48 protein-coding genes (1 of these 48 only partly in view) are annotated in these 40,403 nt (G+C 67.4%); 22 read left to right on the plus strand and 26 right to left on the minus strand.

Annotated features, from left to right (window positions below; all coding sequences use genetic code 11):
* The 4 genes in view from BMX17_RS13190 to BMX17_RS13205 are tightly spaced (at most 42 nt apart) and all read left to right on the plus strand, a layout consistent with a single transcriptional unit that may run on beyond the window.
* Positions 1-84: the 3' end of a DUF5809 family protein gene (locus BMX17_RS13190; protein ID WP_092660796.1), read on the plus strand. The gene continues 342 nt to the left of window position 1, outside the view; only the last 84 of its 426 coding nucleotides appear in the window; the start codon falls outside the window, past its left edge; it ends in the stop codon at positions 82-84.
* Between the two features lie 42 nt (positions 85-126).
* A complete protein-coding gene (locus tag BMX17_RS13195; protein ID WP_092660798.1) occupies positions 127-543 on the plus strand; it encodes a hypothetical protein in 417 nt (138 codons plus the stop codon).
* Positions 540-1,163 carry an NUDIX hydrolase gene (locus tag BMX17_RS13200; RefSeq protein WP_092660800.1) on the plus strand — a complete coding sequence of 208 codons (624 nt, stop codon included), beginning with the start codon at positions 540-542 and terminating at the stop codon, positions 1,161-1,163. The genes BMX17_RS13195 and BMX17_RS13200 overlap by 4 nt, the downstream gene beginning before the upstream one ends.
* The gene (locus BMX17_RS13205) at positions 1,160-1,519 is read left to right on the plus strand and encodes a rhodanese-like domain-containing protein (RefSeq protein ID WP_092660802.1); all 360 of its coding nucleotides are present in this window, start codon (positions 1,160-1,162) and stop codon (positions 1,517-1,519) included. The genes BMX17_RS13200 and BMX17_RS13205 overlap by 4 nt, the downstream gene beginning before the upstream one ends.
* Before the next feature lie 48 nt (positions 1,520-1,567).
* Here the strand turns inward: BMX17_RS13205 and yciH are convergent, their stop codons facing one another.
* The 5 genes from yciH to BMX17_RS13230 all read right to left on the minus strand — a co-directional run bounded on the left by yciH (position 1,568) and on the right by BMX17_RS13230 (position 6,585).
* On the minus strand, positions 1,568-1,861 hold the full coding sequence (gene yciH, locus BMX17_RS13210) for a stress response translation initiation inhibitor YciH (protein WP_092660804.1): 294 nt from the start codon (positions 1,859-1,861) through the stop codon (positions 1,568-1,570).
* 80 nt (positions 1,862-1,941) lie between these two features.
* On the minus strand, positions 1,942-4,125 hold the full coding sequence (locus BMX17_RS13215; RefSeq protein ID WP_092660806.1) for a transglutaminase TgpA family protein: 2,184 nt from the start codon (positions 4,123-4,125) through the stop codon (positions 1,942-1,944).
* The gene (locus tag BMX17_RS13220; RefSeq protein ID WP_092660808.1) at positions 4,122-5,192 is read right to left on the minus strand and encodes a DUF58 domain-containing protein; all 1,071 of its coding nucleotides are present in this window, start codon (positions 5,190-5,192) and stop codon (positions 4,122-4,124) included. The genes BMX17_RS13215 and BMX17_RS13220 overlap by 4 nt, the downstream gene beginning before the upstream one ends.
* Positions 5,189-6,151, minus strand: coding sequence for an AAA family ATPase (locus BMX17_RS13225; RefSeq protein ID WP_092660810.1), 963 nt, complete (start codon positions 6,149-6,151; stop codon positions 5,189-5,191). The genes BMX17_RS13220 and BMX17_RS13225 overlap by 4 nt, the downstream gene beginning before the upstream one ends.
* Positions 6,152-6,336: 185 nt before the next feature.
* Entirely contained in the window at positions 6,337-6,585 is a 249-nt protein-coding gene (locus BMX17_RS13230; RefSeq protein ID WP_092660812.1) for a DUF7573 domain-containing protein, read from the minus strand.
* A gap of 79 nt (positions 6,586-6,664) precedes the next feature.
* Here BMX17_RS13230 and BMX17_RS13235 point away from each other — a divergent pair, with 79 nt between their 5' ends.
* Positions 6,665-6,880, plus strand: a complete 216-nt coding sequence (locus tag BMX17_RS13235) for a DUF8024 family protein (protein ID WP_092660814.1) — start codon at positions 6,665-6,667, stop codon at positions 6,878-6,880.
* On the opposite strand, the gene BMX17_RS13240 is transcribed toward BMX17_RS13235, so the two are convergent.
* Positions 6,849-7,817, minus strand: a complete 969-nt coding sequence (locus tag BMX17_RS13240; RefSeq protein ID WP_092660816.1) for a 5,10-methylenetetrahydromethanopterin reductase — start codon at positions 7,815-7,817, stop codon at positions 6,849-6,851. The genes BMX17_RS13235 and BMX17_RS13240 overlap by 32 nt on opposite strands.
* Positions 7,814-8,566: a coenzyme F420-0:L-glutamate ligase gene (locus BMX17_RS13245; RefSeq protein WP_092660818.1), complete on the minus strand. Its 753-nt coding sequence runs from the start codon at positions 8,564-8,566 to the stop codon at positions 7,814-7,816. Before BMX17_RS13245 ends, BMX17_RS13240 begins: the two co-directional genes overlap by 4 nt.
* Positions 8,567-8,844: 278 nt before the next feature.
* Between BMX17_RS13245 and BMX17_RS13250 the strand changes: the two genes are divergently transcribed.
* Positions 8,845-9,222 carry a hypothetical protein gene (locus BMX17_RS13250; protein ID WP_139203512.1) on the plus strand — a complete coding sequence of 126 codons (378 nt, stop codon included), beginning with the start codon at positions 8,845-8,847 and terminating at the stop codon, positions 9,220-9,222.
* Between the two features lie 205 nt (positions 9,223-9,427).
* Here the strand turns inward: BMX17_RS13250 and BMX17_RS26675 are convergent, their stop codons facing one another.
* The 4 genes from BMX17_RS26675 to BMX17_RS13270 all read right to left on the minus strand — a co-directional run bounded on the left by BMX17_RS26675 (position 9,428) and on the right by BMX17_RS13270 (position 14,101).
* Positions 9,428-11,068, minus strand: coding sequence for an Abi-alpha family protein (locus BMX17_RS26675; RefSeq protein WP_211611336.1), 1,641 nt, complete (start codon positions 11,066-11,068; stop codon positions 9,428-9,430).
* Positions 11,065-12,381, minus strand: a complete 1,317-nt coding sequence (locus tag BMX17_RS13260) for a DUF445 domain-containing protein (RefSeq protein ID WP_092660823.1) — start codon at positions 12,379-12,381, stop codon at positions 11,065-11,067. Before BMX17_RS13260 ends, BMX17_RS26675 begins: the two co-directional genes overlap by 4 nt.
* A gap of 206 nt (positions 12,382-12,587) precedes the next feature.
* The gene (locus BMX17_RS13265) at positions 12,588-13,259 is read right to left on the minus strand and encodes a hypothetical protein (RefSeq protein WP_092660825.1); all 672 of its coding nucleotides are present in this window, start codon (positions 13,257-13,259) and stop codon (positions 12,588-12,590) included.
* 344 nt (positions 13,260-13,603) lie between these two features.
* Positions 13,604-14,101 (minus strand): metallophosphoesterase family protein, encoded by a 498-nt coding sequence (locus BMX17_RS13270; protein WP_092660827.1) that lies wholly within the window; start codon positions 14,099-14,101, stop codon positions 13,604-13,606.
* A gap of 78 nt (positions 14,102-14,179) precedes the next feature.
* Between BMX17_RS13270 and BMX17_RS13275 the strand changes: the two genes are divergently transcribed.
* Positions 14,180-15,466, plus strand: coding sequence for an eIF2B alpha/beta/delta subunit family protein (locus BMX17_RS13275; protein ID WP_092660829.1), 1,287 nt, complete (start codon positions 14,180-14,182; stop codon positions 15,464-15,466).
* A 331-nt stretch (positions 15,467-15,797) separates the two neighbouring features.
* A complete protein-coding gene (locus tag BMX17_RS26140) occupies positions 15,798-15,959 on the plus strand; it encodes a hypothetical protein (protein ID WP_170845410.1) in 162 nt (53 codons plus the stop codon).
* A 9-nt stretch (positions 15,960-15,968) separates the two neighbouring features.
* Here BMX17_RS26140 and BMX17_RS13280 read toward each other — a convergent pair whose 3' ends face one another.
* On the minus strand, positions 15,969-16,625 hold the full coding sequence (locus BMX17_RS13280) for a helix-turn-helix domain-containing protein (RefSeq protein ID WP_092660831.1): 657 nt from the start codon (positions 16,623-16,625) through the stop codon (positions 15,969-15,971).
* 209 nt (positions 16,626-16,834) lie between these two features.
* On the opposite strand from BMX17_RS13280, the gene BMX17_RS13285 reads away from it, so the two are divergent.
* The gene (locus tag BMX17_RS13285; protein ID WP_092660833.1) at positions 16,835-17,296 is read left to right on the plus strand and encodes a PaaI family thioesterase; all 462 of its coding nucleotides are present in this window, start codon (positions 16,835-16,837) and stop codon (positions 17,294-17,296) included.
* Here the strand turns inward: BMX17_RS13285 and BMX17_RS13290 are convergent, their stop codons facing one another.
* The 5 genes from BMX17_RS13290 to BMX17_RS13305 all read right to left on the minus strand — a co-directional run bounded on the left by BMX17_RS13290 (position 17,297) and on the right by BMX17_RS13305 (position 23,732).
* Complete coding sequence (locus BMX17_RS13290; RefSeq protein ID WP_092660835.1) at positions 17,297-18,337, minus strand: DUF4352 domain-containing protein; 1,041 nt, start codon at positions 18,335-18,337, stop codon at positions 17,297-17,299.
* A 169-nt stretch (positions 18,338-18,506) separates the two neighbouring features.
* Positions 18,507-20,192 carry an aldehyde ferredoxin oxidoreductase C-terminal domain-containing protein gene (locus BMX17_RS13295; RefSeq protein ID WP_092660837.1) on the minus strand — a complete coding sequence of 562 codons (1,686 nt, stop codon included), beginning with the start codon at positions 20,190-20,192 and terminating at the stop codon, positions 18,507-18,509.
* 122 nt (positions 20,193-20,314) lie between these two features.
* The gene (locus BMX17_RS13300; protein ID WP_092660839.1) at positions 20,315-21,322 is read right to left on the minus strand and encodes a TIGR04024 family LLM class F420-dependent oxidoreductase; all 1,008 of its coding nucleotides are present in this window, start codon (positions 21,320-21,322) and stop codon (positions 20,315-20,317) included.
* 73 nt (positions 21,323-21,395) lie between these two features.
* Positions 21,396-21,560 carry a DUF7331 family protein gene (locus tag BMX17_RS26145; protein ID WP_170845411.1) on the minus strand — a complete coding sequence of 55 codons (165 nt, stop codon included), beginning with the start codon at positions 21,558-21,560 and terminating at the stop codon, positions 21,396-21,398.
* A 177-nt stretch (positions 21,561-21,737) separates the two neighbouring features.
* Complete coding sequence (locus tag BMX17_RS13305; protein WP_170845413.1) at positions 21,738-23,732, minus strand: NAD-binding protein; 1,995 nt, start codon at positions 23,730-23,732, stop codon at positions 21,738-21,740.
* Between the two features lie 151 nt (positions 23,733-23,883).
* Between BMX17_RS13305 and BMX17_RS13310 the strand changes: the two genes are divergently transcribed.
* The 4 genes from BMX17_RS13310 to BMX17_RS13325 all read left to right on the plus strand — a co-directional run bounded on the left by BMX17_RS13310 (position 23,884) and on the right by BMX17_RS13325 (position 26,755).
* On the plus strand, positions 23,884-25,449 hold the full coding sequence (locus BMX17_RS13310) for a methyl-accepting chemotaxis protein (RefSeq protein WP_092660844.1): 1,566 nt from the start codon (positions 23,884-23,886) through the stop codon (positions 25,447-25,449).
* A gap of 69 nt (positions 25,450-25,518) precedes the next feature.
* On the plus strand, positions 25,519-25,905 hold the full coding sequence (locus tag BMX17_RS13315; RefSeq protein ID WP_092660846.1) for a hypothetical protein: 387 nt from the start codon (positions 25,519-25,521) through the stop codon (positions 25,903-25,905).
* A gap of 82 nt (positions 25,906-25,987) precedes the next feature.
* Positions 25,988-26,371 carry a hypothetical protein gene (locus BMX17_RS13320; protein WP_092660848.1) on the plus strand — a complete coding sequence of 128 codons (384 nt, stop codon included), beginning with the start codon at positions 25,988-25,990 and terminating at the stop codon, positions 26,369-26,371.
* A gap of 3 nt (positions 26,372-26,374) precedes the next feature.
* Positions 26,375-26,755, plus strand: a complete 381-nt coding sequence (locus BMX17_RS13325; protein WP_092660850.1) for a hypothetical protein — start codon at positions 26,375-26,377, stop codon at positions 26,753-26,755.
* Here BMX17_RS13325 and BMX17_RS13330 read toward each other — a convergent pair whose 3' ends face one another.
* Positions 26,756-27,667 carry an MBL fold metallo-hydrolase gene (locus BMX17_RS13330; protein WP_092660852.1) on the minus strand — a complete coding sequence of 304 codons (912 nt, stop codon included), beginning with the start codon at positions 27,665-27,667 and terminating at the stop codon, positions 26,756-26,758.
* A gap of 106 nt (positions 27,668-27,773) precedes the next feature.
* On the opposite strand from BMX17_RS13330, the gene BMX17_RS13335 reads away from it, so the two are divergent.
* Positions 27,774-27,968, plus strand: coding sequence for a cold-shock protein (locus tag BMX17_RS13335; protein WP_077206686.1), 195 nt, complete (start codon positions 27,774-27,776; stop codon positions 27,966-27,968).
* Between the two features lie 81 nt (positions 27,969-28,049).
* Here the strand turns inward: BMX17_RS13335 and BMX17_RS13340 are convergent, their stop codons facing one another.
* Both BMX17_RS13340 and BMX17_RS13345 read right to left on the minus strand, forming a co-directional pair.
* Entirely contained in the window at positions 28,050-30,275 is a 2,226-nt protein-coding gene (locus tag BMX17_RS13340; protein ID WP_092660854.1) for a methyl-accepting chemotaxis protein, read from the minus strand.
* A gap of 82 nt (positions 30,276-30,357) precedes the next feature.
* Positions 30,358-31,113, minus strand: a complete 756-nt coding sequence (locus BMX17_RS13345) for a bacteriorhodopsin (protein WP_092660856.1) — start codon at positions 31,111-31,113, stop codon at positions 30,358-30,360.
* A gap of 210 nt (positions 31,114-31,323) precedes the next feature.
* Between BMX17_RS13345 and serS the strand changes: the two genes are divergently transcribed.
* A complete protein-coding gene (serS, locus tag BMX17_RS13350) occupies positions 31,324-32,706 on the plus strand; it encodes a serine--tRNA ligase (protein ID WP_092660858.1) in 1,383 nt (460 codons plus the stop codon).
* On the opposite strand, the gene BMX17_RS13355 is transcribed toward serS, so the two are convergent.
* Both BMX17_RS13355 and BMX17_RS13360 read right to left on the minus strand, forming a co-directional pair.
* Positions 32,703-33,047, minus strand: coding sequence for a nuclear transport factor 2 family protein (locus BMX17_RS13355; protein WP_092660860.1), 345 nt, complete (start codon positions 33,045-33,047; stop codon positions 32,703-32,705). The two genes, serS and BMX17_RS13355, sit on opposite strands and share 4 nt — an antisense overlap.
* Before the next feature lie 57 nt (positions 33,048-33,104).
* Positions 33,105-34,397 (minus strand): redoxin domain-containing protein, encoded by a 1,293-nt coding sequence (locus BMX17_RS13360; protein ID WP_092660862.1) that lies wholly within the window; start codon positions 34,395-34,397, stop codon positions 33,105-33,107.
* 52 nt (positions 34,398-34,449) lie between these two features.
* On the opposite strand from BMX17_RS13360, the gene BMX17_RS13365 reads away from it, so the two are divergent.
* Positions 34,450-34,968, plus strand: coding sequence for a DUF367 family protein (locus tag BMX17_RS13365; RefSeq protein WP_092660864.1), 519 nt, complete (start codon positions 34,450-34,452; stop codon positions 34,966-34,968).
* Here the strand turns inward: BMX17_RS13365 and BMX17_RS26150 are convergent, their stop codons facing one another.
* Entirely contained in the window at positions 34,969-35,130 is a 162-nt protein-coding gene (locus tag BMX17_RS26150; RefSeq protein ID WP_170845412.1) for a hypothetical protein, read from the minus strand. It lies immediately after the preceding gene.
* A 48-nt stretch (positions 35,131-35,178) separates the two neighbouring features.
* The gene (locus BMX17_RS13370) at positions 35,179-36,222 is read right to left on the minus strand and encodes an enolase-like domain-containing protein (RefSeq protein ID WP_092660866.1); all 1,044 of its coding nucleotides are present in this window, start codon (positions 36,220-36,222) and stop codon (positions 35,179-35,181) included.
* 83 nt (positions 36,223-36,305) lie between these two features.
* Here BMX17_RS13370 and BMX17_RS13375 point away from each other — a divergent pair, with 83 nt between their 5' ends.
* A complete protein-coding gene (locus BMX17_RS13375; RefSeq protein ID WP_092660868.1) occupies positions 36,306-36,455 on the plus strand; it encodes a 50S ribosomal protein L40e in 150 nt (49 codons plus the stop codon).
* Here BMX17_RS13375 and BMX17_RS13380 read toward each other — a convergent pair.
* Together BMX17_RS13380 and BMX17_RS13385 are read right to left on the minus strand one after the other, a co-directional pair.
* Entirely contained in the window at positions 36,452-36,997 is a 546-nt protein-coding gene (locus BMX17_RS13380; protein ID WP_092660870.1) for a hypothetical protein, read from the minus strand. The two genes, BMX17_RS13375 and BMX17_RS13380, sit on opposite strands and share 4 nt — an antisense overlap.
* A gap of 141 nt (positions 36,998-37,138) precedes the next feature.
* Positions 37,139-37,750, minus strand: coding sequence for an MBL fold metallo-hydrolase (locus BMX17_RS13385; RefSeq protein ID WP_092660872.1), 612 nt, complete (start codon positions 37,748-37,750; stop codon positions 37,139-37,141).
* Positions 37,751-37,829: 79 nt separating this feature from the next.
* Between BMX17_RS13385 and BMX17_RS13390 the strand changes: the two genes are divergently transcribed.
* The 5 genes from BMX17_RS13390 to BMX17_RS13410 all read left to right on the plus strand — a co-directional run.
* Positions 37,830-38,021: a DUF5786 family protein gene (locus BMX17_RS13390; RefSeq protein ID WP_092660874.1), complete on the plus strand. Its 192-nt coding sequence runs from the start codon at positions 37,830-37,832 to the stop codon at positions 38,019-38,021.
* Positions 38,018-38,581 carry an endonuclease dU gene (locus tag BMX17_RS13395; RefSeq protein ID WP_092660876.1) on the plus strand — a complete coding sequence of 188 codons (564 nt, stop codon included), beginning with the start codon at positions 38,018-38,020 and terminating at the stop codon, positions 38,579-38,581. Before BMX17_RS13390 ends, BMX17_RS13395 begins: the two co-directional genes overlap by 4 nt.
* Positions 38,582-38,632: 51 nt before the next feature.
* Positions 38,633-39,217, plus strand: a complete 585-nt coding sequence (locus BMX17_RS13400) for a uracil-DNA glycosylase (protein ID WP_092660878.1) — start codon at positions 38,633-38,635, stop codon at positions 39,215-39,217.
* A 61-nt stretch (positions 39,218-39,278) separates the two neighbouring features.
* Positions 39,279-39,926: an imidazole glycerol phosphate synthase subunit HisH gene (gene hisH, locus BMX17_RS13405; protein WP_092660880.1), complete on the plus strand. Its 648-nt coding sequence runs from the start codon at positions 39,279-39,281 to the stop codon at positions 39,924-39,926.
* 245 nt (positions 39,927-40,171) lie between these two features.
* Positions 40,172-40,403, plus strand: a 232-nt coding sequence (locus BMX17_RS13410) for a transposase-like zinc-binding domain-containing protein (RefSeq protein WP_139203513.1), incomplete at its 3' end; no start/stop codon positions are given.

Below are 40,403 nucleotides of genomic sequence, written 5' to 3' on the forward strand. Positions count from 1 at the left end.
CAGGAGCGACAGGACGCGGCCGTCGGGACCCTCCGCCGGCAGGCCTTCGGCAGCGTCTACCGCGAGGTCGTCACCGAGGTCTGAGCGATCCGCTATCGTTTTTCGGCCGGCGCACGCAGTGGGGGTATGCGCCAGATCACGCGCCGGGTGACGATAGCGATCCTCGTCGCGATTGCCCTGTTGCTCGCGCTCGGTGCCCTCCCCGGGTATCTCAAGTCCGGCGATCCCTACTACGTGACGGCGACGGAGACGGACAACCGGACGGCCGTCCCGGCCGACGCGCTCGCGCCGAACCGCTACCCATACACGACGGCCGCGCTGGCGAACGCCACCGGCGCTGCCGGGAACGGAACGGAAAACGCCACGGGCCGGTCCGGCCCCTACTGGAAGGGCCCCATCGGGCTGAAGGGCGCGTTCACGCACTCGCCGTTCGACGAGTTCGACGCGATCGGCCAGCGCAACACCTCCGCCGCGACCGAAACTGCCGTGTTCGTCCGCGACAACGGCACCGTTTACCGCCTGGAGGTGACACAGAATCCATGACCGACGACCCAACGATCCGACGGTTCGACCCCGACCGCCACCCCGTCCGGGAGCCCGCGGACTTCGACTGGCCCGTCTTGGAGTCGGCGATCGAGTACGAGACCGGCTGGTACACCGGCGGCTACGACCGCGTCGGCCAGCCCGACGGCTCCGAGAAACGCTACTACTGGGCGGACCTGCCCGCCGCCGCGGTGATCGTGGCCGTGGCACCGGGGCACGTCGTGGGGGACGCCGCCGCCGACGAAGACCATCTCGTCATGGTCGATCAGTACCGGCCGACGATCCAGGAGCAGTGTCTCGAACTCCCCGCGGGCATCGTCGAGGACGGCGAGAGCTACACCGACGCCGGCCGCCGGGAACTCCGCGAGGAGACCGGCTTCGACGCCGCCGGCGTCTCCCTGATCGAGGAGTTCTGGTGCTCGACCGGCGTCCTCCGACACCGCCGGGGCATCGTCTTCGCCGAGGGCCTGGAGCCGACCGACGCCGACCTCGACGACAACGAGTTCCTCACCGTCACGACCGTCCCCGTCAGCGAGGCGCTGGACGTGGCCCGGCAGGAACCGTCCAACGACGCGACTATCGAAGGCATCCTGCTCGCACAGGCGGAGGGCCTGCTGTGATCGACGAGATCACACCGGACGACCTCGCGGCGTTGCTGGGGGCCGATAAACCGGTTCGGATCGTCGACATCCGGTCACCGACCGCCTTCCGTCGCGGTCACATCCCCGGGAGCGTAAACCTCCCGTTCCCGCAGTTGCCGACCCGGGTCGACGACCTCGACGATGCGGACCGCATCGTGACTGTCTGTCCCCACGGGCACGACAGCCTTCGGGCCGGTCGGCTGATCGTCTCCGCCGAGAGCGTCGACGATGCGACCGTTCAGAGCCTGGCCGGCGGGCTGGAAGCGTGGGACGGCGAGCTAGAAGGCGGTGCCGACGGACGGGATAGCGACGACGGTCCGGCTGCGCCGTTCTGATCGAACGAACGAGTACTGGTGCCGGCGAGCGGCCGGCGAGGTGAAAGATCAGGCCACGTTGAAGCCCTTATCGCGGAGGAAATCCTCGACGCGTCCGGTGTGGTTGCCCTGGAGCTCGATCTGTCCGTCCTCGACCGTGCCGCCACAGGCGAACTTCGATTTCAGGTCCGAAGACAGACTGTCCATGTCTACGTCGTTGGGATCGAACCCTTCGATGACCGTTACCTCTTTACCGTATCGGCGCTCGTCGATGCGGATGCTGATCTCCTGGGACTCTTTGGCGACGTCCTCACAGACGCAGAGCTCCTCGGGCAGCCCGCACGTCGAGCAGACTTCCGACATTACAAGTCGGGCCTACGAAACCGACGTATTAAACACCTTCGGGACCCCCGGAAGCAAGCCTTGCAAGCCGGTCTCGGCGGTCAGTCCAGCGGGCCCGTCCGCGCCCGCACGATCTCGTCGGCCACAGCCACGGCGTCGTCGGCGAGGCTCGTCGTCACCTCTCCCGCGTACCGGGCCCGCTCGTGGAGCCGATACAGCCGCTCGACGTCCTCGTCGGCGTCGATGGCCGCCAGGTACTGCCGCGGTGTCTCCCCGTCCTGGCGCGGCCGTTCCTCGCGCGCGAGAACGTATTCGACGCGCTCGAACGCCCGCTGTACGTCACTCGTCGGGTCGGCCCGTGGTTGCCAGCGGAGCCACACGGCTCGATAGGCGCGCTCGGTGAGCCCCAGTCGACGTGCCCCCGCCACGGTCCCGGCCAGCACCACGAGGATGAGGGCCGCCTCCTCGCGCGACGGCGGTTCGGGCAGGGGAATGCCGCCGCCCTCGTCCCTCGTCGTCCGCTCTACGGCCCCGTCGGTGGCCGGCGTCTGGATCGTCGCCGGCGTCGCGTCCGGCGTCTCCGGTGCCTGGCTCGTCGTCGGTGCCGGGGTCGACGGCGGTTCGGTCGTCGCTTCGGGGTCGTCGTCGACCTCCCCGAGATCCCCGCCGCCGCCCTCGATCTGATCCTGCTCTGTGGCCTGTCGCGGGCCGGCCGGCGTCGGGTCGAACTGGACCCAGCCCACCTCCGGGACGTAGACCTCGACCCAGGCGTGCGAGTCCAGTCCCCGGACCTGATACTCCCCGTCGCCGACCTGTTCGCCCGTCGTGTACCCGACGACGAACCGCGCCGGGATGTTCTGGGTCCGCAACATCGTCACCATCGTCGTGGCGTAGTAGGTGCAGTACCCCTCGTTCATCTCGAACAGGAAGCTATCGGCGACCTCGCCGTCTGGACGGTCCACATCCAGTGAGTACCCTTTCTCCCGTTCCAGGTAGGACTCGATCGCTCTGGCGGTCTCGTAGGGCGTCTCGGCGTCGGCCGCGTCCTGGATCTGGCGGGTGCGCGTCGCCACCCGGTCGGGCGTACTCGCCGGGAGGTTCGTGTAGCGTGACTCGATCCGGCTGGGATAGTCGTCGCTGGCCCGCTGGAGCCGACTCGGTGCCGCCACGGGCTGGCGGCTGACGACCGTGTAACTGTCGCCGGGTGCGAACGCCGACGCGGGCTGGAGTCCGCCCAGCGAGGTCACCGACGTACTCTCGGCCACGCCGTCGCCGACGCTGATCGGCTTCCAGGCGGCGGGCATGGCGTCGAGTTCCGACTCGATCGTGACCTCCTGCTCGACGACCCGGCTCTCGCCCCGTGGGCCGCTCATCTCGCCGCGATAGTCGAGCGTCGAGCCGGTCCGGACCCAGCCGTCGCCCGTGTAGCGGTCGTAAGCACCCGTCCGCCAGTAGGCCTCGCGCGGGCTCTCGACGGTGAACCGGACCTCGTCAGAGAGACTGATCGACCCCTGGATCGAGACGCGTTGATCGGAGTTGATGAGACTTCCCTCGATGGTGTCGGTGTCGCTGTCCCCGAACAGGCCGAAGGGTGTCCCGGTCCCGCCGGGAACGACGCTGACCAGCATCGTCACGACCACCATCGCCGCCAGGACGACGGCCATCGTCTCGACGGCACGGTCGGTCCCGCCGAACCGTTCGAGTCGGCCGAACCCGACCGTCCCGACCGCACCCAGCGCGCCGAGCAACGCCACCAGCGTCTCCACGTCGCCCGTGAGGACGAAGAAGGTCAGCGCGGCCCCGCCGACGAGCGCCGCCCCGACGTACCGCCGCCGGAGCGCCAGGTACCACGTCAGGAAGACGGGGGCTGGCGTGTACGCCAGCGCGAACAGTTCGATCATCTGGAGGCGCAACACCGACAGCCCCATCAACAGCGACACCACGTCGCCGAGGATGCGGTCCTGCTGGGCCACCACGTCCGCCGGTAGCGCCGAGGCGTACATCCAGAGCCCGAGCACCAGCAGTCCCAACCCAACGGGCAGGGCCGTCCACGCGCCGACGACCCGCGACAGCCCCGTCGCTAGCGCGAGCGTCACCGCCACGACCAGCAGGAACGTGCTCGGGTCGCCGACCACGTCGATGATCCCGTACAGCGGGAAGGTGAAGGAAAACAGCATGAGGCCGGTCGACAGCAGGGCCAGCCCGCGCGGCGCGAACACCGCCGCCCAGGACCGCTTCGCCGCGTCGACACTCCTCTCCGTCGGACCACCGGTCTCCGCGCTCATCGCGACACCTCCTGTTCGGCCGGGGCGTCCTCGATCGGGTCGTCGCCGCTGGCACCGCCCGCACTGACAGCCCCGCGCGCCCGCTCGCCGTCACCTGCCGGGGACTCCGGCGGCGTCGGGCCGAGCGAGAGCCGGTGGTCCTGCCCGTCGATGGTCGCGGTCACGCCGTCCGCGTCGGCGGTGAGGATCACGTCCGCGCCCTCGCGGGCCGGTCGGGCCGGCTGTCCCGGCCCGGTGCGTGCGAGCAGGTCGAGGACGTGTTGCCGGTGGGCCTGTCCGCGGCCGGTCGCGACTTCGCCGGCCGGACAGGTGACGCCGACCGACAGGCCCGCCTCCATCGCCAGCACCGCGAGGCTGGCCGCGGCGGACGCCATCGCGTCGTCGTGGCCCGTCGCGGCCCCCGCCGCGATGGTCAGCGTCGACTCGCGTTGCTCGCTGACGAACTGTTTGACCACGAGGTCGCCGTCGCTCCGCTTGGCACTGGACTTCCAGTGCACGTCACGCAACGGGTCGCCCGGCGCGTACTCACGGATCGTGTCGAAGGCCTGTCGGTCGGTCGCGGTGTCGTATCCCAGCAGGTGCGCGACGGCGTCGTCCTCGCGCAGGTCGACCAGCGGCGGGTAGACCAGCGCCGTCGCGGTCCCCTCGGGCTCGAAGGCGCGGACGAACAGGCCGAGCACGTCGGTCACGACGACGCGTGGCGGCCCGAGGTCCCACGCGCCCCGCGCCCCGAGTTCGATCTCGTACTCGACGGTCGCCGGGAGCGTCACCCGCCGGTCGTATCCATCCGCCGCCACACCCGGCGGGATCGAGTCGGTCACGCGCGCGAGCGCGCCGCCGTCGACGGTCAGTTCGACGGTACGTGACTCGCCGGGATGTCCGGGAACGGGGTCACCGCGGTCGATCTCGGGTCGACCGGCGTAGAACACCTGGACGGCGCTCACGAGCAGTGCGATCAGCGCGGGTGCGGCCAGCGCGTTCAGCGCGCGAGCGCCCGACGCGGCCGCCATCAGGATCGAGCCGACGGCGACGCCGACGACGCCGACGGTGCGCCAGGTCGGTCTCATTCGACTGCGACGGTGTCCAGTGCCTCGGCGACGATCGCTTCGCCGGTCCGGTCGGCCGCCGCCGTCCGGACCCGGTGGGGCATGATCGCCCGTGCCTCCGTCTGTACGTCGTCGGGGACGACGTAGTCACGGCCCGTGAGCGCCGCCCTGGCCTGGGCGGCCCGCAAGAGCGCGATGGAACCCCGCGGACTCACCCCCAGCTGGGCCTGGTCGCGCGTGTACGCCGCTAGCTGGGTGACGTAGGCCCGGATCGGTTCCTCGACGGTGATCTCGCTGACCGCCGTCCGCGCGGCCTGGAGGTCTTCGAGCGTGGCCACCGGCGAGAGCTCCTCGATGGGGTGGTTCCCCACCACGCGGCCGAGCATCTCGGCCTCGTCGTCGGAGTCCGGATACCCGAGGTGGAGTTTCTTCATGAACCGGTCGAGTTCGGCCATCGGGAGTTCGTAGGTCCGGTCGCGCTCGACCGTGTTCTGGGTCGCGATCACGGTGAAGGGGTCGGGCATCTCGTGGGTCACCCCGTCCACCGTGACCTGCTGTTCTTCCATCGCTTCGAGCAGGGCGCTCTGGGTCTTCGGCGGTGCGCGGTTGATCTCGTCACCGAGGACGACGTTGGCGAACACCGGCCCCGGTCGGAAGTCGAACTCGCCGGTCTTCTGGTTGTAGACGTTGACGCCGGTGATGTCGGAGGGCAACAGGTCCGGCGTGAACTGCACGCGTTTGAAGGATCCGTCGAAGGAGGCGGCGATGGAGCGGGCGAGCATCGTCTTGCCGACTCCGGGCACGTCCTCCAGCAGGACGTGCCCCCGGCCGAGTATCGCGGTGAGGATGTGTTCGATCTCCGCGTCGTGGCCGACGATCACCTCGCCGACGTTCTCGGCGACGCGGCGGGCGAGCGCGCCCGCGTCCTCGACTCCGTCGGCCGACTCCGATCCTAGCGTCGATGTGTCTGCGTCAGTCATGGGTAGCGGGGGGTGCTGGGCGAGTAGCGGGTCCTGCACTGCCGACCTGTAAGTGCTTTCTCCACGCGGCCCGACGAACCGCGGGCTCGGACACTGCATCCGGCGGGACCGCGACCGTCAGTGCCGTTCACATACGCGGTTCGGACCGGTCCCACGTAATATTGCTGTATCAACCGGCTGACTCGTTACCACTCTTTGCAGTCGGGACAGACCAGGTCGTCACCGTCCCGCCAGCGGCGCGCAACCGAGTCGTCACAGACCGCACAAACTGCGCCGTCCCCGCTCCAGGCGTACGTCGAGACCGCCGGGTCGACCGCGTCGGTCGCGGGTTCGTCGGCGGGGTCGGTATCGTCGTCGCCCGCCCCTGCCCCGTCGCTGTCGGCGTCCGCGTCGTCGCTCGCGTCCGTGAACTCGTCGAGCGAAGCGTCGTCCATGGGAGTGCCTGTGGCTCCGGTCGTCTTAGACCTTCGCCAAACCACGACACACAAGTACCAGCGCCCCAATCTCTCGGGTATGGCAGGACTCGTCGATATCGTCACTAGCATCCCGGAACTCGTCCGGAGCATCAGCGAGATCGCCCTTTCGGACCCGCTCAGCGCCGTCCTGATCACCGTCGGTGGCCTCCTGATCGCCGGGACGGTCGGCCTGACGGCCTACCTCGTCCTCGGCGTGCTGGTCTCGGCGGTGATCCCGGACCTCAGCGGAGGACAGCCCCCGCAAGCTCGATAGCCCGCTCCAGATCCGGCCCGAGCGGCGCACCGACGACGAAACTGTCCGCGTACTCCATCACCGCCTCGATCTCTTCCTCGACCTGTGTCTGTGTCCCGGCGATACAGAACGCGTCGATCATCGCCTCGGTCACGAGCCCGAAGGCCTCGCTGAACGACCCGGCCTCGATGGCCGCCCCGATCTCCTCGGCCCGCTCGTGGTCGAGGTCGTGGCGGTCCAGCACGGGCGGGGCCGCGCCGCCAGCGATGAACGCCACGGGTGGCCGTGCGGCCTCCCGGGCGGCCGCTTCTTCCTCGGCGACGCTGACGCTCGCGTAGGCCGCGAAGTCGAACGATCCTCGCTGTTCGGGTCGCTCTTCGAGCCCCTTCTCGACCTGTTCGGCCGCCCACGCCATGTCACGGGGGTGTGAGCCGTTGTAGAGGACGCCGTCGGCGTGTTTCGCGCTCATCCGGATCATGTGGGGGCCCTGTGCGCCGACGTAGACTGGGATCTCGCCCTCGACCGGGTATTCGAGATCGGCGTCGGCCGCCTGGAAGGTCCCGTCCGCGTCGACGGACTCGCCAGCCCACAGGTCCTGTGCGACCTTGAACGTCTCCAGCACTCTGCGGAGCGGGCTGTCGCGCTCGACGCCCAGCGCCGACAGGGTCGAGCGGTCGCCGGGGCCGACGCCGAAGACGGCCCGGCCGTCGCTGACCTCTTGGATCGTCGCGACCCGGGAGGCCAGCGCGACGGGGTGTGTGTCGTAGGGGTTGGCCGCCGCCGGGCCCAGCGCCACCTCGTCGGTGGCCGCCGCGATCCGGTCCAGGGCGACGTAGGGATCGCGGTTGAAGTAGTGACAGGACGCCAGGACGGTGTCGAAGCCCGCCTGCTCGGCGGTGACTGCCAGTTCGGTAACCTCTTCGATCGGATGCTCGGGGGTGAGTTCGATAGCCTTCATGAGTCGTATTCCCACGCTTCCAGTGCCTGGCGGACGAGGTCGTCCGCCCGGTCCCGGAACAGTTCGTCGCTACCGTCGTGGTCGCCGAACTGCCAGTCGCGGACGACGGTCACCGGCGTGCCGCCGCCGCCCTCGCCGGCGACCAGGTTGCTCGCCGCCGCCAGTTCGTCGACCACCGATTGGACTGTCACGTCGAGTTCGCGGCCGTCGCGGTCGAGTTCGCCCCGCCAGTCGCGGCTGGCGGGCATCCCGGCCCAGCCGAGTGCGACGCCACGCTGGCCGTGCCGGAAGGGCCGGCCCGAGGTATCCGAGACGATCACCGGCCGGTCCAGCGCCTCGGACAGGGCCTGTGCGCTCGCCCCCGGGTCCTCGGGCAACAGCAGGAGATCCGCGTCGGCCACGTTCGAGCGGTCGATGCCCGCGTTGACCGTCACGTGCCCGAAACGAGTCTTCGTGAGCAGGAACGGTGCCGACAGCAAGAGCGACGCGCTCTCTTCGAGCACCGCCTGTGCGAACCGCGGATCCTTCGCCTCGCCGGTCAGGTCCGCCAGGCGCTCGGCGATCTCTCGGGCGCGTGCACTCGGTTCGAAATCCGAGCGGTCGGCCGTCCGTCCCTCCGCTTTCGAGACGACGGTACTGGCGACCACCACCACGTCGTCGGGCCGGAGCCGGACGCGACGCTCGATCAACTCGGCCAGGTCGTCGTCCGGCCGAACCTCCGGCAGTCCCGGGACCGCGAACACCTCCATACCCCCACTGTGGGGTGGCCGACAAAAAGGGACGCGCCACTGGCAAGGTCGGCCACCATCGCGGACGCACTCCCAGTTCGTCACCCGCGCCACCGACGCCACCCGCACTTAAACTGCCGGCCCTTTCCGGAAGAACTACCGGATACCGGACATACCTCGATATTCGGCTATTTTTAAATACTCACTTAAACTACCGGCTATCTACGCGGGGGGATATATCAGATATAGACGAATAATTAAAGTGCCGTGGCGTGGAAGAAACGACTGGGGTGACCGATATGGCGACTACGACCCGGACCCGGCGACGGCTGCCGAGGGTGGACCTGACGGTGTTCGTGCCGACAGTGGTACTCATCGCCGCGGAGGTGTGGTTCCTGGCGACGCAGGCGCGGTCGGTACTCCTCCCGCTCATCTGGATGGCACCGATGAACCTGCTCCTGCTGGCCTACGCCGTCGAGGAGTCGATCGCGCTCTCGATGGTGGCGATGCTGTTGTTCTTCGCGCGGTTCGTCTACCTGCCGGTCCTGCTGTTTGCCCCCATGGGTAACTTCCTGCTGTTCTACGCGCTGTTCATGGCACCGGTCGACGTGCTCATCGTCGGCTACATGACCAGCGCCGCCGGGAAACGGGTCACTGGATCGTCGTCGGCCACCTGACCACTCCCATCCCCCAACGCTCCCATAGAACGCTCCCCCCAACACCACGGGACCGTCTCCACACGGAACGCACTCCCGAACCGATGCTCCCTCACGGAACGCTCTCCCCACACGCGTTCCGGTCTCTCACTCTCGAACCGACCGCTCCGGAGCGACGCAGACGTGTCGAGAACCAGCCACCGCAACCGGCATCGGCCAGTGACGTTCAGTCCCGTTCCGCCGAGTCCGACTCCCCGAGCGCCTGCGTCGTCACGTCCTCGGGCATCTCCGGGCGGTCCGGCGCGTCCCGTGACTCGGGCGTCTCGGGCGTCTCGTAGACGCCGGCGGCCGTCTCGACGACGACTTCGATGGGCAGGACTTCCCGGCAGAAGTCGACGCCGAAGGGCGTCAGGTGGATGCTCCGGCGGATCAGCTTTGCGCGTTTGGCCGCCTCGATGGCCTCCTGGACGTCGGGCTGGGCCTGCAGGATCTGGTACTCGTTCAGGTCCTCGACCGGCTCGTCGGAGAACCAGATCAGACCCAGTCGCTTGAGGTTGTTCAGGTAGGCGTGAACCCGGTCGAGGTGTTGACAGCCCGCCTCGTTGCCGATCATCGTCAGCCCGGCCGCCACGAGCTCGGAGTTGATCGGCACCCAGCCCACGTCGCGCACGTCCATCGAGGGCTGGCGACCCTCGGTGGCAAGCAGGCGGAGGATGCGCACTTCGTCGGGTGCCACCTGATCGAGGATCGACGCGTACGCGGGGTGGACTTCCTCGACGTAATCCACGTCGGCGGACGCCTCCATCAGGCGCGCGCCGCGCCGTCGCAGTCGGTCCCGGTCGGCTGGGAGCGAGGATGTCGGACGGTCGACCTCCGGCTCGTCGTTGTCCGCGGGCGTCTCGACGCCGAGCCGATCCAGTTCGTCGAGCGTGATCGACCGCACCTCCTCGACCATGTCGACCATCGACTCCGACGTGGCCGCGGCCCGCACCAGCCGCGGGCCGGTCCGTACCCCCGACCGGACGGAGTAGCCCGTCGACCGCTGGAGGGCGGCCGCCCCGATCCGGGCGACCCGGAACGAGTCGTCGAGGTCGCTCGGCGTCGACAGCGACGGGTGATCGCCCTCGTCGAGATCCGGCGGCGAGAACTTGTCTTCCTCGATCTCGTCCGGGTTCAGCAGGTGTGACATCACCCTGTCGACGGACGAGAGTGTGTCCCCCGAGTCCGTCGCCGGGTCCGCCATGTCGGCGACGGCCTCGTCGAGCGAGCCGACCAGTTCGTCGGTATCGACCGACGGGTCCAGCAGGCTCGTGACCGTCGAGTCTAGCGTCGAGAACACCTCTTCGGAGTCCCCCGAGGGATCTGTCAGCGTCGCGAGGGCGGCGTCGAACATCGTAAAGGCCTCCTCGATGCCCTCCTCGGCGACGGTCGGATCGGTCATCGCAGACTCGATCACCGAGAGCACGCCGTCGGTCCGGGTCGCCGAGGACCCCGTCGGGTCGACGATGGCCGTACTCAGCACCGACAGCGCCTCCTCGGTGGCGTCGGGATCGACCGGATCGATGATCGTCGACTCCAGTACCGAGAGGAGTCGCTCGGTCTCGCCGGGGGAAAGCGGCGTCGGTGTGACGATCGACGCCTCCAGCACGTCGAGCAACTGATCGACCTGGTCCTGTCCGAGGTCGCGCTCGGTCGTGGCCACGTCGAGGACGTCGAACAGCTGGACGACCGACGACGGATCGAGGGCGTCGGTGGTGTCCGCAGTCCCCTCTGTTTCGCGTGCGATCTCCGACACCCAGTCGTCGCTGTTCCCCCCTTCTGGCTCGGAATCGCCCGGTCTCCGTTCGCTGTCGTTGAACTCGCTCATATTGGCACCGTGGTTACCACCAGTAGCTGGATCCACCCGGCAACGAACCCGAGAGCCGCTCCGATACCGATGAGCAGCCACTCATCTTCTTTGAAAGCAGAACGTAGCGTCATGGTAAAGTCTTGCGGGGGGAGTTCCTGCATCCGGCTCGCGATCAGTTCCTTGACCGGAATAGACCGCTCGCGGTTGAACTCGGTGTCCTGTAACGGCTCCAGCGCGTACTCGACGCCCTCGGTCGCCAGCGCGTCGCGAATCTCCTCGTAGCGCCGATCACCCGTCGCGACGCGGATGACCGGTGCGGCCATCCCCAGTGCCTCGTCCAGCGAGGGCCGGATCGCGTCTTCGATCATCCGTCGAGTCCGGTCGGACCGTTTCCCGTACAGCAGGTTCTGGGCGACGTTTTCGACGGTGATGATCTCCTCGGCGACGATCTCGCCGTACCGTTCGGCCACCTCCTCCTGACGCTGGATGAACAGGCCCTGGAGCGTGAACGGGCCGATCTCGACGGGCTCCTGTGGGTTGAAGATCGCCTTGATCGCGATGTAGTTGGTGAAATAGCCCACGAGAACGCCCGACACCGGCAGGACCCACCACGCCCGATCGAAAAACAGGAACAGCGGGATCGAGAACACGCCAAGTAGCGTCCCGAAATAAAACCCGGAGTTGACGAGAAACGACAGTTCCTCATCGCCGACCTCCAGAAACATCCGATTGAGCAACTCGGGATGGTTGTCGAGGTAGTCGATGACCATCAGCTTGAGGCTCAACACCTCGTCGATGTTCTCGGCCGTCGACTGCATGATCCGGTCGGCCACTTCCGGGAGCTGCTGTTCGATCCGTGCGTGGACGAACTGCCGTGCGCCGTCGGGAACGGAGTTCCAGACGACCGGCTGTTCCCGGCCCAGCAGATCGTCCACGTACGCGTGGAAGTTGTCGCGGGACTGGGCGACCATGTGCTGGGCGATCCGGTCGGGGTCGAGCCGCTCGTAGAACTCCTGTTGGCTCGCCAGTTTCGCGATCGAGGCGTCGTAGGCGACACTCCCCATCTTCGCCGACCGTGAGGGGATGATCCCCTGCCACCCGACCTTGCCCTCCATCACGCCGGGGATCTGCTGGATCTTTCTCGGGAGCATCGGGGCCAGTTGCTTCAGGCCCGGCATCTTGAATCCGCGGAACTCGAGCGGGTGAAAGAGCAGTCTGATCCCGACCCAGTTGGTGACGTATCCGATGATTCCGGTGATCGGCGGGATCAGTACCAGATTCCACTGGAGCGGCGGGAGCGACGCCAGTATCCAGTCGAGCGACGGGATCATCGCGCGTCACCCGCCACGCTCTCGGGTCGATCGGCCGTCCCGCCGACGCCCCCACCGAACGATACACTCCCGACTCCCGCGGCGTGTGTGGCTCCCCCACATCCGTCTCGTGCCAGCATCATCTCTGTGGACGTATGTGAAACCCCTGGTCCGCACTCCCCCCTCGAGTTCGGAAACGATGCGGCGCGGTGCCGCGTGGTCGCCGATCAGGCTTCGGCGGTGTCGTCGTCGTCCTCGGCGCTGACCTCGTCGGGCAGTTCCTCGAACTGCTCCTGGAGGTCGTCGACCTGCTCACGGTAGCGGTCGATCTGGTCGCCCAGCGCTTCCTCGAACTCCTCGGCCTGTTCCTCGAAGCGGCCGCCGAGGTCCTCGGCCTGCTCGCTGACCTCGTCCTGGAGTTCCTCGAACTGGTCGATCAGTTCGTTGAGGGCGTCGACGGTCTGCTCCTCGACGGTCTCGTTGGCGTCGATCAGGACCTCGAACTGCTTGTCGATGATCTCGAGGGTCTGGTCGAGCTGTTCCTCGTAGAGGTCGAGCGTGTCCTCGTAGCTCTCGTCGATGCTGTCGAGTGCCTGCTCGTGCTGGTCGAGCAGCTCCTCGAAGCCTTCGTCGACGGCCTCGCGGATGTCCTCGACCGTCTGCTCGCCCTGTTCGGGCGTCGCCGACTCGACGGTGTCGAGCAGTTGATCGATGGTGTCCTGGACGAACTTGACGGTGTCCTGCTGGGCCTTCTTCTGGTCGCCGATGGTGCCGTGGAGCGACTCGTTGGCCGCTTTCGGAACCTTGAGCGTCTGCTCGATGACGTCCTGTCCGGTCTCGATTGTCCGACGCTGCACCTCGAAGATCGTGCCGATCGGTGAGTTGTCGTCTTCGCTCATTGTGTTACCTCCATCATGTCGCTGGTTGCCACCGGAATGTCGGACTGGTGTCGCCGACGATCTCGTCGCGTGGGCCATCCACCGTCTCTACCCCCACAGGGTCCCGGGGTGACGACCGATCGCCAGTCGCCCCGGCGTCGGCCGGTCCACGTCGACGCTGACGGTCGCCCCGGGCGAGACGAACACCACTCCGTTCCACCGACTGCGTCCAACATTCCCTGTACACGGACACCTACGTTTCTTTCCCCTATTTAGCTGGTGCCATAAATGTGGGTTGCATTAAATACCTTGTCAGGGGATCACACGCGGTGTCTGTGGGGGCCTTCTCACGAGGGAAATAAAACTCACCGCTCACGCTCGTGGACCCTGACGGAGACTGCGCCGTCTTCGACGGTGGCGGTCAGCATCGTGACCTGTGTCGCCGGCGGTGCGCCGGTCGCGCTCCCGGGGTTGAGCAGTCTGACGCCATCGGTCACCGTGTCGAGGACTCTGTGCGTGTGGCCGGCGACGCCCACCGTCGGGCCAGCGCCGGCGTGGTCCCGGACCGTCTCGGCGACGCGCTCCTCGTACCCGACTGGACTGCCAGTCCCGTGCGTGACGACGAACTCGGCCCCGCCGAGCGTGACGGTTTCGACCGCAGACAGGCCTAGTCCCACGTCCGTGTTCCCCGAGACGGCGGTCAGATCGCTGGCGAGGTCCTCGACAGTCGCGAGCGCCTCGGCGGAGTCGAAATCACCCGCGTGAACGACGTGGTCCGCCGCCCGCATCCGGTCACGGACCCAGTCGGGGATGCGGTCGATCCGGGACGGGACGTGTGTGTCGCTGACGATGGCGACCTCCATACCGGCGACTCTGGCCGGCACCGACAAAAACCGTCGCGTCGGCCGCGGGTTTTTGCCCGTGCCGACCCCACTGCCACCATGGACGAGACGCCGGTCGTCACCTGCTTCCTGCGTCATCGCGGGGACGTGTTGCTCCTGTGCCGGAGCGACGCCGTCGGCTCCTACACCGGCCAGTGGGGCGGCGTCGCCGGCCACGTCGCCCGCGAGGACGAATCCGCGACCGATCCCGATTCGACGCCGGACGAAGCTGCCCGCCGCGAGATCGACGAGGAGACGGGCCTGGCGGACGCCGTGACCCTTGTCCGTCGCGGCGACCCGTTTCCCGTCGAGGACGACGATCTGGGCCGCCGCTGGCTGGTCCACCCGTACCTCTTCGACTGTACGTCCCGGGACGTGACTCTCGACGACGAGACGACCGAGTACGAGTGGGTCCCGCCGACCGAAATCCTGCGCCGGCAGACGGTTCCGCAACTGTGGACTTCCTACGACCGGGTGCGTCCGACCGTCGACACTGTGGCCGCCGACCGCGACCACGGCTCGGCGTACCTCTCCGTGCGCGCGCTCGAAGTCCTCCGTGACGCCGCCGCCCTCGCCACGGACCGCGACGCCGGCGACTGGACCACGCTCGCCGACCGCGCGCGCGACCTGCTGGCCGCCCGCCCGGCGATGACCGTCGTCCGCAACCGCGTCAACCGCGTGATGCACGCGGCCGACGACCGGACCCCGGCGGCGGTCGAAGAATCTGCCTACGACGGAATCGATGCGGCACTGACTGCCGACGACGCGGCCGCGGACCGCGCCGCCGAGCGAGTGGCCGGGGACGCCATCGTCACGCTCTCGCGGTCGGGGACCGTCGAGCGCGCCCTGTCGTCGGCCGATCCGGAGCGCCTGCTGGTCGCCGAGTCCCGGCCCGGGGCGGAGGGGGTCGGGGTCGCCGAGCGGCGAGCCAGAGCGGGTGACGACGTGACGCTGGCCCCGGACGCGGCGCTCCCCTGGCTCCTGGCCGACGGCGACTACGACGCCGTGCTCGTCGGTGCCGACACCGTCCTCGCCGACGGGCGCGTGGTGAACAAGGTCGGAACCCGCGCGCTCGCGCTCACCGCCGCACGCGAGCACGTCCCTCTCTACGTCGTCGCGGCGCAGGACAAGATCAGCCCCGGGTCCGACCTCCACCTCGAAGCCGCCGACCCGTCGACGGTGTACGACGGCGACGCCGACCTCTCGGTCGAGACGCCGCTGTTCGACGTGACACCGCCCGATCTCGTCGCTGGGCTCGTCACCGAGGACGGCGTGCTCGACGCCGACGCGGTGGGGACAGTGGCCGACGATCACCGCGAGCTCGCCGACTGGAACGCAAAGGCTTAGCCGCGCGGTCGGGTAGTCTCGTCCGGGCGGCAGTGACGAAGGGTTACCCCCACCGAGCCCCGTGTGACGAGAGGGTTTCCCCGAGCCGCCCGTTCCGATTCGTCCAGCGACGGCCGTGAGCCACGCTGGCATTGGTATGTGTATAAGGTCATACGGCCGACCGAACCCCGTCCGGTGATTTCACACGTAAAAGGGGCTATCTCTATATAGGGAGTGGTCGTAATTTACTGTACGGCCAGGCGGATCGCGTGAGGGGAGGGACGCGACCGGGTGCGTGTCACGGCCGACGGCTGTGGCACCCGCGAGCGTGACCCGCCGACCGGAGTGAACCATGCTACAACACAAACCGACACCGGGGACCGAGCGATTCGGGAGCGACCACGAAACAGTGTCGACACACGTTACCACCTGCCCGACCTGTGACGCCACTGTCGTCGACGGGCAGGGACTGCTCGCCTGCACAGACTGCGACTGGGCCGGTTACGTGGGCTGACTGACCGGCTCAGTCCATCGCGGAGTGGATGATCTGTGACTCGATGCGGTTGAGGTGTTCGCCGACGGTCCCGACGGTACAGTCGCAGGCCTCGGCGATCTCCTCGTAGGTGGCCTGTCGCGGGACCTCGTAGTATCCCATCTCGACGGCCGCTTCCAGCACTTCCCGCTGGCGCTCGGTGAGGCCGGCGATGGCGCGCTCGTCGTCGGGGTTGTACTCGCCCATCTGGGTGGCCTGGGCGTCGATGGTCTCGGGGACGTTCCGGAGCGCCTGCTGGATGTTGTCGTCGCTCCCGATGACGGTCACGCGGAGGTATCCCTCGCTGGTGAACCGGAGCGGGAGTTCGAGCACGAGGCGGTACTCGTCGAGGAGTTTCAGCAGGCCGACCGCCGGTTCGCGGCCGACGAAGTGGATGTACACGTAGAACCCATCGTCGCCGGGGATCAGTTCCCAGTCGACGACGTCTTCGCTGGCCTGCAGAACCTCCTCGGCGGCCGCCTCGCTGCCCCGGCCGCCGAGCAGGACGACCCCGGTGTCGTCCTCGAACAGGTTGATGTACTTCATCTGTTCGAGGGTCAGATTCTGGTGCTGTCTGGCATTCGCCAGCGACGGGTGGAAGTACCGGTCGGCCAGCGGAACGAGTGTGAACGTGAAATACCGCATCATGCGCCGTATGCCCCCGTTCTGTCTGACGGTGTGAACGTGGCCCCTGTCCGAGCGGACTGGTCTGTGAGCGGTCGAACGTCGTGTGTCTGGTGTTGCGTGATCATCTCTCGACACTGCCCCCCTGAGGGACGACTGTGTGAACCGACGGCGTATCTGCTCCCGTCGTTTTGCTTCTGAACCCTTATTTTGCGGTGGTTGTATGGAGGCGTATGGACGTAACAGAAATCTTCTCGTACATGCCGTTTACGAACTTGGTCGGCATCGAGTTGACCGAAGCCGAGGACGGATACGCCGAAGGACGCGTCGAGATGCGCGAGGAACTCGCGTCTGTCCCGGGCGGCGACGTGGCCCACGGCGGCGTCACCTACTCGCTGGCCGACACTGTCGGCGGCGCGGCCGTCATCTCGCTGGCCCACGACGTGACCCCCACCGTCGATATGCGTATGGATTATCTCGCCCCGGCGACCGACGACCTCTACGCCGAAGCCGAGGTCATGCGGATGGGCGGCAGCGTCGCTGTCACCGACATCGACGTCTGGGACGCCGACGACCACCACGTCGCCTCGGCCCGCGGTGTCTACAAGACCGGTGGCGACAGCGAAGGCACTCCCTGGGTCCGCAGCGGTGACGACGCGCCCGAGGAGATGCCCGACGACGCCGGGGACGACTGATCAGCGGAGTTGCCAGATCGGCTTGCGTTCGGCCCCGCTCGTCGTGAAATCGAAGGCGAAATACAGCGGACTGGCACCGGTGTCGACGAGGTACGGGATCTCCCCTTCGACGTGTTCGCCGGGTTCGACGTTGGGATTCAACGGGAACGCGCCGTCGAGTTGCTGCTGGACGCCCAGATCGAGCGCCTGTGGCGTCCCCCGCGGGCCGGTCAGCAGCGTCTGCCCGGTCAGCCCGAGGTAGGCCGTCCGGTCTTTCCCGTTGTCGACCCGAACCGTTGGCAACAGGAACTCCTGGCCCTCGCCGGCTCGGGATCGGCCGACGCTGTCGGCGGTTCGGACCTCGGGAACCGTCACGGTGAGGTCGGCCGCGGTGACGCTGTCGCCGACCTCGTTGACAGGGACGCGCAGCGACTGTCGGAACAGCGCGTCGGGCTGTTGGGGATCGGCGTCGAGGTCGACCGACACCCGTTCGAGGTCCGTCTCCAGGGACTCGATATCGACGACGAACGTCCAGCCCGTGCTGGCTCTCGCCACCTCGAAAGCGACGAACCCCCGGATCGTCTCCCCGGGCACGAGCAGTCCCTCGGTGAACTGACTCCCCGTCTGTGTCACCAGATCGACCCGCTCGCGCGTCGTCCCGTCGCTGTCGGTCAGCCGGAACGCGTTCAGGTCCCCCATCTCGATAGCCTCGTCGCCGCGGTTCTTGACCGACAGCACGACGACGAGGTACTCCCGACCGTCCGGAGCCTGCCCCGGTCCGGGGAGTTTTCCGTAGCGCGTGGTCCCCTCGACGAGGAACCCGATCGATTCGCGGAGGACTCGCTGTCCGACGACGACCGACGGCCGCTCACTGTCGTCCGTCGGTTCGTCTTCGTCGGTCCGTCCGTCGCCGGTCGTCGTTCTCGGCTCGGTCCCGCCGAGGGGCCCGGACGGCGTAGGCGTGCCTGTCGACTCGTTCCCGGAACATCCCGCGAGCAAGAGGGTGCCCGCGGCGACGCCGGAGCGAAGGAGGGCGCGTCGTGAGCGACGGTCGTCGGTCATGGCGTCGGCGCTACGCCGACCCCCGGCATAAGCTTCCTGACCTGCGGCCGTGTCCGCGGGCTCGCGGGCACAGGGCGCGCTCGTCAGTTCGGCGGCGCTCCCTGTCTCGCGGTTTCACCGCTCGACTGTCCGAGGACTCACTGCGGTCGTCCTCGCTTCGCTCGCGGCCTCAGTCCCCGGCGGCCGCGGATCCCTCGACGTTCTCCTCGGGCACCGTCCCGTCCTCGTTCCAGCCGCGCTGGTCGTAGTAGCTGTCCAGTTCCTCCGAGAGCCCGTCCAGATCGTAGGGCAGTGCCTCGTCGTCGCTCCGATCCTTGCCGCGCTCGTTGTGGAAGTGCCGTTCCATCTCGACGATCCGACTGCCCACGTCCATCAGCTGCTCGTAGTCGGTCTGGAACACCTGCTCGTAGCGTTCCTCCTCGGTGTACGACGAGGAGAACTGACAGAGGACGCCGCTGTCCCTGACCGCCTTGAGGTTCTCCAGTTCGATGATCTTCTCGGATTTCCCGGCGACACCTTCCTTCTCCATCGCCTCGGCCGGTGAGACCAGCGGGTACTCGTAGTCGTAGGCGACCGAGTACATGTGGTCTGCGCCGCGGTTGGAGGTGGCGTAGGAGAGGCCCTGGCCGTTGAGCGTCCGGCCGTCGTGGGCGGCGAACTCCATGCCCTTCATCGTCCAGTTCTCGACGCCGAGTTCGTCGTGGATGCGGTCGATCCCCTCCGCGAGCAGGTCGCCCTCCTCCTCGCGGCGGGCGATCTTCTCGACCAGTTCCAGCATGAGTTCCTCGTTGCCGAACTCGTCGTTGGCGGCGAGGTACGCCGAGACCGTGTCCCCACAGGAGATCGTGTCGAGCCCGTAGCGGTCACAGAGCTCGTTTGCCTCCATGATCGTCCGGAAGTTGTCGACCAGCGCGTTCGACCCGAAGGCCATCACTGTCTCCCACTCCGGCCCCTCGGTCGTGAACCCGTCCGATTCGTCCTTCGTGGGGAGTTTGCACGCGAAGGCACACGACGAGCAGGTCCCTTTCTTGTACTTGTGGTCGATGACGGCCGAGGACCCGATGTTCTCGAGGTCGTCGTAGGACAGCTCCTCGAAGTACTTCGTCGGGACGGCCTCGACGGCGTTGGCGAACGATGAGACCGACACTGTCCCGGCGTCTTTCATCGGGCTGTCGGAGGTTGCGGCCTCCTGGTGGATCGCCTCGGTCACCTCGTCGTCGAGTTCGATCTCCGGCCGGGAGTCGCCGTCGAAGGTGAGGAACTTCACGTTCTTCGAGCCCAGCACCGCGCCGAGGCCGCCGCGGCCGAACGCGCGGGACTCGGAGGTGATGATCGAGGCGAACCGCACGAGGTTCTCGCCGGCCGGGCCGGCGATGGCCGCGTGTTCGTTGCCGAGGTCGTGTTCCGCGTCGAGATACTCGATGGTCTCTGGGATCGTCGCGCCTTCGAGGTCACCGACTTCCTCGAAGGTGACGCCCTCGTCGGAGATGTGGACGCCCACCAACTCGTCGCTCGCGCCGGTGATCTCGATGGCTCCGTAGCCCGTGTCCGCGAACGGTCGGGACATGAACCCGCCCGCGTTGCTCGACAGCAGGCCGTCGGTCAGCGGCGACAGCCCGGTGCAGTTCATCCGTCCCGTGAAGCTCATCGTCGAGGTCTGGAGCGGTCCGGTCGCGAAAAACAGCGAGTTCTCCGGCCCGAACGGGTCCGCGTCGAACGGAATCCGCTCGTGGGCGAGTTTCGTGCCCACGCCCCGGCCGCCGATGAACGACTCCAGCACGTCGTCGATGTTCTCCGTCTCTGTCTCCTGGGTTCCCACGTCTACCGTCAGCAGTGGACCCTGCCCGTGTATCATTGACAATGGCAATGACTGGGAGCCTAATAAATCAATAGCCACTGGACACGGATGCTTTTAATCGTCTTTCCGGATGGAAAGCGAGAGCCAGAACTGGGCTTACATTGGTTCTGGGCGGGCGATCAGTCCTCGGTCACGGCGGCCATCGTCGTCTCCTTGTGATCCTGACTCATCCCGGAGACGAAGCCGACTCGGACCGAATCCACGCCGTCGACGGCGGCGAAGGCTTCGACTTTCTCGCGGACCTGCTCGGGTGTGCCGACGGCGGCCACCGCGTCGAGCAACTCGTCGGGGAGTGCGTCGGCCATCGCCGCCGTGTCCCGGTCCTCCCAGGCGGCGCGGATCGCCTCGACCTCGTCGGCGTACCCCTGTTCGGCGATAGAGTCGCCGTAGAAGGGGCCGTACGCACCGATCAGGAACGCGATCATCTGGCGGGCCATCGTGCGGGCGGTCTCACCGTCCTCGGTCGCACAGCACCGGACGATGGGGCTAACCCGGAGGTCGTCGGCATCGCGGTCGCCGAGGTCGGCCCCGCGACGGAGGTCGTCCATACGCTCGTCGAGGCCGTCGAGGGTGAACAACTGGGGGACCCAGCCGTCGGCGAACCGCCCCGCGAGTTCGACGGCCTTCGGACCGAGCGCCGCCACGTCGATGGCTGGGGGGTCGTCCGGCACTTTCCCGTCGTAGCACATCCCGCCGAGATCGTAGAACTCGCCGTCGTAGTCCACGTCGTCGCCGGCACAGACCTGCCGGATCACGTCGATGGTCTCCCGGAGGCGACGCAGCGGGCGGTCGAACGCCTGGCCGTGCCAGCGCTCGGCGATAGCGGGCGAACTCGTCCCCAGACTCATCCGGAACCGCCCGTCGCTCACGTCGTGTAAGGTGAGCGCGGACTGACCCAGCACGGTCGGGGCCCGCGAGTACGGCGAGATCACGTCGTCGGTGATGCCGATGTCCTCGGTGCGTTCCGCGAGAACGGTGAGCACCGAGACGATGTTCCAGCCGGTGGTCTCGCCCATCGTGACGTGGCTGAAGCCGTACTCCTCGGCGCGCTGGGCCTGCTCGGCCAGCGAGTCGACGCTGTCGTGGTCGCGGGTCATCAACACGAGATCGCAGGTCGGCGCTGTCATGGGCCGACAGAACAGGGGGACGGGCTTAAGCGTTGGAGGGGCGATGCGTCAGTTTCCGCGAGTCCAGACCCGCTCACCGCATCTCGGCCAGCGAGACGACGAGTTCGGACTGGAGCCACCGGGCGGTGTCCTCGCGGTCGTAGACGACGAGGGCGTCACCCGCGGTGAACTGCCTGTATCTGCTCGCCGGTTCGTCGCAGTCGTCTGCGGGGTCCGTTTCGGGGTGCGTCATCGTCATGTCTCACTTGGGACCCCAGCTACGTATAAACCCGAGACCGTATCGTTCGTTACAGGCCATTTAACGCGCGTTTGACGATTCCCTCCTGGCTGAACGGTTCGAAACGTCGTGAAACGTCGTGAAAGGTCGTCGGGGCTGGTCGGTGATCGGGTAAAATCGGGGAATCGCGGCCGGTCGCTACTCGTAGTTGCACATCTGCATGGCTTCCCGGACGGCCTCGCGCTTGCCGAGCAGGGTCACCCGGTCGCCGGCCTCGATGCGGAAGTCCGGGCCGGGGACCTCGACCTCGCCATCCCGATCCACCAGCGCGATGAGGCAGGTGTCGGGCAGTTTCGGGCCGATCTCCTCGATCGTCTGGCCCACGAATTCCCCGTCGGGGGAGACCTCGACTTCCTGCACGTCGCCTTTGCGGCCCACGTCGGTCATCCAGTGGGCCAGGGCGGGGCGTTCGATCTGGTTGTCCATCGCCCACGCAGTGGCCATGGCCGAGGAGATGGTCCGGACGCCCAGGTCCTCGAAGGCCTCGACGTTGTCCGGGTTGTTCGCCCGCGCGATGACGCGGTTGGTGTCGAACTTCGAGGACGACAGCTGGGCGATCAGCAGGTTCGCGTCGTCGTCCCCGGTGGCGGCGACGACGGTCTTGGCGTTGGCGGCTCCGGCCTCCCGGAGCACGTCCGTGTCGGTGCCGTCGCCCCAGGTCACCGAGTAGCCCTCGTTGCGGTTGCGTTCGACTGCCTGTTCCTCCTCCTCGACGATCACGACGTTCTCGCCGCGATCCTCGAGGCGTTCGGCCAGCGCACGGCCGACTTGACCGCCGCCGACGATGATGACTCGCATTGGTATCACGTCCAGGTATTCCGCGATGTAGCGTGCGAAGCCGCCTTCGAGGGCGACCGTCACGAAGATGACCAGGAAGACGGTGCCGACCAGGATCTGTGCCTGACTGCCGAACGTCGCCGCTTCAGCACAGAGCTGTGCCGCCTCACCCGTCAGTCCGGGGCCACAGACCGTCCCGGCAGTCGCCCCGCCGCCGACCAGTTCCGCCGCTTCCGCCCGAAGTTCGCTGGCGTGGCCCTGCAGTTCGACGGCAAAGAGCGTCGCGACCGACGCCGGGATGATCCCGCGCGGGCCCACGAAACTGATGAACAGCTTCTCCGAGCGCGTGAAGCGGTCGCCCCGGGCCGAGATGAACACCAGCAGGGGGCGGATCACGAAGATGACTGCCGCCACGACCACCAGTCCCGCCAGCCCGAGTTTGATCAGGTCCTCGATCTGTAGGAGTGCGGCCAGCGCGATGAACACGAACGAGAGGACGATCAGCGTCACGTCGCCTTTGAACGCCTCGATCTCCTCCTCGTAGGGGACGTCGAGGTTTCCGAGCACCAGGCCGGCGGTCGCCACCGCGGCGACGCCCGCCTCGCTGGCGATGGTGTCCGCGGCCGCGAACGCGACGAGCGCGCCCGCGAAGGCGAGCAGACGGGCGTTTCGCGGCGCGTTCCCGGGTGAGAGGTCGACGTACCGGAGCAGGTAGTAGACGATCACTGCGACGACCAGCCCCACGAGGAGGCCGATCCCCAGCCGGGAGGCGAACTCCCGGAGGAAGGCGACGCCAGCCTGATCCTGCAGGATGACGACCTCGAAGATGACGACGGCGATGATCGCCGCGGACACGTCGTTGATGATCCCCTCGGTTTCGAGGGCGGCGGCCACCCGGTCCCGGACCGGCACGACCTGCAAAATCGGGGTGACGACCGTCGGGCCGGTCGCCACCAGCAGTGCGCCGATCAGAAGCGAGAGGTCCCAGGGCTGGGCCAGTGCGAACTTGATCGTCGCGGCCGTGCCAAGGAGTGCGATGGCGGCCCCGATAGTCACGAGCCGGAGTGTCGCCGATGGGGCCTCCTTGATGCGGTCGATCCGGAGGTGGAAGGCCCCCTCGAAGACGATGATGGCGACCGAGAGGCCGACGATAGCCGGGAGCGCGCCGCCGAAGGTCGCCCCCGAGAGGAGCCGGGTACCGAAGATGAGCCCGGAGAACGGCCCCAACAACAGCCCCGCGGAGATGAGAAAGATGATACTGGGGACCTGAAATCGGGCCGCGAGCAACTGCGCACCCACACCGAGCCCGATGATGGCGGCCACCAGCGGAATTATCTCACCACCGGCCACGTCCAACCCTCCATACACCCGGGGCGACGAACGCACGGGGCTTAAACGCACTCACTCGCCGCTGTCGTAACCCCGCTCCTGTCCCGCCAGGACCACAGTATCGGCGACGATAATTTCACCCGCATCTATTTATGCTACTCTGTATCAGACCACGATAATGAGCCTCGCGAGCCGTGTTTCGGCGCTCCTCCGGTCGGTTCGGTCCGAATCCGGTGACGTGGACGATGGGCCGGCGACCGACGGAGCGACGGGACGCGTGGAGACGGCGGAACGGGATTCGGGAACCGAGACGGACGGACAGGCCGACGAGAGCGACGAGTCGGTACCGACAGCGCTGGAGGGCGGAGACGAGGAAAACGAACCCGGTGAGGACGATGCCGACGCGGGCGGAACCGACCCAGAACTCGACGACGAACCCGAGCCGGTCGCGGCGGACGGGGGCGCGACGGCCGCCCAGGCACCGCTCGAAGCGACGGCACGGGAGTTCCGGGACGCGATGCAGGCGGCCGCGGGTGGCGATCTGGGCCAGCGCCTCGACACCGACCGCGAGAACGAGGCGATGGCCGAGGCCGCGGCCGCGTTCAACGAGATGCTCGCCGACCTCTCGGAGACGGTCGACGACCTCGACGAGTTCGCCGACGAGGTCGACGACAAGACCGAAGAGATGAGCGCGGCGACCCGAGAGGTCCGGGACGCCAGCGAGGACGTGGACTCCTCGATGGACGAGATCACCGAGAACGCCGCCGAGCAGGAGGAACTGCTCGAGCGCGTCGCCAACGAGATGACCGACCTGTCGGCGACGGTCGAGGAGATCGCCTCTTCGGCCGACGAGGTCGCCACGATCTCCCAGGAGGCGGCCGAACACGGCCACGAAGGTCGGGACGCCGCCACCGAAGCCCTCGAAGAGATGCACGACATCGAATCCCACGCCGACACCACCATCGAGCAGGTGTCCTCGCTCGAATCCCGGATCGAGGACATCAGCGGCGTCGTCGAGGTGATCGACGACATCGCCGACCAGACCTCGATCCTGGCACTGAACGCCTCCATCGAGGCGGCACGGGCCGGCGAGGCCGGTGAGGGATTCGCCGTCGTCGCCGACGAGGTCAAACAGCTGGCCGAGGAGGCCGGACAGGCGACCGAGGAGATCAACGCGATGATCGAGGACGTACAGGACGAGACGGGCGAGGCCGTCGACGAGGTGCGGGCGATGGGCGACCGCGTCTCGACCGGGACCGAGACGGTCGAGGACGCTCTCTCGGCGCTCGACGAGATCGCCGACCGCGTCGAGGAGGCAAACGACGGCGTCCAGTCGATCAACGACGCCACCGACGAGCAGGCCGCGAGCACCGAGGAGGTCGTCGCGATGGTCGAGGACGTGGCCGAGTTGAGCGAGGAGACCGCCGCGGAGGTCGAGGACGTCTCCAAGGCGACCGGCACCCAGACCACGATGCTCTCGGAAGTAGCCGTCCAGATGGACCGACTGGCCGATCAGGCCAACACGCTCCGGGACCTGCTGGCGGGCTACGAGGACGAGGACGACGGCGGTGACGAGGACCTGTCGTGGGACGACGCACAGGTCCACGACGGCGGTGACGACGACGATGGCGGTGACGAGGACCTGTCGTGGGACGATGCACAGGTCCACGACGGCGGTGACGACGACGATGGCGGTGACGAGGACCTGTCGTGGGACGACGCGCAGGTCCACGACGGGACGTGACCCTCGTAGTTCTGAATTCTGATAACCGGCAAGGAACATTGATTGTGGTGTGTGGGAACAGTCACCACTATGGCGGACTGGAGTGTCGACGTCGACGAAGCAAAGAACCGACTGTACATCGAACTCGTCGGGAGTCACGACCCGGAGATGGCAAAGGAGTCAGCGGAGGCGGTCAAGGCGGGCGCAGAGCAACTCGACCCGGGGTTCGAGGTCATCTCCGACATCTCGGAGTTCGTGCCGGGCGACCAGGAGGCCGCCCGGTACATCGAGGAGGGCAAGCGGGCCGTCCGGGAGAACGGCGCGGCCGCTGCGGTCCGGGTCCTGGGAGAGGGGTCGGCGACGGGGCAGATGCACTTCGAGCGCGTCGGCGAGGACGAAGAGGAGTACGCAGTAGCGGTGGCCGACACCGTCGAACAGGCCGAGAAACTGCTCGACAAGCGGGCGGCCTCCCAGTAGCCGGGCACCGACGGCGTGGTCGACTATCAGCGCTGAAAACGCCGCGACAATTCTTAAACGCCGGAGGGTGTCAACTCAGGCTATGGCAGACTGGAACATGGAAATCGACGAGGAGAAACAGCGCGCCTACCTGACACTGTCGGGCGATCTCGGCGTGGACGGACACGCAGAGGCCGCCGACGCCTGTGAGCGGGCGGCCGAACGACTCGAGGAGGGATTCGACCTGATCAACGATATGCGGACGCTCAAGCCGTCCGGCGAAGAAGCGATGCGAGAGACCGAGCGCGGCAAACGCGCGCTGGCGAAGGGTGGCATGGCGGCGGCGGTCCGGGTCGTCTCGGAGTCCACGACGGGGCAGATGCGGTTCGACCGGGCCGGCGAGGGTGCAGAGTCGTACGCCGTCGCGAAAGCCGAGTCCGTCGACGAGGCCGAGAAACTGCTCGACAAGCGCAGACAGGAGGCCTGACCGATGAGCGACTGGACTGTGCGGATCGACGAGTCGACAAACCGGCTCTACCTCACGCTCGAAGGGCAGTTGAGCGTCGCGGAAGCGGAGGCGGCGGCCGACGAAGTGATCGCGGGCGCGAAGCAACTGGACCCGGGATTCGATCAGGTGACGGATATGCGGTCGTTCAAGCCGACCGATCAGGCGGCGGTCGATCACATCGAACGGGGGAAACGCGGCCTCGTCGAGAACGGCGTGGCGGCGGTCTGTCGCGTCGTCGCCGAATCGACGACGGGCCAGATGCAGTTCGATCGGGCCGGCGAAGGGGCCGAAACGTACGCCGTCGCGAAAGCCGAGTCCGTCGACGAGGCCGAGAAATTGCTCGATCAGCGCCGGTCCGGGTAACTACTCGGTCCGGCGGTCGAGGTAGGTCAGGACGCCCCGCGTGTTCATCCGTTCTTCCGCCCTGGCTTTCCGGTCGCCCCAGGCCTCGGTCATCGACGTGTGCTCGCCGAAGTACTCGATCACGTCGTCGTCGTCACCGAGTTCGTCGCGTTTGGCCTCGACCGCCGCGACCCACTCGCTCAGCGCGTCGGCGTACTCCTGCAACCGATCCTCGGCCGCGGCCGGGCCGAAGTGCGCGTAACAGAGGACGGCGGGATCACAGTCCCGGATCGTGTGCAGGTCGGCGAGACACTGCTCCAGGTCGAAGTTCGGCGGCGGCGTCGTCTGGCGGACGCTGTCGAGTTCGGGGACGTAGATCCCGGCCGCGTCGGCGGTGAACACGACCGACTCGTCGGGTTCCTCGAAGACGACCTGGTGGGGCGCGTGTCCGGGCGTGTGGTGGGCCCGTAGCTCGCGGTCGCCGAGGTCGACGGTGTCTCCGTCGGTAATCTCGCGGATGCGCTCCTCGGGGATCGGTTTCGGGTCCGCGTAGAACTCCCACTGGTCGCCGACCGCCTGTTTCGTGCCCGCGACCAGCCGCTCGGGGTCGACGAGGTGACGCGCGCCCGACTCGTGGACCACCACGTCCGCGTTCGGGCAGGCCTCGGCGAGATAGCCCGCGCCGCCCGCGTGATCGAGGTGGACGTGAGTCAGCGCGATGGTCGCCAGGTCCTCTGGTGCGATTCCGCGTTCGGCCAGGCTGTCGAGGATCGCCCCGTAGTTGGTGCCGATACCCGAGTCGACGATGGCCGGGTTCTCGCCGTCGACCACGTACACCGCGCCGTACTCCGCGGTGCCGTACATTCCCGTATCGACGTAGGAGACGCCGTCGACGTCGCCAACGGTCACTTCGAAGGAGTCGCCGATTGCCATAGCGACAGTCTGACACCCGTGGTGCAAAGCCGTTCCGGCGGTCAGGGGTCGTGGTAACCCGACCCTCGCCATCTTTATCCCTCCCCCACGGTTGTATACAGAGGCAATGGCAAACGGTACGGTCGATTTCTTCAACGACACAGGCGGCTACGGTTTCATCGAGACTGACGACGCGGACGAGGACGTGTTCTTCCACATGGAAGACGTCGGCGGCCCGGATCTCGAAGAAGGACAGGAAGTCGAATTCGACATCGAACAGGCCGACAAGGGCCCCCGCGCGACGAACCTCGTTCGTAACTGAGCGACGCTTCGGACCGCGATTTTTCCAAGACGCTTCCCGGTAAGCGACGGCGCTATCGCCTCGATCACCCGCTGATCCACATCACTCAGTGCCACCGTCGGCGGCGGTCGGGTCCGCCGTCCGCTCGGCGGCGTCGACCTCGAACGTCGAGAGCATCCGCCGGAGTTCGCGGGTCCGGTCGGCGAGTTGTCCCGCGGCGTCGGAGACCTCGTCGATGGAGTCGGTCGCTTCCCCGGCGGCGTCCGTGACGGTTTCGGCCTGCTGGGTCGTCTGCTCGGAGACGCTGGCGACCTCGTCGACCATCGCGACGATCCCCTCGGCGGAGTCGGCCTGATCGTCGGTCGTCCGGGCGATGCTCTTGAGACCGGTGTCGACCTCGTCGACGCCGTCGACGATCGCCTCCAGGGCCTCGGTCAGCTCTTCGACCGACTCGACGCCGTCCGTGATCTGTGACTCGGTGGCCCGAATGTCGTCGGCGCTCTCGTGGGCCTGTCGCTGTACTGTTTCGACCTGTGACTGGATCTCCGTGACGACCGCTTTGGTCTCGCTGGCGAGCTCTTTCACCTGGTCGGCGACGACGGCGAATCCGTCGCCGGCGTCCCCGCCGGCGTCCCCTGCACGGGCCGCCTCGATGTTGGCGTTCAGCGCCAGAATCGAGGTCTGCTCGGCGATGTCGTCGATCAACGCCGTCGCCTCGCTGACCTGCTCGATCTCGGCGGCCAGGTCCTCGATGGCGGTCACGGCCGCGCCGATCTGCCCTTCGACCTCGCGCATCGCGGCGATGGTCCGCTCGGCCTGATCGCGCCCGTCGGCACCGAGCTGGGCGACCCGGTCCGACTCCGTGGCGATCTCGTCGGTCGTGGCCGCGACCTCCTCGATGGCTGCCGAGAGGTCGTTGACCTCGTCGGCCGTGTGCTGGAGGTCCTCGGTCTGTTCGCGCGCGCCGGCCGAGATCTGTGCGACCGAGTCGTTCACCGCCGCACTGGCCTCCCGGACCTCGGCGGCGCTTTCCTCCACGTCCGTACTGGATTCGGCCACGTCGTCGGTGAACGCCTCGACGTCGGCGATGGTCGCCTCCAGTGACGCGATCATGTCGTTGAACGAGGTGGCGATGGCCCGCATCGCCTCGCTGTCGGTCTCGGGATCGAGGCGCTCGGTGAGGTCGCCATCCGCGCAGGCGGCCATGACCTCACTGTATCGCTCGGCTTCGGCTTCGAGTGTCTCGTTGAGCCGCTGGGTCTGCAGTTCGGACTGTTCGGCCTCCTCGCGGGCACGTTCGGCCTCGGCGCGGGCCGCCTGGGCCTCGTCCAAGGACTCCTCCAGCGAGTCTCGCATCGAGTCGAACTCGTCGTACAGCACGCCGACCTCGTCGATCCGGTCGGTCGACAGTTCCACGTCGAGGTTCCCGGCACCGATCTCTTTGGCCCGGTCGGCCAGCCGCTGGAGCGCCAGGGCGAGGTTGCCGCCGATGGTGACGCCGAAGATACCGAGGTTCAGCGCGACGATGTACATGAGCGCGACGATGGCCGCGGTCGCGACGTTGCGGTCGGCGTAGACCGTCCCGGTCGGGGCGTGGCTCACGACGTGCCACCCCGTCCCCGGGACGGTTGCAGCCCTCGCGGCCAGTTCGGTCTCGCCGACGGTCCCAGTCGCGGTGCCGTTCGCCGCCAGCGCCGTGGCCCCGGCGGCGCGTTCTTCGGTTCCGGTCGCGAGGACGACCTCGCCGTCCGTCGCGAGCGCCGTGTCGTATCGCTCGTCGGCGAGCCGACTCCGGAGCGTCTCGGCCGCGCCCGCCACGACGACGTACCGGTTCTCACCGGCCGCGGCGACGACCGGAATCACCGAGCCGTCCCCGGCGACGGCGCTTCGTGGGTCGTCGACGGCGACGGACTCGGTCCCCTCGGGCGTCGCCACGGCGAGGGACTGCCCGACGGCGCTCGACCGTGAACTCGCCGCGATCTGCCCGTCCTCGACGTAGTGGATCGCGCCGACCCGGTCGGACCCGGCGGCGCTCGCGGCGAGGAACTCGCCGATCCGTGCCGTGTCGCCGCTCGTGACGGCGTCCGTGGCCGCGACGCTCGTCGCCAGATCCGCGTTGGCGTCGATCCACAGCGCGGCCGTGTCCGCGCTCTCGTTCGCGTCGGCGGCGAGCGCGGCGTCGGCGGACGTGCCGAGTTCACCCGCGACGTTACCGTAGAAGAAGATGGCTGACACGACCGTGACGGCGAACACCAGCGCGAGGGTCGCCGCGATCTTCAGGCTGTAGCGCGATCTGATCCGGTCGGGGACGAGTCGGTCGGCGTTCATCGGTGGGTCCCTCCGGTGGGGGCGTGACGGTCGGTGACGGGGCGGCCGGCGAGTCCCCGTCGCGATGTGATCAGAGTCATGATTAGTCGTCGGCCGGTGCTTCCGCGGTGGTTCGCTGTGTGTTCGATCCCGTCAGGAAGGATAGCGGGGAGGCGTGGGTCTCGGTCAGCGACCTGACCGCTGGCTCCGAGCGGACGATCAGGCCGACCAGCGCGACGTGACTGAACAGGTCCAGATAGGCCGAGACGTAGATGCCGGTGAACGCACCGAGCAGGCCCAGCGCCTGTCGCGTCGTCAGCGCGACCAGCAGGTACGTGATCAGCATGATGAGCTGGACGTTCCGGAGTTTCCCGAAGAGCAGTCGTCGGTCGTCGGCCACGGACGCGGCCGCCCGCGTGTACGGCCGGAGCAACAACCACAGCGAGCAGGCGAATCCGGCCAGTACCACCAGACTCGCGAGGCTGTCGAACGGCGGCGGCGCGAGGTGGCGGATCATCGCCCCGAAGGAGAACGCCCACAGGCCGAGTATCCCGCCGAAGACCCACCGCCGGTCGACGTTCGCCAGCTGGCCCGTGTAGGCCACGATGAACGCGTAGACGATTCCGTAGTCCAGAAACCGGGTGACGTACACCGGAGCCCCCTCCGGGCCGTGAAACAGCAAGACGCCGGTCGCCATCCCGACGTAACTCACCGTGAGCGAGGCCATGGCGGCCGGTGCGAGGAGCATATGCCGGCGCGTCGCGCCCTCGAACCGGCGGACCCAGGCGGCCAGTACGACCGTCAGTAGTACCGCCACGATGGCAACTGCCGTGTAGAGCGTCCGTTCCTCGAATAGCATCGTCTCAGTCCTGTCGACGGCCGCCGCCGCTCGACCACGGTACCGCCCGTCGCGACGGATCGACCGCTGTCTGTCATGTTTAGAGGATCAACGCTCGTATAAACTCGCGGGCAGTTTCACGCGTCGAACTCCGGGGCGTCACCCGGGCCGCCACGCCAGTGCCGCCGAGAGCGACACGGTTTTGCCACGGCACGGAAAAATTCCGAGCAAATGATCAGCAGGCAGTTCCTCCGGGAGAACCCCGAGACGGTCCGGGAGGCTCTGGAGACGAAGGGTGTCGACGACGTGGACCTCGACCGGATCCTTTCGATCGACGAGGAGTGGCGCGAGCTCAAAGCCCGCGGCGACGACCTGCGCCACGAACGCAACGAGGTCTCCTCGAAGATCGGCCAGCTCAAACAGGAAGGCAAAGACGAGGAGGCCCAGGAGGCGATCGACCGCTCCAGCGAACTGAAGGCGGAACTGGAGGAAGTCGAGGACCGGGCCGACGAACTGGAGGCCGAACTGGAGGACGCCCTGCTGGAACTCCCGCAGGTCCCCCACGAGGACGCCCCCGTCGGCGACGACGAGAGCGACAACGTCGAAGTCGCCCGCGAGGGCTTTTCGGACCTGCGTGACCTGCCCGAGGAGGTGATTCCCCACTACGATCTGGGTGAGGACCTCGACATCCTGAACTTCGAGCGCGGGGCGAAGGTCTCCGGCGGCGGCTTCTACTTCCTGCAGGGGGAGGGCGCGCGACTGGAACACGCCCTGATCCAGTTCATGCTCGACCTGCACCGCGAGCAGGGCTACACCGACGTGTTCCCGCCGATCCCGGTCAACAGCGCCTCGATGGAGGGGACCGGCCAGTTTCCCAAGTTCGTCGAGGACGCCTACCGTGTCGGCGGCGACAACGACGAGCCATACGACGAGGACGACCTCTGGTTGCTCCCGACGGCGGAGGTCCCGGTCACCAATATGTACCGCGACGAGATCCTGCTGGACGACGACCTCCCGCTCAAACACCAGGCCTACACGCCCAACTTCCGGCGGGAGGCCGGCGAACACGGCACCGAAACGAGGGGGATCGTCCGCGTCCACCAGTTCAACAAGGTCGAACTCGTCAACTTCGTTCGCCCGGAGAACAGCTACGACCGCCTCGAAGACCTCCGCGGGGAAGCCGAGGCAGTCCTCGAAGAACTGGGGCTGCCCTACCGCGTACTGGAGATGTGCACCGGCGATATGGGCTTTACCCAGGCCAAGAAGTACGACATCGAGGTGTGGGCCCCCGGTGACGACATGGACGATGGCCCCGACGAGGGCGGGCGCTGGCTGGAAGTCTCCTCTGTCTCGAACTTCGAGGCCTTCCAGGCCCGGCGGGCGGGCATCCGCTACCGGCCCGAGCGCCACGAGTCCGCCGAGTACCTGCACACCCTGAACGGGTCCGGGCTGGCCGTCCCGCGGGTGATGGTCGCCATCATGGAGTACTACCAGAACGATGATGGTACCGTCACCGTCCCCGAACCCCTCCGAGAGTACATGGGCGGCCAGGACGTCATCGAGGGCCACGAACCCGTCGGCGAGAGCGCCCTCGGCGCGGGCGAGAAAGACTAGCTCTGCGTGTAGGTGTGGATCGTCACCACACTCTCGCCGTCGAAGGAAAAGACGTCCACGAACGAGACGACAGGGTTGCCGTCGGGGTCGAGTAACCGACCGCGGACCGCGACTTCACTGTCGTCGCGTTCGGGAGCGGTGGCGTAGACAGCATCGAGCGGGTGACTGGTCGCCTGCATCGGCCGCTCGTCGCGCATGAACTCGACGAACCGGTCCCGGCCCTCGATGGTGCGGTCGGGCCGGTAGTGGACGAATTCGGGGGCGAGTAGCGCCGCCAGTGCCTCGTAGTCGTCTTCGTCGATCGCCCGGTAGTACTCTCGGGCGGTCGCCTCGCGGTCCATGTCTCGCTTTGGGAGGGAGGGGACGAGAAAGTGTGGGGCCGTGCCCGCCCGACTCCGTCACTCCGTCGGATCTTTCAGGTCGAGTTCGATGTCCTCGTCGTCGTCCTCGCCGGCCTCGTCGTCCTCGCCGTCGGGTTCGCTCCCGTCCGACATCGACCCGTCGGACGCCGGTTCGTCTGACCCGTCGCTCGGGGCCGCGACGCCGTCGGTCCCGCCGTCGTCCGCCACGTCGAATTCGACGGCGCTGGAGACGCCGTCGGTGTCCGGGCTGCCGTTCCCGGTTCCGCCCGTGTCGTCGCGCTCGGCCGTGTCCTCGTCGTCGACGGAGACGTCTTCGACGGCGGCGTCCACGTCGTCCTGTTCGCCGGGGTCGCCGTCGGCGTCGCCCCCGGGTTCGGACGTGTCCTCGTCCTCGGCGGGATCGGTCGGCGTGTCGAGTCCGTCCTCGGGTTCCGTGGCGGAACTCTCTGTGGCCGCCCCGTCCGCGTCGAGTGTGATGTCGTCGGGGTCCGGCGGTTCGCCGATGTCACGGGCGGTCTCGAGGGGTGTTTCGGCGTCCTGCCGGAGTTCGTCGGCTTCCTTGCCGTCGCCGCTGGCGTACTCGCTGGCGGACTCGGCCAGCCACTCCGCGGCCTGCCAGAGTGCGGTGGCTTTCTCCTGGGCGCGCTCGAACCCCTGCTGGAGCGGTTCGGACTCGGCGAACCGGACGGCGCTCTGGAACTGGTCCGCGGATTCCTGGAACTCTTCCATCGCCCGCTGGAAGTCGCCCTGTGAGATCAGCCAATCGCGCTCCTCGAAGCTCTTCATCCCGCTGGTGAAGGCCCGACGGGCCTCGATGTAGTGGGCGTGGCCGACCCGGTACCGGCCGACAGCGGTCGAGTCGCCGCCGATCTCGGAGACGGCCTCCCGGACGGCGTCGATGTCGGGTCGTCGCTCCAGGTCGCTCGTCGACCACGCGTACTGGATCACGCCCTCCTGGTCGATGACGAACACCGCGCGCCGGGCGAGCAACTGGTCGCTTTCAAGCGCCACGTCGTAGGCTTCGACGGCCTCGCCGTGGGTGTCGCTCAGAAGCGGGATCGACAGGGAGTACTCCTCGGCGTACGCGCGGTGGCTGAACACGCTGTCGGTGCTGACGGCGAAGATGTCCACGTCCCGCTGCATGGTAAAGAGGTCCAGTTCCGTCAGGTCACAGGAGTCGTCCTCGCAGGCGGGATTGAAATCGGCCGGATAGAACGCCAGCACGACGATTCCCTCGCCGAAGTAGTCCTCCAGCGAGACGTCTCTCGGCGCACCGTCGACCACGCCAGGCAACGTAAACGTCGGGGCCACCGTCCCTTCCGATAGCACATCCGAAACTCGACTGCAAGGGACTTAAAGCCTGACTGCGTTTGTCCACTCGATGGGCGCGTACGGCCTCCACGTCCGCTATGAAGGCGACGACGATCCCGAGAAGTGTACCGCCCGGAAACTCGCGCGGTTCGACCTCGCGGAGTTACACCGGGCCACCCGGTCGACACCACCAGGTATCGTTCTCAACCCCTTCGCCGACCGGGTCCTCTCGCCGGAAGACGGCGTCGGGGCCGGCGCGCGCCACGACCGCCTCGTCGCGCTCGATTGCTCCTGGGAGACCGCCGAACGCGAGGCCTTCGATCTGGAAGGCATCCACCGGGCGCTTCCGTTCCTCGTCGCGGCCAACCCCGTCAACTACGGAACGCCCTTCGAGTTGAACACCGTCGAGGCCTTCGCCGGCGCGCTCTGCATCTTGGGCCAGCGCGACCACGCCGAGGAGATCCTCTCGAAGTTCACCTGGGGCCACACCTTCCTCGAACTCAACGAGGAACCGCTGCGCCGCTACGCCGAGTGTACCGACTCGGCGGAGATTCTCGACGTGCAGGACGACTATCTCGACCGGGAGTAATCACCGGCCCTGTCGACCGTGGAACTCCTCGGAGAGGAACATACTGGAGCCGTCGCCGTAGAACGTGTCCAGCGCGCGGAGCGTGCCGATGTACGCGCCGATGGCGATGATGCTCACGGTGACGACGAGGCCGAACGCGAACCAGAAGAACTCGAGGACCATATGCCCGACCAGTTTCGCTGTCGACTTCAACTTTCCCGGACTGGCCCGTCAGTCCCACCGAAACCCGACGGGCTCGGCCGGCGGATCGAGCGGACTCGGCGATAGATCGCCCTCGAACTCGGGGTCGTTGTACCCGCCCGGTGCCACGTCGTTTGGGCCGTCGGGGTAGAACAGCGCGGCCAGTGCCTGGATGTGGCCACGACCCACCCCGAGCTCGAACTGGCCGCCGCCGTACATCCGGATGTCCCGTTCCATGCAGTACTCGATGCTCGCGAAGAGGGATTCGACGCTGCCGAAGCGCGAGGGCTTGATGTTGAGCCAGTCGGGCTCGAACGGCAGGGACTCGATACTCTCGACCCCGGTGATCGGCGCGTCCCAGGACACTCGGTCCTCGCGCCCCTCGAACAGCGGCCGCGTCTCGTCGGTGAGGTTGGGGTCTTCGATCACGGCGTCGGGGAAGGTCCTCAGTACGAGGTCGTAGCGGTCGGGATCCGGCGGTGCGTCCACGACGGTCCCCGAGTACTGGCCTTTCAGGTCACAGATGCGGACGGACGCGAGATCGGCGACGTCGGCGGCCAGATCCGTGGACCAGTCGGTCGTCGGGTCGAGTTTGAACTCGGTCCCCGGCCGCACGTCGAGGACCGCCTCCAGTCGATCCGTGGTCGGGGGTTCGCCCAGTCGCGTGCTGACGACGAACTCGACGGGGTCGTAGGTGCGGTCGAGCGCGGACGGCAGATCGAGATCGTTCTGGCGGAGCGCTAGGTCCAGCGCGGCGCTCTCGACACCCCAGCGACGGTAGTGCCGGAAGTCCCCGCGCTCGGGCGGCGTCGGGAACAGGTCCAGCTCGCCCACGCGCGTGGAGAACTCGGCGAACGTGTACTCGCCGGTCAGGTCGGGGAGGCCGGCCTCGGCCAGTTCGTGGTGCAGTTCGGTCTCGTAGGTCACGTCCTCGCCGTTCCCCGTCTCGCCCGCCCCCGAGAGCGCGACGGTCGTGGTGGCGCGAGCGAACCCGCTGGTGGTGTCCCGCTCCTGGATCGTCAGGTCGAGATCCTCGACGACGAGGGGCAGGTCGGCGACCCGATCGTAGAACATACGCGGGCTATGGTGGGCGGGGTAAAAAAGCCAGTCCGGGCGGTCTCGGAACACTTAACCACGACGGCGGGGAATACGCGCTCATGGCTACGTTCGAGAAAGCGGAAGACCGCATCCTGACGAAGATGATCTGTATGCGGTGTAACGCGCGCAACCCGAACGAGGCGGACCGCTGTCGGAAGTGTGGGTACGGGAATCTCCGACCGAAGAATCGCGAACGCAACGCGGCCTAGAGTTCTCGCAGCGCCTCTCTGGCGGCGTCGCTGACCGTCGGCTCGGAGTGGCGTCGCAGTCTCTCCAGCACCGGCGTCGCGTCGTCGACCCCGGCGGCGGCCGCGGCGTGGCTGAGCCCTGCTGCCTTGTCGGGATCGATGTACACGTCGCTGCCCGGTTGCTTGTCGGCCTCCAGTTCGGCCTCCAGTGACTCGATCAGCCGATCCGCCTCGGGTGCGACGACGCTGGGGTCCTCCTTGGCGACGTGTTCGAGCGCACGCGCGAACGACCCGCGCTGTTTCGAGCCGACGCCCTCCAGGATCGTCGTCGCCTCGAGCAACTCCGGGACGTGATCGAACAGGCGGTCCGGCCGCTGTTCGGCCAGCGCGGTGATCCCGTCGGCCGCGGCCCGCGACACCGCGTGCTCTCCGGGTTCTATCGATAACTCCACGAGTCGGTCGACATCGACCTCCTCGGGCGATTCCTTGGCGGTCCCACGGAGCCGGTTGGCCGCCTCCAGCGCCGTCTCGTCGCCGCCAAAGACCCAGTCTCTGAGTCCCACGGTTGGTCTTGCTCGGTGGTGAGTCTCCACGCTCTCATAACTCGTGTGGATTCGGATGCACACGTCTTTTTATATGCTCCGGCCACTCGCGGTGGACAACCTCGGCCGGCGAACCGCGACTGCGTCCATGCCTCGGAGTGGTCACTCGTCGGGATACTTCGGCTCGCGTTTCTCGGCCCGCTCCAGCGCCGTCTCCACCACGTCACGCACATCGCCCTCGAAGGGACCGCCGTGACCGGCGTACATCTGATCGACGCTCTCGGGCATCCGGTCGAGCAACTCACGGATGCTCTCGATCAGCCGCTCGCGGGACTGGCCGGCCATGTCGGTCCGGCCGAACGAGCCGTAGTCGAACGCGCCGTCGTCGTGGACGACCACGTCGCCGCTGAAGAGTGTCTTCTCGCTGACCAGCGACACGTGATCGTCGGCGTGGCCTGGCGTGTACACCACGTCGAAGGCTTCGTCGCCGATCATGACCTGGTCGCCGTCGGCCAGTTCGACGGACCGGCGGTCGTGGTCGGCGTAGGCGTAGAGTTCGACGTCGAACTCGTCGAGGACGGCGTCCAGTTGGGCGACGTGGTCGCCGTGCTGGTGGGTGAGGACGACGGCGTCGAGATCGCGGGTGCGGTTGCGGATCGCCTCGACGACGCCGTCCATCGCGCCGGCGTCGACCAGGACGGGGCGCTCGCCCAGCGTCAGGTAGGCGTTGCAGGTAAACGTCTCCGCGTCGGCCGTGACGTTGTACACGTCCATGTTCCCGTGGTCGGCGGGGGACCGTATCAGAGTACCGGGCGGCGAGATACTTTTTACGCTGCAGGTGTTATGTTCTCACATGGGTTTCGGGAGCTACGACGAGTCCGAACAGGACAATCAGGACTACGACACTGATTTCGAAGACGACGACGGCGTATCGACATCCGAGAACGCACACGACGGCGACGTGGACTACGAGTTCAGCGCGTCGAACGACGAACTACTCGACAAGCTCAAACACATCAAAGAGGACGAAGACGAGAACACGTGAAAACAGGGGTCCGTGCTCTCGGAATCGCCGAGTCCTTCCGCGAGGACCGGAGCACGCTCGCCGGTGTCGTGACCCGCGCGAGCCGCGTCGTCGACGGCTTCTCGTTTTCCACCTGCACCGTCGGCGGGACCGACGCCACGGACGCCATCTGTGCGCTGTTCGACGACCTCGGGCGCGAAGACGTTCGCTACGTCCTCGTCTCCGGGATCGCGCCCGCCTGGTTCAACGTCGTCGACCTGCACCGCGTCGCCGACCACACCGACCGACCCGTTCTTTCCGTGACCTACGAGGAGAGTGCGGGCCTCGAATCGGCGCTCCGCGAGCAGTTCGACGGCGACGCTCTCGACCGACGGCTCGCAATCTACCGCGACCAGCCCGACCGCCACCGTCTCGGCGTCGACGACGAGACGCTGTTCGTCCGGAGCGTCGGCCTCGACGACGAAGAGGCGGCCGCAGTCGTCGACGGCTTCACGCCCGAGGGTGGCCGCCCGGAACCGCTCCGTGTCGCGCGGCTCGCGGCCCGCGGGGCCGACGAGTTCCGTCGCGAGGGCTCGGACTGAGCGACGCGGTGCAGGCGACTCGTTTTTGGTGTCGCCTCCCGGAGCAACCCCATGGGCGAGATGGAGGACCTGTCGGTGGTCGAGTGTGCGCGCTGTCCCGACCTCGCCGAGTGTCGGAGCCGGATCGTCAACGGCGTCGGCCCGGCGGACGCGGACCTGCTGTTCGTCGGCGAGGGGCCCGGGGCCAACGAGGACGACCAGGGCGAGCCGTTCGTCGGCCGGAGCGGCACCGTACTAGACGACGCGCTCCGAACCGCCGGCCTGGCGCGCGCCGACGTACGCATCACCAACTGCGTGCGCTGTCGACCGCCGGAGAACCGTGACCCGCGGGCCGCGGAACTGGCCAACTGCCGTGAGTACCTCGACCGGGAGATCGACGCCGTCGATCCGACGGTGATCGTCACGCTCGGGAAGGTGCCGAGCGAACACCTGCTGGAGCGGGACGTGGGCGTGACCGGCGAAGCCGGCGACACGTTCGACACCGAGATCGCTGGCGAGACCCGCACCGTCATGGTGTCGGTCCACCCGGCGGCGACGCTGTACGACCGGAGCCAGGAGGCGACCTTCGAGGGAACCATCCAGCGGGCTGCCGATCTGACGGGAGCAGGCGGGCAGTCGACGCTCGGTTCGTTCTGAGTGGCGTGCAACGTTCGACCGTAGCGGAACTGACTTGACCGGCACCCGCCAACCCTCATACATGAGTACGACCCAGACGGCCGCCGAAGTGGTCGTCGTCGACTACGGGCTGGGGAACCTCCGGAGCGTGACCCGCGGGTTGGAGCGCGCGGGCGCGTCGGTGGCATTGATCGAGGAACCGGCCGCCGTCGACAGCGCCGACGGCATCGTCCTCCCGGGCGTCGGCGCGTTCAGCGAGGGGATGGAGAACGCGGGCCCCTTCCGGGCGGCGCTGGCCGACGCCGCCGACGCGGGCACGCCGCTGTTCGGCATCTGTCTCGGGATGCAGATGCTCCTGACCACGAGCGAAGAGGCCGACCACGCCGGCCAGGGCGAGGCCGAAGGGCTGGACCTGATCCCCGGGACAAACCGGCGGTTCCACGGCGACCAGAAGGTGCCCCACATGGGCTGGAACGAACTGGACGTGCAGCGCGATCACCCGCTGGTCGACGGAATCGATGGGGAACACGCCTACTTCGTTCACTCCTACTACGCCGAACCCGACGACGACCACGCCGTCGTCGCGACGACCGACTACGGACTGGACTTCCCGAGTATCATCGCCGACGAGAGCGGGACGGTCTTCGGCACGCAGTTCCACCCGGAGAAGTCGGGGGAGACGGGACTGCGGATTCTGCGGAACTTCGTGGAGATCTGTGCGGAGCGGTGACGGTGTAGTCCCGGACGCGAACGGCGTGAGCGTCCGGTTTTTTTCGCCCACGTTTTTGCCGCGAGTGGTGCGTGAAGCGCACCCGAGCGGGAAAAAGGTGGAGTTCCACCCCGAAAAGTCGGGGGAGACGGGACTGCGGATTCTGCGGAATTTTGTCGATACGCTCTTGCGAAGGAGATTGTTGATAGCGAGAGCTGCGGCTGAATGTCGAAGAGGGCAAGGGCACCGCGCCAGCGGTGCCCGATATGTTCCCAATAAGCCGGTTCGTGTCGGAATCGGCTGCAGCGGACCTGTTGCAGCAGGTTCGCTGGTGTGATGGCGTTGAGTGCCCCCGCTGCCGTTCTGACCTGACGGTCAGAAACGGCAGCTATCGGGAGTATCAGCGGTATCTGTGTAAGAATTGCGGCCGGACGTTCAACGACAAGACCGGCACGATATTTGCTCATTCGAAGCTCTCGCTGAAAGAATGGTACTTCA

The sequence above is a fragment of the Halorientalis persicus genome, assembly GCF_900110215.1.
Taxonomy (GTDB): domain Archaea; phylum Halobacteriota; class Halobacteria; order Halobacteriales; family Haloarculaceae; genus Halorientalis; species Halorientalis persica.

Excerpts from the sequence above, each read along its gene's own strand:
- BMX17_RS13265 (WP_092660825.1), bottom strand. The coding sequence starts at position 13,259 with ATGAGCGAAGACGACAACTCACCGATCGGCACGATCTTCGAGGTGCAG.
- BMX17_RS13390 (WP_092660874.1), top strand. The coding sequence starts at position 37,830 with ATGGGTTTCGGGAGCTACGACGAGTCCGAACAGGACAATCAGGACTAC.
- BMX17_RS13280 (WP_092660831.1), bottom strand. The coding sequence starts at position 16,625 with ATGATGCGGTATTTCACGTTCACACTCGTTCCGCTGGCCGACCGGTAC.
- serS (WP_092660858.1), top strand. The coding sequence starts at position 31,324 with ATGATCAGCAGGCAGTTCCTCCGGGAGAACCCCGAGACGGTCCGGGAG.
- BMX17_RS13295 (WP_092660837.1), bottom strand. The coding sequence starts at position 20,192 with ATGATACACGGGCAGGGTCCACTGCTGACGGTAGACGTGGGAACCCAG.
- BMX17_RS13285 (WP_092660833.1), top strand. The coding sequence starts at position 16,835 with ATGGACGTAACAGAAATCTTCTCGTACATGCCGTTTACGAACTTGGTC.
- BMX17_RS26140 (WP_170845410.1), top strand. The coding sequence starts at position 15,798 with ATGCTACAACACAAACCGACACCGGGGACCGAGCGATTCGGGAGCGAC.
- BMX17_RS13215 (WP_092660806.1), bottom strand. The coding sequence starts at position 4,125 with ATGAGCGCGGAGACCGGTGGTCCGACGGAGAGGAGTGTCGACGCGGCG.
- BMX17_RS13355 (WP_092660860.1), bottom strand. The coding sequence starts at position 33,047 with ATGGACCGCGAGGCGACCGCCCGAGAGTACTACCGGGCGATCGACGAA.
- BMX17_RS13290 (WP_092660835.1), bottom strand. The coding sequence starts at position 18,337 with ATGACCGACGACCGTCGCTCACGACGCGCCCTCCTTCGCTCCGGCGTC.
- BMX17_RS13235 (WP_092660814.1), top strand. The coding sequence starts at position 6,665 with ATGGCAGGACTCGTCGATATCGTCACTAGCATCCCGGAACTCGTCCGG.
- BMX17_RS13260 (WP_092660823.1), bottom strand. The coding sequence starts at position 12,381 with ATGATCCCGTCGCTCGACTGGATACTGGCGTCGCTCCCGCCGCTCCAG.
- BMX17_RS26675 (WP_211611336.1), bottom strand. The coding sequence starts at position 11,068 with ATGAGCGAGTTCAACGACAGCGAACGGAGACCGGGCGATTCCGAGCCA.
- BMX17_RS13375 (WP_092660868.1), top strand. The coding sequence starts at position 36,306 with ATGGCTACGTTCGAGAAAGCGGAAGACCGCATCCTGACGAAGATGATC.
- BMX17_RS13340 (WP_092660854.1), bottom strand. The coding sequence starts at position 30,275 with ATGAACGCCGACCGACTCGTCCCCGACCGGATCAGATCGCGCTACAGC.
- BMX17_RS13370 (WP_092660866.1), bottom strand. The coding sequence starts at position 36,222 with ATGTTCTACGATCGGGTCGCCGACCTGCCCCTCGTCGTCGAGGATCTC.
- BMX17_RS13225 (WP_092660810.1), bottom strand. The coding sequence starts at position 6,151 with ATGACTGACGCAGACACATCGACGCTAGGATCGGAGTCGGCCGACGGA.
- BMX17_RS13325 (WP_092660850.1), top strand. The coding sequence starts at position 26,375 with ATGAGCGACTGGACTGTGCGGATCGACGAGTCGACAAACCGGCTCTAC.
- BMX17_RS13270 (WP_092660827.1), bottom strand. The coding sequence starts at position 14,101 with ATGGAGGTCGCCATCGTCAGCGACACACACGTCCCGTCCCGGATCGAC.
- BMX17_RS13400 (WP_092660878.1), top strand. The coding sequence starts at position 38,633 with ATGGGCGAGATGGAGGACCTGTCGGTGGTCGAGTGTGCGCGCTGTCCC.
- BMX17_RS13230 (WP_092660812.1), bottom strand. The coding sequence starts at position 6,585 with ATGGACGACGCTTCGCTCGACGAGTTCACGGACGCGAGCGACGACGCG.
- BMX17_RS13195 (WP_092660798.1), top strand. The coding sequence starts at position 127 with ATGCGCCAGATCACGCGCCGGGTGACGATAGCGATCCTCGTCGCGATT.
- hisH (WP_092660880.1), top strand. The coding sequence starts at position 39,279 with ATGAGTACGACCCAGACGGCCGCCGAAGTGGTCGTCGTCGACTACGGG.
- BMX17_RS13385 (WP_092660872.1), bottom strand. The coding sequence starts at position 37,750 with ATGGACGTGTACAACGTCACGGCCGACGCGGAGACGTTTACCTGCAAC.
- BMX17_RS13320 (WP_092660848.1), top strand. The coding sequence starts at position 25,988 with ATGGCAGACTGGAACATGGAAATCGACGAGGAGAAACAGCGCGCCTAC.
- BMX17_RS13315 (WP_092660846.1), top strand. The coding sequence starts at position 25,519 with ATGGCGGACTGGAGTGTCGACGTCGACGAAGCAAAGAACCGACTGTAC.
- BMX17_RS26150 (WP_170845412.1), bottom strand. The coding sequence starts at position 35,130 with ATGGTCCTCGAGTTCTTCTGGTTCGCGTTCGGCCTCGTCGTCACCGTG.
- BMX17_RS13220 (WP_092660808.1), bottom strand. The coding sequence starts at position 5,192 with ATGAGACCGACCTGGCGCACCGTCGGCGTCGTCGGCGTCGCCGTCGGC.
- BMX17_RS13240 (WP_092660816.1), bottom strand. The coding sequence starts at position 7,817 with ATGAAGGCTATCGAACTCACCCCCGAGCATCCGATCGAAGAGGTTACC.
- BMX17_RS13300 (WP_092660839.1), bottom strand. The coding sequence starts at position 21,322 with ATGACAGCGCCGACCTGCGATCTCGTGTTGATGACCCGCGACCACGAC.
- BMX17_RS13330 (WP_092660852.1), bottom strand. The coding sequence starts at position 27,667 with ATGGCAATCGGCGACTCCTTCGAAGTGACCGTTGGCGACGTCGACGGC.
- BMX17_RS13275 (WP_092660829.1), top strand. The coding sequence starts at position 14,180 with ATGGACGAGACGCCGGTCGTCACCTGCTTCCTGCGTCATCGCGGGGAC.
- BMX17_RS13335 (WP_077206686.1), top strand. The coding sequence starts at position 27,774 with ATGGCAAACGGTACGGTCGATTTCTTCAACGACACAGGCGGCTACGGT.
- BMX17_RS13310 (WP_092660844.1), top strand. The coding sequence starts at position 23,884 with ATGAGCCTCGCGAGCCGTGTTTCGGCGCTCCTCCGGTCGGTTCGGTCC.
- BMX17_RS26145 (WP_170845411.1), bottom strand. The coding sequence starts at position 21,560 with ATGACGATGACGCACCCCGAAACGGACCCCGCAGACGACTGCGACGAA.
- BMX17_RS13250 (WP_139203512.1), top strand. The coding sequence starts at position 8,845 with ATGGCGACTACGACCCGGACCCGGCGACGGCTGCCGAGGGTGGACCTG.
- BMX17_RS13365 (WP_092660864.1), top strand. The coding sequence starts at position 34,450 with ATGGGCGCGTACGGCCTCCACGTCCGCTATGAAGGCGACGACGATCCC.
- yciH (WP_092660804.1), bottom strand. The coding sequence starts at position 1,861 with ATGTCGGAAGTCTGCTCGACGTGCGGGCTGCCCGAGGAGCTCTGCGTC.
- BMX17_RS13345 (WP_092660856.1), bottom strand. The coding sequence starts at position 31,113 with ATGCTATTCGAGGAACGGACGCTCTACACGGCAGTTGCCATCGTGGCG.
- BMX17_RS13245 (WP_092660818.1), bottom strand. The coding sequence starts at position 8,566 with ATGGAGGTGTTCGCGGTCCCGGGACTGCCGGAGGTTCGGCCGGACGAC.
- BMX17_RS13200 (WP_092660800.1), top strand. The coding sequence starts at position 540 with ATGACCGACGACCCAACGATCCGACGGTTCGACCCCGACCGCCACCCC.